Source organism: Desulfovibrio intestinivivus (assembly GCF_053570665.1).
On the sequence record NZ_JBRBQT010000001.1, the window covers coordinates 1 to 57671 of the forward strand.

Genomic DNA, 57671 nt, shown 5'->3' on the forward strand with positions numbered 1-57671 from the left:
TCACGCATCGCCGGAAGCTGACGGCATTAACGGGACAGGCGGAACGAACAGGGACACCCCCCGTACCGCGCGCGAGTTTGCATGGACATCCAATTTTTTATAGAGCTCTTTTTCGGCGGTTTAACCCGAGGCAGCATTTATGCGCTGATCGCCCTCGGTTATACGCTGGTTTACGGCATTATCGGGCTCATCAATTTTGCCCATGGCGAAGTGTATATGCTGGGCTCATTCACGGCCCTGCTGATAGCTGGCGCGCTTGGCGTCTACGGCTTCCCTGCTGGCGGCATTCTTATTGTGGCGGCTCTTGCGGCCATAGTCTGGTGTTCCGCCTACGGCTATACGCTGGAAAAGGTCGCCTACAAGCCCCTGCGGGGCGCGCCGCGCCTGTCGCCGCTTATTTCTGCCATTGGTATGTCCATCTTTTTGCAAAACTATGTGCTGCTTGCGCAGACATCCGACTTTGTGCCCTTTCCCAACCTGCTGCCGGAAATGAATTTTCTTGAGCACATTGACTATGTCATGGGCGCCAGCGACTTTCTCATTCTGATGGTCAGCACCTTTGCCATGGTCTCCCTTTCGCTTTTCATCCGCTACACCCGCATGGGCAAAGCCATGCGCGCCACGGCCCAAAACCGCAAGATGGCCCTTTTGCTTGGCATCAATGCCGACCGCATCATCTCCCTCACGTTCATCATCGGCTCCGCCCTGGCGGCCCTTGGCGGCGTGCTTATTGCCTCGCACATGGGGCAGGTCAACTTTGGCATCGGTTTTCTGGCTGGGCTTAAGGCCTTTACCGCCGCAGTGCTCGGCGGCATCGGCTCCATCCCCGGCGCAATGGTGGGCGGGCTTGTGCTTGGCCTGGCCGAAAGCTTCACCACGGGCTATTTTTCCGGCAACTACGAAGACATGCTGGCCTTCGGCATTCTTATCCTCATTCTCATTTTCAGGCCCGATGGAATCTTGGGCAAAGCCACAGTGCAGAAGGTGTAGCCATGCAGCGCATACTTAAAGCCGCCATCGCCGCCCTGTGGTTCATGCTCCTCACCCTGCCGGTGCTGGGCATCAAGCTGAACACAGCGGCAAAAACAGTTGTTTGGCGTTTTGACCGCATATTCGCCCTGGGTGCAGGTATATTTGTGCTTGCCCTTATCTGGGACTGGTGCTTCAGCCGCAAGGCATCGGGCATGAAGATCATCACCCTGCCCAAGTGCTTCAACCTGGCAGAGATTATTGAATCATTCAGAAACAGCGCTGGCCTCCGCCTTGGCGGGCTTGCCGTGCTCGCCGTTGTGCTCATCGGCATGCCTCTGGTCAGCTCCTTCTATCAGACCAACATCATGATCTCCGCCCTGCTGTACGTCATGCTGGCGCTGGGCCTGAACATCGTTGTGGGTCTGGCGGGCCAGCTTGTGCTTGGCTACGTGGCCTTTTACGCCATTGGCGCGTACACGTACGGCCTGCTGAACCAGTATTTCGGCCTCGGCTTCTGGACCTGCCTGCCCATCGGCGGTTTCCTCACCGTGCTTTTCGGTCTTGGTCTGGGCTTTCCCGTGCTGCGGCTGCGTGGCGACTACCTCGCCATCGTGACCCTGGGCTTTGGCGAAATCGTGCGCCTCACCCTGCAAAACTGGAACACCGTCACCGGCGGCCCGCGCGGCGTCAGCGACATTCCGCGCCCCGGATTTTTTGGCATGAGCATGGACATCACCCAGTCCACCACCTACATCTACTATCTGGTGCTGGCCGCTGTTGTAGTTACCATTGTGGTTATCACCCGGCTCAAGAATTCGCGCGTGGGGCTGGCCCTGCAAGCCCTGCGGGAAGACGAAATCGCCTGCGAGGCCATGGGCGTGGACATCACGCGGGTGAAACTCTCGGCCTTTGCGCTCGGCTCCTGCTGGGCTGGCTTTGCCGGGGTAATCTTTGCCGCCAAGACCACCTATATCAATCCCTCCAGCTTTACCTTCATGGAATCAGCCATGATTCTTTCCATGGTGGTGCTGGGCGGCATGGGCTCCATTGCGGGCGTGGTCATTGCAGCGCTGATTCTCATTCTTGCCCCGGAATATCTGCGGGCTTTCTCTGACTACCGCATGCTGCTTTTCGGAGCGATCATGGTGATTATGATGCTCTTCCGGCCACAGGGCCTCATCAGCGGCGAACGACGCCGCTACCGCATCAGCAACCTGCACGGTGCTGAAGGAGGCCGCTGATGAAACCGGTGCTGGAAGTAAAGGATCTTTCTCAGGATTTTGGCGGTCTCCGCGCACTTAACGAACTTTCGCTCACCGTGAACAGCGGCGAGATCGTTGCCCTTATCGGCCCCAATGGCGCAGGCAAGACCACGTTTTTCAACTGCGTGACCGGCATCTACACCCCCACTGAAGGGCAGATGTATCTGCACGACGCCACGGGCGAAAAGCAGATGCTCAACGGCAAAAAGCCCCACCTCATCACGGCTATGGGCATGGCCCGCACGTTCCAGAACATTCGTCTTTTCAGCGAAATGACCGTGCTTGAAAACGTGATGATTGGCCGCCACTGCCGCACCAAGGCGGGCATTTTTGGCGCGATCGTGCGCGATGGCCGCACCCGCCGTGAAGAGCAGGACTGCATCGACCGCAGTTATGAACTTTTGGAATTGGTGAAACTTCAGGATTTCTGGAACGAAACGGCCAACAACCTGCCCTACGGCGCGCAGCGGCGGCTTGAAATCGCCCGCGCCATGGCGACCGAGCCGCGCATGCTGCTGCTGGACGAACCCGCAGCGGGCATGAACCCCCAGGAAACCAACGAGCTCAAGGAGCTGGTCTGCTCCATCCGCGACAACCAGCAGCTCTCCATCCTGCTTATCGAGCACGATATGGGCATGGTCATGTCGCTCTCCGACCGCATCTACGTCATGGAATACGGCTCCTGCATCGCCACAGGCACCCCCGCTGAAATCCGCACCAACCCCCGCGTCATCAAGGCCTATCTGGGAGAAAGCGATGCTTGAGCTGCGTAACGTAGACACCTATTACGGCAACATTCAGGCCCTGCGCGATATTTCGCTGAATATTGAGGAAGGCGAAATTGTCACCCTGATCGGGGCCAACGGCGCGGGCAAGTCCACCACGCTTATGACAATCTGCGGCATCAACCGCCCCAGGAAAGGCGAGATACTCTGGTATGGCAAGCCCATACACCAGTTGCCCCCGCACGAAATCGTGGCCCTGGGCATTTCGCAGGTACCGGAAGGCCGCCTGATTTTCCCCGATCTGAGCGTCAGTGATAATCTCGACCTCGGCGCATTTTTGCGGCGTGATCCGGCAGGCGTGAAGGACGATCTGGACTACGTGTTCAGCCTCTTTCCCATTTTGTCCGAGCGCCGCAAGCAGGCGGGGGGGACGCTTTCCGGCGGTGAACAGCAGATGCTGGCCATTAGCCGCGCCCTCATGGGCCGCCCCAAGCTGCTGTTGCTGGACGAGCCTTCACTGGGCCTCGCCCCCATCATCATTCAGCAGATCTTTTCCATTATCCAGAAGGTCAATTCCAACGGCACCACGGTCTTTCTGGTGGAGCAGAACGCCAACCAGGCCCTGCGCATCGCCAACCACGGCTATGTGATGGAAAATGGTCGCATAGTTATGCACGACACTGCCGCCAATCTTCTCACCAGTGAAGAAGTGCGCACTGCCTATCTGGGCATGTAGACCGCAATCCCCATAGCGGTACAAACCTGTGCCCTTGCCGCAACCGATAGTAAAGCGGCGCGTTTTCCTGGCAAACGCGCCGCTTTTTATGTGCAATGCCAAACTGTAACGTGCATGATCCTTGCGCATTCTCGTGACGCAGTACCGGACACGCGCCCTGCTCCACCTGCCTACCCTTTCCTCAAAAGCAAAGCCGTTGCCGACTGGCAGTCGGCAACGGCTTTTGAGCTGTATTGAAGCTATTCGAGGAGGAGGATTATCCCTCAGCCCCCGCAACAATATGAAGATTTATCTGTAACTTTGCCCTAGACTTCGCTGATGATGGGCACGACCACAGGGTCACGCTCCAGCACACGGCGGAAGAAACGCCGCAGGGAAGAACGAATGCCTTCCTGCAAGCGTCCAAGCTGACCGGGGCGGGCCGCTTCAATCTCGTCCAGCACCAGGCACTTGGCGTCTTCCAGCAAGTGGCTGTAGTGCTGCTCGAATACAAAGCCTTTGGAGATCATTTCCGGCCCGTGCAGTATGCTGCCGGTTTCGGAATCCACCACCAGCACCACAATAACCATACCTTCATCGCCAAGGATACGGCGCTCCTTGAGCACGGCGTAGCCCACATCGCCCACGCCCTTGCCGTCCACGAGCGTACACTCGACCGGAACGCGCGGTTCCAGACGGAAGGAATCTTTGAGCAGGGTAAGGGGCAGGCCGTCTTCCAGCAGAATGACGTTGTCCTGCTTCACGCCGCATTCAACAGCAAGGCGACCATGCTTGACCAGATGCTGGTATTCGCCGTGCACGGGCACAAACAGCGTGGGCCGCACGGCCTCAAACATGTCGCGCAGTTCTTCGCGCTGGCCGTGGCCCGAGGCATGGATGGCGTGTACGCTTTCGTACAGCACTTCCGCGCCGATGCGGTACATTTCGTTGATCAACCGGGAGATGGCCTTGGCATTGCCGGGGATCATACGCGAACTCATGACCACGGTGTCGCCCTTGCGGATCTCCAGCTGTCTGTGGCCGCCAAGCACCATGCGCGACAAGGCGGAGAGCGGTTCACCCTGCGCGCCTGTCACAACAAGCACGATCTGGTCATCCGGCAGGTCGGGTACGCCGTTGTGCGCGTTGAAAAACGAAGGCGGCAGCTTGGCAATGCCAAGATCACGGGCCATTTCGATATTGTTCGCCAGCGACTTGCCGCTGATGACCACCGTGCGCCCATGCTCGCGCGCAAGGTCAAAAACTTCCTGAATACGCTGAATATGGCTGGAAAAGAGCGTGATGACGATGCGCCCTTCGGCCTTGGCGAATATCTTGTCCAGCGAATCCTTGACCTCGCGCTCCGTGAGGGAACGCCCCTCGCGCACGATGTTGGTGGAATCCGAAAGCAACAGCCGTGCGCCGTCCGGCCCGGCAAAGTTGCGGAAAAGATTCAGGTCGGTGCCTGTGGCATCGAGGGGGTGCGGGTCAATCTTGAAATCGCCGCTGTGCACCACTCGGCCTACGGGCGTTTCTACGCCCAGACCAAAGCCTTCGGGAATTGAGTGACAGACGGGGAAAAAATGAAAGGTCAGGTCGCCCAGAGGCAACACGGTGTTGATATCGACAGGGCACAGCTCCACCCAATCCAGAATTTCCCGCTCCCTGAGCTTGTGTTCCACAAGCGCCAGGGTAAAGCGTGAGCCATAGATACGGGTTCCCTTGATTTCAGGCACAATCCAGGGCAGTGCGCCAATGTGATCCTCATGCCCGTGCGTCAGCACAATACCGAGCAGCTTGTCCTTGATGCCGCTGACAGCGCCAAAGTGCGGGATAACAACGTCCACGCCAAGGTGGGCGTCGTCAGGAAACATGAGGCCGCAATCAACCATCACAACGCCGCCGGAGGTTTCCCACAGCTGGCAGTTGAGGCCGATCTCTCCCAGCCCCCCGAGGGGGGTAATGTTCAAATAAGGTTCATTCATTCGCAATCGCTTTTGGGCGGCGCGGCTAAGGTCGTGCCGTCGCTCAACGCCGCATAAGATCAGGGTGAAATTCGCCCATGGCCACATATAATTGCGCCAGAGCGGTCAAATAATCGGCTTTTGCTCCTGTTAACGTCGCCTGAGCGGTGGTGAGCTTGGACGAAGCGTCCAGCACGTCAAAGTTGGTGCCCACCTGCTCCTGATAACGGGCCAATGCCACATTGTATGCCTCAGTAGACTGCTCCACGCCCTTTTCCGCCACGGTTATCCGTTTGGTGGCTTCCTGCACGGCAAGCAGTTTCGACTTGATGTCGTAGCCAACGCTGAGTTTCAGGTCTTCTTCGGCATAGCGCATCTTTGTGACCAGCCAGCCTGCCTCTTTGTCGGCATAATACGTGGTTCCCCACTGAAAAACGTCCCAGGTGGCCCGGGCGCCCACTTCCCATACGGAGCTGCGTGAACCCCGGTCGCCATTTTCCTGCAGATCAAGCGAATTGCCGCTCTGCGAAACATTGTAATAGGCTTCCACCTGCGGATAATAGCCGCTCTGCACGGCCTGCTGCGATTTGCCCGCGATTTCCACCGAGCGCGCCGCCATGTAAAGATCGGGCCGCTGGCGGTAGGCCGCTTCAAGGCACTGCTCCAGCGAACGGGTAAAGGGCACATGGGCAAGCTTGCCGGTAAACTTGATCTTGGCCGTGGCGGGCAGCCCCAGCAAGGTATTCAGCTTGGCAAGGCTGGTGTCGCGGCTGTTTTCGACCTGAATCAAGGTATTCTCGGCCTGGCGCACGTCCACTTCTGCCTGGAGCACATCCAGCCGGGGGCGAAGGCCCACACTAAAAAAGGCAGTGGTAATGCGCAGCTGATCCTGCAAACGGGCCAGAGCATCACGCTGGCTGCGCACGCTTTCTTCGTACCGAAGATAATTCAGAAACTGGGTCTGAACACTTTCTGTCATGGACAGTTCGGCATTACGTACAGAGGCTTTATCGCTGTCAGCCTGAAGGGCTGCCTTCTGATAATTGGCCAGGAGCTGAAACCCTTGAAACACGGGCTGAGAAATTTCTACGGCCCAGGTATAGGTGCCTTTTTCCGCTGGTCTGCTACTGCTGGGTAAGGCGGGCGATGTTTTTCTTTCCTGCTTGGAGGCGGAATACGTTGTGCCAAGCTTGGGCCCAAAAGCCCCGCGCGCAGATTTGCGCGCCTCTTCAGAAGACTGCCCCTGCGCCTCTTGCGAACCCAGACTCGGATTATGCCGCAAAGCGCGATCCACAGCATCGGGCATGGAAACTGCCCCGGAAGGCAAAGCATTGTCCTTGCCCGAAGACAAGGTTCTTCCGCTAAAAACGGGCACGGCGGCGCTGCCCGAGGGGCGCGCAGCAACAGAAGAATCAGCAAACGCAGCGTTGCCGCCCACAGGCCCGGCAAGCGCACCAACAACAAGAAACACGAGGCCCAATTCAGGAATGCGCTTCATATATTTATTTACAGACGGAATGGCTCCGCTACCTTTTAAAAATTACTTCGACCCAGATTACATACACCGCAGAAGACGGCATTGGCAACACTTCATGGAAAAAGATAATTTTACGCAAAACGGCTAAATCGGCATTCTTTCAAAGATATTTTTATTCAGTACACACCGAATAATAACTATTCTCACATGTACTGTTTATCAAATAAAGAACTATAAAGCGTAACTCTTGCGCCTTAACATACATCAAACGAGGCCAATTTCAACAACAAACAGACTTACGTGTAAAATTGAATTTTACATAAATTGCCGCAACTTTTTCAAACGCCGCCAACCAAGCTTGCAGTGAAGCCTGAAATCCCCTGCCCTTAAGGAGCCGGAAGGGGATTCTAAAAAATTTCTTGAAAGTTTACCCTAGTCGTAGCATGCTGCGCAGCAGAGTCCTTGCGGGATTCCGCAGCTCCGCCGTGACGGTTGGCGCATCTTTGCGTCTGCCGTGCTGGCATTTTTTGCGGCGCACTGAAACAGACCACAGTTGTTGCGCAGATATGGAGAACCTCATGGAATTCAGTTTTTTTTCGATGATCGCCCAGGCAAGCCTGGTGGCCAAGGCGGTGCTGGCGTTTCTGGTCATGATGTCCATTGCGAGCTGGGGGCTGATGATCCAGAAATTCATCGGCTTGAGCGCAGCTAACAAAAAAGCTCTCAGCGGCACGGAAAAGTTCGAGAAGGCGGCCAATCTGCGCGAAGCCGTGCAGTCCTTGGGCTCCGACCCAACTTCCCCGCTGTACTACATCGCCCATCAAGGCGTTCTTGAATTTAACCGTTCCAAAGAACTTGGCAACAGCAGTGAAGTGGTGGTCGACAACGTTCGCCGCGCACTGCGTCAGGGTGTGGGCACGGAATTGGCCCGGCTGCAAAGCTCGCTGTCTGTTCTGGCCACCTGCGCCAACACGGCCCCCTTTATCGGCCTGTTTGGCACGGTCTGGGGCATCATGAGCTCCTTCCACTCCATCGGCATGCTCAAGTCGGCCTCTCTGGCCACCGTTGCCCCCGGTATTTCGGAAGCTCTGGTTGCTACGGCCATCGGCCTGGCTGTGGCCGTTCCGGCCACCATCGGCTTCAATATCTTCATGGGCAAGCTTTCGCAGGTTGACACGCTGCTGGTGAATTTTGCCGGCGTGTTCCTCAACCGCGTCCAGCGCGAAATCAACGCCCACCGCCCCGTGCAGCGCACGGGCGCAACGGAGATGTAGCATGGGCGCTAGTGTTGGCGGCGGCAACAAGTTTGTTTCGGACATCAACGTCACGCCCTTTGTGGACGTCATGTTGGTGCTGCTGATCATCTTCATGGTGGCGACCCCCATGATGAGTCAGGGGCTGGACGTGGATCTGCCCCAGACCAAGCAGGTGGAAGTGCTTTCTACCGAGGCCGACCACATGGTGTTGACCGTGCGCAATGACGGCAAGATGTACCTTGACGAGTACCCTGTGGACACCATGGAAGACCTTGAGGGGTATTTGCAGCGTCTGGTCAAGGAAAAGAACAAGACGCTCTTTCTGCAGGCCGACAAGGCAGTGCCTTACGGCACTGTTGTGGAAGTCATGGGTCACATCAAGGCCGTGGGCATCGAAAAGCTCGGCGTTATCGCCGAACAGCCCGATGATGCCTCGCCCAAGGGCGGCAAGCCCGCACGCGCCCGAAAATAGGATTGCTCTATGCGCCTGGCCTCATACGTTCTTTCATTCTGCCTGCACGCAACCATATTTTTGCTGATATGGTTCTGGCCCAGCAGCCCGCCCATCAAGCTGGACACGCCTCCGGTCATGATCAGCCTGGTTGAGGGCGCCACAGGCGGCAACCGTACCCCCTCGCCCATTCTCGGGCATATGGGGCAACCCGGCGATGGCCCCCTTGCGCCTACGCCGCCCGCCCCCAAGGCGGAAGTAGCCGCGCCCGAGCGCGTTGAAGTCAAAGAGCCCAAACCTGTTCCGCCGCAGCCCAAGCAGGATGCAGCGGCTGTAAAAAAGCCCGAGCCCAAGCCCGAGCCGAAACCGCAGCCTAAGCCGGAACCCAAGGAAGAAGCTAAACCCATCGCGCAGAAAAAAGAAGACAAGCCCAAGCCCAAGGAAGAACCGCAGAAGGAAGCTCCCAAGGATCAGAAGAAGCCGGAGCCTCCCAAGGCGGACGCCAAGAAGGACGCCAAGGAATCCAAGGACGCCAAATCCAACGTTGACCCTGTGGCAGCGGCCTTGCAACAGGCGCGCAAAGCATCCTCCAGGGCAGATTCCGGCGACAGGGGCAGTGCCGTTGAGCAGGCTCTCGCCCAAGCCCAGCGCCGCGCAGGCGGCAACAGGGGCGGCGGTGGCGGCGAAGGCGCCGGCCCCGGCGGCGGTGGCCTTGGCGATGTGTACATGGGGCAGGTCATGCTGGCAGTACGGCCCAACTGGGGCTTTACCTCGGCCAGCCGCCTGAACCTGCGCTGCATCATCAACGTCAAGGTAGACGCCCAGGGAAAGCTGTTGCAGAATCCCGTGGTAACACACAGTTCGGGCAATGCGCAGTTTGACGCATCCGCAGCGAGCGCCATTGTGCGCACTGCCAATAGCGGCCAGTTCCCGCCCCCGCCTTCAGCGGACTACGGTGACCTTGATCTGGTGTTTACGCTTGACGAACTCATGGGCCGCTAAGGCGGCCACCTAAACGCGCAATTGGTAACGCGCGCATTCAGGAGGATATATGCCTTCCCAACCGCGCACGAACCTCAGCAGTCTTTGCATATGCTCAAGCCTCATCGCCGTGACGTTTTTTTACGTCACGGCGGTCGGGGCTTTTGCCGCTTCTGCCGCCAGTGCGGATCAAAGCACCTATGCCGGAAACATGCTGGACAAAATTATTGAAATCTGGGCCCCGCCCCCTGCGCTTAAAAGCGATTTCAGGGTGCGCCTCAAGGTCACAGTTAACGGGCGTGGGCAGGTTGAAGACTGCAAGCCAGTCAAATCCTCGGGTCTGGAAGCTTTTGACAGTTCGGTATGCGGCGCAGTGCGGCAGGTTGGTTCTTTTGGAACACCGCCTTACGGCGCCCCCATGGACGTGCATCTGACATTCTGGAACGGCACCCCCAAGGGCAAACCCAAGCCGGAAACCCTGAGTACGGAAGAAGCGATGCGGGCCGAGGTCAAGGCCAGAAACAAGGCCGAAGCCGCGCTTGGCGACACAAGAGCCGAAGCCGCAGAAGACCGCGCCCGTGAAAGAGCCGAGGCCATTGCCAAGGCCAGCGGCAAGGACGCGCCGGAAGTAAGGCCCGCGCCGGTGGCCCCGGCGCCAGCCCCCAAGGCGAATGCTGAAAGCAAAAAGAAGGGCGCAAAGGCTCCTGCCACGGCTCAGGCTGACAACGCACCGGCCACGCAGCTTATTGGCAGGAGCAGCCCCACCGCAGGAGAACAGGCCGCCCCTGCGGCAAAAGAAAAGCCAGCCCGACAGGTGGACAATCTGCCCACCTACGGCGACCCGGACATGGAGGCCGCATCAGCTGCCGCGCCAGCACAGGCTCAGGCTCAGACTCAGGCTAAAGCACAGACCCCGGCAAAAACCGATTCAGCCGCCACGCCCTCGGGTCGCGCCACGGTGCCCGCGCTCGGGGCAACTGCAGCTGGCACAACGGCATCTGGCGCATCCGACGTTGATCGTGTAAAATATCGGCGTGACGCTACCCGGCAGGTTCGCGACGCTATCCTGATCCCTGCCGAAACAGAACCGGGCGAATACCAGACACGCCTGAGGCTTACGATTTCCCCTCAGGGAGAAATCACAGATTTCAAGGTAATATCGCCCACGGGCGACAAGCTTCTTGACAAATATGTACAGCGAGGCATACGCCGAGCAGGCAGCTTGCCCCCTCCGCCCGCCGAACTTGGGGGAACGCTGGACATCACCCTTACACTGGTGCGCCGCTGAGGCGTGCTGCTTGAACAAGGAATACTAACGCCATGAAAAAACAGCTTCTTCTCCTGACTCTGGGGTTCTGGCTGGCTCTCGGAAGCGGGGCGCAGGCCGCCATGCGCGTGGACATTTACGGTCCGGGGCAAAACATTGTTAACCTTGCCCTGGCGGCCCCAATCAAGGGCCCCTCTGCTGAAGCGAACAGCATGGGCACCGACCTGCAAAAAATCGTGCAGGAAAACCTGAGCTTTTTGCCCTTTATGCGTCTTACCGATCCCAGAGCAGTGCTTGGCGGCGTTGTTCTGACCGGGTATGAGCCCCCGTCCCTCGATTTCAAGCGCTTCCAGCTTGCCGGGTCGGACATTGTGGTAACGACCTACTGGCCCGAGGGCGACAGCGGCACCCGCCCCGTGCAGATCCGCGCTTTTGAAACTAACACTGGCGGGCGGCTTTTCGGCAAGGAGTACCCCAAGGTTACTTCCAAAGACCTGCCCGAAGTGGCCGACCGCTTCTGCGCCGACCTGCTTGAAGCCCTTACGGGCAATGGCGCCTTCTTCCGCTCCACGCTCGCCTTTGTAAAAAAGACGGGCAAGATGAGCGCCAATGTGTGGTTGGTCAAGCCCACCGGGCGCGACCTGCGGCAGATCACAAACATGCCCGGCGAATCCATGTCGCCCGCATGGTCGCCTGATGGCCGCTTTGTGGTCTTTACCCACATTGACGAAAAATCCCATGCCCTCGGCGTGTGGGATCGCTCCAGCGGCAAAGTGCAGCGTATCCGCTTTCCTGGCAACGTGGTTATCGGCCCTGCCTTTATGCCCGACAACAAGGTTGCCGTGGCGCTTTCCAACGGCAAGTTCCCTGTTATCTTCCAGCTGAACCACGTTTTCCAGAAAGAACGCGTGCTTGAGCAAAACGACTCCATCAACGTTTCGCCCACATTTGACAGCACGGGCACCAAGATGGCATTTACCTCTTCGCGCCTTGGCGGCCCGCAGATTTTCCTCAAGGATCTGAGCAGCGGATCGGTCACGCGCGTAAGCAAAAACGGCACGTACAACACTGAGGCCAATCTGTCGCCTGACGGAACCCTGGTGGTATACAGCCGCATGACCGACTATGGTCACCGTATTTTTGTGCAAGATATGCTTACCGGCACGGAACGTCAGGTTACTTTCGGCCCAGGCAGCGATGAACAGCCCGCTTTCTGCGCCGACAGTTACTTTATTGCGTTCTCGTCCACGCGCAACGGACACGGCATCTACCTGACCACCCGCCACGGCGGTGATGCAAAGCAGGTACCCACCGGCGGTGGTTCCGTGTACTTCCCGCGCTGGGGCATGCCCGGTCAGCAAAAATAGCTAGAAATTAACAGATAGGCCTCTTACCCGCATTTTTACTCGATTTTCCGGCCCTCGCGGGGCGAGATGGGTAAAAAATATTTTACGAAAGTGCGTCGAAACCCCCTTCCACGCCTTGACAAAAATTGCGGGCCAGATACCATCTGTTATGCGAGGACGAAACGGCCTCGCGTGTGCAGAAAGGAAAGGTATCAATTTTTTTGGAGAATGAGCTGTTCAGGAGGACACACAATGAAACGCTATGCTCTTATTCTCGCTCTGGTTATGGCCCTTGCCGCCGGTTTCGGTTGCGCAAAGAAAACCACCAGCGAACCCGGCTATGACGATGGCCTGACCCCCGAAATGCGTGCGGCCATCCAGCAGATCACTGACGCCCGCGTCTACTTCGCTTTCGACAAATTCGACATCAAGCCCGAATACAAAGAAATGCTGAAGACCAAGGCCGATCTGCTGAAGAAGTACTCCTCTATCCGCGTGCGCATCGAAGGCAACTGCGACGAACGCGGCACCCAGGAATACAACCTCGCCCTCGGCGAACGCCGCGCCCGCGCTTCCTACGAATACATGGTTACGCTTGGCGTGAATCCCAGCCAGCTGGAAATGATCAGCTACGGCAAGGAAAACCCCGCCGTGCAGGGTAACAACGAAGCTTCGTGGTCCAAGAACCGCCGCGACGACTTCCGCGTGATCGCCCACTAGTCTTTTTAAGACCAGTACTGAAAGAGCCGCCCCTTTGGGGCGGCTCTTTTTTTTTGCCCTGTGTACGGCCCGCACAAGGGGTTTTGCCAGACATAACGTTGCGCGCATATCTGCACCAGCATTTGACGGGGTAGCGGCCTGCGCAGCCTTCACCCCCTTGTTTCACACTGCACAGGAGTATTGCGTACAAGCAGTGCCGCCCTTTCATTCACTACCAATGCAATTTACCGCCGCAACGAACTCTCAGCGCAGCAAGTATGCACCCAACTGTTACGGATATATGACTTTGAGCCAGGAACTTGCGGGCATCGGCATCACAGGATACAGTGCAGGCAACAGAGGTTACCTGCATGAAAATAGCCATTCTTGACGGTGCGGTGCTCAATCCTGGTGATGTGGATTGGGGCCCGATCGCATCCCTTGGCGATGTGTCCATTTATGAAACCACTCCCACCGAAGCGGTTGCAGAGCGCACCCAGGGGGCAGACGTGGTGCTTGTCAACAAAACCCCGTTGACTGGCGCAAATCTTGAGCAACTGGACAGCAATGTCCGCATGGTTGGCGTTCTTGCCACCGGCTATAATATTGTAGACGTTGATGCGCTTGCAGCTCGCAATATCCCTGTGTGCAACGTGGTTGCTTACGGAGTGAGCGATGTGGCCCAGCATGCAATGGCGCTCTTGCTTGAGCTGTGCCGCCATACGAGCCTGCATTCCGAAAGCGTCAAAAACGGCGACTGGCTCAAATCCAAAAGCTGGTGCTACTGGAAAATCCCGCCCCTGTGCCTGGAAGGCCTGACCATGGGCCTCATTGGCTTTGGCTCCATAGGCCGCCGCATGGGTGAACTGGCCCACGCCTTTGGCATGAGCGTGCTCGCCTACTGCCGCACCCCCAAGGATCCGCCGTCCTACGGCCCCTTTGCCTTTGCCACGCTTGAGCACCTGCTTTGCGCATCAGACGTGGTTTCCCTGCACTGCCCGCTGACCAAGGAAACACGCAATATCATCAATGCCAAAACGCTTTCGTCCATGCGCAAGGGTGCTATTCTGCTGAACACCTCGCGTGGGCCGCTGGTGGATGAAGCCGCCGCTGCCGAAGCCCTGAAATCCGGGCATCTGCGGGGCCTTGGCACTGACGTGCTTGCGCAGGAACCCCCTCAGGACGACAATGCACTATTTTCAGCACCCAATACGCTGATTACGCCGCACATTGCCTGGGCTACCACACGTGCGCGGCAAAACATCATTGACCTCATGGCGGAGAACATCCGGCGCTGGCAGGCAGGAACCCCCGTCAATGTGGTGAATGGGGTAAAATAAGCGCCAATCATGTACATCGACATACACACCCACGCCTTTCATCCCAAGATAGCGCACAAGGCAGTGGATCACCTGAATGATTTTTATAGCGTCAACTGCGCGGGCGATGGCACCATCGCCCACCTGCTGGAACGTGAACGTAAGGCCGAGATGGAAAAGTGCGTGGTTTTGTGCGCAGCCACAGCGCCTGCCCAGGTTATTCCGGCAAACAACTACGCCATCACCTTGCAAAAGGAACATGCGGACAGGGTCATCGCCTTTGGTACGGTGCATCCGGGCTATGAAAACTGGGAGGTGGAGCTTAAGCGCATCAAGGCCGCTGGCATCCGCGGCATCAAGCTGCACCCTGATTTTCAGAGCTTCTGGCTGGACGACCCTCGCCTTTTGCCCATTTTTGAAGCAGCGCAAAAAGACTTTGTGTTTGAAATCCACATAGGCGACAGAACAACGCCTGCCCAAAACCCCTCCTGCCCTTACAAACTGGCGGCCATTCTGCGTCAGTTCCCCGGCATGAGGGTGATTGCGGCCCATTTTGGCGGCTACCGCATGTGGGCGCATGCGCTTGATGCACTTGCTGGCAACAGGTTTGAAAACCTTTGGTTCGACACCTCAAGCACAACGCCCTTTGCGACTCCGCTGCTTGCCAAAAAGCTTCTTGGGGCTTTCCCGCGAGAACGTATTCTCTTTGGCACAGATTGGCCGCTGTACGACCCTGTGGAAGAACGACAACGCCTGCAACGCCTTGCCAGCCTCAAGGATGCGGAGATGGAAACCATCATGAGCAACGCCACGTCCTTGCTGTGCGATAGTGCTCCGCAGGCGAAAAGCCAGCTCAGCCATTGACAGCCGACCCTCTTTGCGGGTAAGTGTCTTGCCAAGCCGGACGGCGGCAGCACTGCCAACCCCGTCAGGTCCGAAAGGAAGCAGCGGCAACAGACGTTGCCGGGTGTCCGGCCCACAAAAAACCGCAACGGTAAACCCGTTGCGGTTTTTTGCGTCTTTGCGAACTTGCGCCAGCCACCGGCCCCGGAAAAAGGAATTGCCGCCGCCCCCAGAGGACACAGCGGCAATTCCTGTTCTGCTACAATTATGCGGGCAAAAGCCGCGCTAATTCTGATCTTTCGATGGCTCGTCCTCATCAACCATCACATCCACCTGATAAATGCCGCGCATTTCGTCCAGGTGAGTCCGCATGGCCTTTTCCGCCATATCCGGATCACGTTTTTTGAGCGCTTCGTACACGCCAACGTGGGCGCGGTATGAACGTTCGCTCTGCTTGCGTACCTGCAAGGAGGCGTACAGCGGCGTGATCAGCCAACCGGCAAAGCCCTCGGCCAAAAGCCCGAGAAAATTGTTGCCCATGCATTCCACAAGATAACGGTGAAAATCAATATCCGCTTCGGCAAAAGCACGTATTTCCGATGCGTCCAGCAATCTGCGCTGATTTTGCAGCTGCTCGTCCAGGCGGGTCAGCTGCTCATCGGTTATTTCAAGGGCCATGCGCCGCACCACAGCAGTTTCAAAAAAGAGCCGCAGATCGTGCAGTTGACGCCAGCCGTCAGGCGAGCTGGAGTAAATCTCCAGTGTAGCCCTCATCTCGCGCAGCAGGGGCTTGAGCGTCAGGCGGCACACGCGGGCGCGCATGCCGGGTGAAACCTCAATAAGGCCCATGCGCGCCAGACCGGAAAGAGCTTCGCGCACAGCAGGCCGACCCACGCCGAACTCGTCCATCAACTCACGCTCGGAGGGCAGCTTTTGCCCTACCTGATAAACGCCGCTCTGAATGTCATCCAGCAGACAGCTCAGCACTTCGGTGTGCACTCTGGGCCGCTGGATGTTGCGCTTTCTTCCGGCCTGTGCCTCGGCATCCATATTTTTCGAATTTTCGGTATTCATGGCGAAATTCGTTTCTCCTTGAGGTCTGCGGTACGTCGCATCTTTATGAAAAAACAAGAATTTTTATGCGTTAAAAAAGCAGTAATCCCATAAACCTTATAAAATTTTCATAAGATATTTCCTTACCCCATGAATTTCTGTATACTTATACAAGAAGGCCGACACAAAATGCCGCGGCTGACCGGTTACTTCCGGCGATTGCCCGCAAAGCCACATTGTTGCTGGCCCAAAACTTTTTTGCGAGCATGTTCAACTGAGGCTGCCCCGCGCCGACGGCGCATTTTTTACACTGTCACGGCAGACAAACAGATGAAGGAGCAAGTGATGTCACGTATCAAGAACCTGCGGGAAGAAGCCCTGGCCATGCACAAGGAATATCAGGGGAAAATTGAGGTTCGGGTCAAAGCCCCTGTGCGCGATAACGACGACCTCACCCTGGCCTACTCGCCCGGCGTTGCCGAGCCTTGCATGGAAATTCATAAAGATCCCGCAATGCTTGATGTTTATACAAACCACTCCAACTTTGTCTGCGTTGTTTCCAACGGCACTGCCGTGCTCGGCCTTGGAAGCATCGGCGCTGCCGCAGCCATGCCCGTTATGGAAGGCAAATCCCTGCTGTTCAAAACCTTTGGCGATGTGGATGCCTTCCCCATCTGTGTGGACACCAAGGACACCGGCAAGATCGTGGAGCTGGTTGAACTGATGGCCCCGACCTTTGGCGGCGTGAACCTTGAAGACATCAAGGCCCCTGAATGCTTTGTCATTGAAGACACCCTGAAAAAGAACGGCATCTTCAAAGGCCCCATCTTCCATGACGACCAGCACGGCACAGCTGTTGTTACGCTGGCTGGTCTTATCAACGCTCTGAAAATTGTTGGCAAAAAACTTGATGAAGTGACCGTTGTTACCAGCGGCGCTGGCGCTGCGGGCATTGCCATCATCAAGCTGCTCATGGCTGTGGGGCTCAAAAACGTCATCATGTGCGATTCCAAGGGCGCTATCTGGCAGGGCCGCCCCGAAGGCATGAATCCCTACAAGGATGAAATCGCCAAGCACACCAATCCCAACAAAATCAAGGGCGGCCTGGCCGAGGCCATCAAGGGCGCAGATGTCTTTATTGGCGTTTCCGCGCCCAATTCCCTGAACGAAGACATGATCCGCAGCATGGCCAAGGATCCCATTGTTTTTGCCCAGGCAAACCCCATCCCCGAAATCTGGCCCCTGCAGCGCGCTTTTGACGGCGGCGCAAAAGTGGTGGCAACGGGCCGCTCCGACTGCCCCAACCAGATCAACAATGTGCTGGCCTTCCCCGGCATCTTCCGGGGCGCTATTGACGTGCGCGCCACTGACATCAACGATGCCATGAAGATCGCCGCCGCCAAGGCCCTTGCCGAACTCGTCAAACCTGAAGAGCTCAGCCCCAGCATGATCATTCCTTCGACCCTGAACCCGGACGTGGCTCCTCTGGTGGCGGCTGCCACAGCCAAGGCCGCCATGGAAAGCGGCATTGCCCGTGTCCACATAAATCCTGACGTTGTGGCGGAAAACCTCAGAAAGCGTCTCGCCAAGCGCCGGGGGTAAACTTCTGGTCGCTGGCTGGTCATCACCATTCAAGGGGTCGCGCATGCAGCGCGGCCCTTTTTTTGCCAGCTGTCTACGGGGTCAAAATCCAGCGCCGCGCAAATACTGGCCTGCGTCAGATTTCAACCTTGACTGAAAAGACATTCAGGAAAAATAAGTCCCTGTTTGGTCACTCGTTCTGTCGATAATACAGCATTTTAAGAAGTGATACCACGCAATATGCCTGTGGGCAATTACCTGCTGTGGGCCCTTGCATTTCAAAACCCTTCAGCCCACTGACTGGTTGCTCAACCTATAAAAAATTATCATTTCTGTAAAGACCTCCGACGCAAATTTGCAACTGGTCTGGCATATTCTACCAAATTCGTCCAACATACCATTGCGTTATTTAACTAGTTTTTTACTCAGCAAGAAATGAAAAATAATAAAGGCGCCCTCAGCCGAAGCTAGGACGCCTAATTTTATATATCTATGGAGGGGGCTGAAGCACTGGCAGCTTGTCTGCGCACTATTTTGGCAGAGCTCCTGCAAGACAGGCGCAGAAAAGCTTTGCTGCTCCGCCCTGCTTCAAGCCTGATTAATGGCCGGTAATGCCATATTTTTTGAGCTTGTATTGCAACAGACTTTTTGAAATTCCAAGATATTCTGCTGCCTTGACCTGTACAAGCTCCGCCCGCACCAAGGCACGGCGGATAAGCGCGGCTTCAATCTTTTCAAGCGTATCAGCCAGATCAAGCTGTACAGGCAGCAAGTCCACCGCGCTTTTGAACTGCGATTCTTCATCGCGGATCTCGGCGGGTAGGTTATCCACGTCAATAACATTGCCCGGCACCAGCACGAGGCAACTTTCCACCACGTTTTCAAGCTGGCGGATGTTGCCCGGCCACTCGTAACCCGTGAGGTAGTTCAGCGCTTGAGTGCTGAAGGTTTTGGGCGGCATGGAATTGTCTGTGCAGACCTTTTCCACAAAGTGCGCCACAAGCAGGGGGATGTCTTCCCTGCGTTCGCGCAGAGGCGGTAGGGGAACCTGGACAACGTTGAGGCGATAATAGAGATCATCGCGGAATGTCCCTTTTTCCACCAGCGTGGCAAGATCCTTGTTGGTGGCTGCCACCACGCGGATATCCACTTCAATTTCCTCACCGCCGCCCACACGTTCAAAACGCCGTTCCTGCAACACCCGCAGCAGCTTGACCTGAAGGTCAGGCGTGAGTTCCGCAATTTCATCCAGAAACAGGGTGCCGCTGTCTGCCTGCTCAAAGCGCCCGCGGCGCATGGCGACAGCACCGGTGAACGATCCCTTTTCATGCCCGAAAAGCTCGCTCTCAAGCACACCGGGGTTCAGGGCCATGCAGTTCACCGACACAAAAGGCTTGTCTTTACGGGGGCTGGTATAGTGGATTGCCCGGGCCACCAGCTCCTTGCCCGTACCGGATTCACCGGTAATGAGCACCGTGGAACGGCTGGGCGCAGCGCGCTCAACCATGAGCAAAACGTCCCGTATGGCCCTGCTGCGGCCCACAATCTTGTGGACGCCGTAGCGGTCTTCCATAACTTCCTGCAACAACCGGTACTGGCGGTGCGCCCGCGAAAGTTCCACGGCGTTGTGGATGGAAAGCAGCAGTTCGTCATTGGAAAAAGGTTTGGTGATGTAGTCAAATGCGCCGTAGCGCATGACCTCGACGGCGCTTTCAATGGAGCCGAAGGCCGTCATGATAAGCACCGGAATGTACGGCCAGTTTTTTTTAACCCGCTCAAGCACTTCGCGCCCTGTGACCTTGGGCATTTTCATGTCGGTCACAACAACGTCCACTTCGCTCTCGTCCAGAAATGCCAGTGCGGTTTCAGGGTCGCTGATGGCCGTGACGGCATAGCCCTCGTCTTCAAGCAGGGTTTGCAACACCAGCAGATAGTTTTTTTCGTCGTCGATGATGAGAAGATGCGCTTTTTCGCTCATTATGTATCCTATGCGCCAGTTTGGGCTCTGGGCAGCAGAACCCTTACCAGCGCCCCGCCCTCGGGGCCGTTTTCAAGCTTGATGACACCGCCGTGGCTTGAGATGATCGACTGCACAATGGGCAAACCAAGCCCAGTGCCGCCGTCTTTGGTAGTAAAAAAGGGATCCAGCAGGTTGGGTAGCGTAGCGGGGTCAAAACCGGGGCCAGAATCAAGAAATTCAATGCAAACGTGGCCGTTGTCATCAATGCGCCCTTTTATGCGCACAACGCCCGGCCCATCCATCGCCTGCTGGCCGTTCACAAGGATATTGTAAAAAGCCCGGTACAGCAAATCCTTGTCGCCGGGTGTAAAAAGCCCACTCTCGCACTGCCGTTCAAGCGCCACGCCGCAGCGCCCCATCTCGCCTTCAAGAAAGGCCAGAACCTGATCCAGCACCACATTCACGTCCACAACGTCCTGCTTGGGCTGGCGGGGGCGGGCGTAGTCCAGAAAGTCGTTGACTGTCTGCGAAAGCCGAACAGCCTCGTCAAAAATCGCCCCAAGAATACGGCGTGTGCTGGCGTCGGCCTTGTCGGTACGGCGTTGCAGCAGTTCGGCGCTGGAACGGATGATGCCCAGCGGATTGCGGATTTCGTGCGCGATACTGGCCACCACCCTGCCCATGCTTACCAGCCGTTCATTGCTGTGCAACTGGTTTTCAAGAACCCGGTTCTTGTACATACGCGCCGCAAGCACCCGCTCCGACCGGTGGATCAGCATGAGCAGCAGGCCAAACATGATCACAGACGAAAGCAGACACATGACAACAATGATGCCCTGAAACGTCAGCACCTGCTCATAGTCGCCTGTAATATCCTGCGTGAGCTCCAGCGCGCCCATGATGGGCGCTTCCTCACCGGGGTGCAGGGGTTCGCCGCGCAGGGGGTAAAGAATGCGCAGCACAAACGAGCCTTCCTGCAACGGCACACGAAATGGAGCCTGCCAGCCCGGCATGGTCGAGATGATTTCCGACCTCGGCGCTCCGCCTTCCAGAATGTCGTCCAGATATGGCGGGGATAAACCAGCGCGGCCCAGATCTTCCTTCTTGGTGGAATACGCCACCAGACGCGAAAAATCATAAATGCGCAACCGCTCGACCGGCAATCCGTGAATGACGGACTTCACCACCTGATCCAGCCTGTCATATTGTTCTGGCTGGCGCAGGGCAATACGTCCGTAGCCCAGCAAGGTGGGCAAGGCGAATCGGCGAAATATCTGGCTGTTGAGATTTTCCACAAGCTGCTGGGCAAAGTTCTCCTGCCGTGTGAGCAGGGTCTCGCGCGCAGAGTTGGAAATAAAGAAAGAAAGCCCCAGGCTGGTCAGCAAAATGACCACCAGCGAGAGCCAGGATAATGTGCGGGCGTAACTTGGCAACGCGCTATCCGTGTCAACGGTCTGGGCGCAGGCATCCTCGCACTGGCGGATGCAGGCTTCGTTACGCTGCTTTTTTCTGAACATAGCAATGCCTTTGCGCGCACGGCGGCTCCGGACGGCGCGGCACTTCTGCCACCACCGCTGGGGCGCAGGGAAAACGACCGCTACGCCCCGCCGCAAAGCCGCCGCTACGCGACAGGTTATAAAAACCCCAGGCATATCCGAAAGCCGCCGTCTGACGGCCACCGCCACTCCTGAAGCACATTTCGGCACACAGGCAAAGGGTTGCAACCAGCGCGGGACACCGTTTTTTTGCCCTTGGCAACGGTCCCGCACCGTTCACTTGCTTAAAACTTCTGTTCCATTTTGGGTACGGCAAGGTATTCTGCCAGATCGGCTTCTTCCTGCGCATAGCCGCCAGCCCCAAGCCGCGCGTTGGCAAGGCGTTTGCCCAGCTCCACTGCGGGTTGATCCAGCGGATTGATGCCCATGAGCCAACCCGTAAACAGGGTGGCCGCCTCAAGCAGCAGCATGAGCGAGCCGGCGGCGCGGGGGCCGTTGTTGTGCATTTCCACATGCAGCAGGGGCACGCCGCTCTGGCACAGGGCCATACGGGTTCCCAGGGCCTCGGCTTCAAGCAGGCTGCCAAAGGGTTTGGCCCGCAGCCAGGCCCACTGATCCGGCACATCCATGCCGAAATTGGGTCCCTGCGCCTGATCGCGGCTGGTCAGGAAAATGCACCCCTTGTTGCGCGGGCCGCTCAAAAACATCTGGTTGATGGAATGCTGATCCGTCACCCCGGTGGCGGGCACAGGCTGGCTGCCCTGCCCGTCCTTGCCCAGGCTTTCGGCCCAAAGCTGGGCAAACCAGTCGCCGTAGGCGGCCCACTGCGGAATGTAGCTGAAAAATATCAGCTGGCTGTAGCCCTTGTCTTCCAGAGCCTTGGCCCAGCAGGCCAGAGCAAACGAAGGATGATCAGCAACCTGCTCCGGATTTTGCAGCAGGGGGCGTGCAACATCGGCTGCGCCGTCCAGCAGGGCCTGCCAGTCTATGCCCAGAAAGGCCGCGGGCAAAAGCCCCACAGCAGAGAGAGCTGAATAGCGGCCGCCAAGATAATCCGGCACTTCAAGGGCGGTCAGCCCATAGCGGTTGGCTTCTTCGCGCAGGTAGCCCTTGCGTTCATCGGTGACAACGATCATCTGATCCTGCCAGCCCTCGCCCACGCTGGCCTTAAGCCAGTCACGCACAAGAAAATACTGCGAGATGGTCTCAATGGTGCCGCCAGACTTGCTGATGCACACCACCACGGTTTCCGCGGGATTGAGCTTGCCGAGCAGGGCTTCAAAGCGCTCCGCACAGACATTGTCCGCAATCCACAGCCACGGGCCGCGATGAGCGGGGCCGTCCTGCCCCGGCGCAAAGGCCTGCTGCATGGCCCGCGCCCCAAGGGCAGAGCCGCCGATGCCCAGCACCAGCATATGCTTGTAGGCCTTGATGCGGGGAATCAGCGGGGCCATTTCCACTTCCAGCTTGGCGCGGAAGGGCATGGAAATAAAGGGCAACTCGCCGGATGCCAGCTCGCGCTGAAGCCTCTGGGCCACTTCCGGCGCGCGCGCCTTCAGGGCCGCAGCAGAATCAGCGTCAAGGCGATGAGCATACGCTCTCGACCATTCGAGCAAATGAGGCATGGATACCTCCTGTGGTGTTGCGCCGCGTTCTTGGTGGCGCATTACAAAAGTCGCAAGGGTTTGGGAGCAAAAAAACGCCGCCGCACGGCCTTGTAAGTCTGCGGACGCACGCCAAACCGGCAATGCCACAGGGCACAGGCATCACGCGCCGCACAGGCGCGCACCTCTACCCTGTCGCCAGCACAGCCCATGCACTGCCTGCGAATGGCCCGCAGAGCCTGACGTGCGGCTTGCTCCGCCGGGGCGGGGCATTCCTCGCCCGCCAGTGTGGCAAGCCGCCAGGCCCAAAGGGGGCAATCTTCATCCGCGCAGGCGCGAACCGCCTTGGCAGACGCACCCTGGCACTCCAGACAAAACTGCCGGATGGCTGTCAGAGAACCATTCTTGCCCCTGCCGGAATTTTTTGCGCGTTCTGCGTCCGTGGTCATCAGGATTTGGAAGCCCCGCAGCATTTCTTGTATTTTTTGCCGCTGCCGCAGGGGCAGGGATCATTACGCCCCACCTTGGGTTCCTGCCTGCGGTAGGCGTCAGGCCGCAGGGCCACGCCGTCCACATAATAAATCTTGTCGTCCTTGCGCAGAAAAAAGCTACGCTCGCCCAACTGGCGGGGGATCCCCTCCAGTTCATAATAGGCATAGAATTCAACAACATCAAAAAGTTCGCCGTGTTCTCCGGCGGGAACATCGTTTTCGGTCGCGGCAATATCAAGACGCAGCCAGGTTATATCCCTGGTCTGCTCGGCCAGCTTGTCGGCGTCCACATTTTCCCGGTAGTCAGGATGCGTGGTTTCCACAAGCCACTGATGGCGGCCAAGCACATAGGCCGAATACCGCGAACGCATGAGGCTTTCTGCGTTCTGGGGCCAGGACGCGCCTTCAATATGGGGGCCGCAGCATTGGTCCAGAGACTGGCCGCTGCCGCAGGGGCAAAGTTGAGACATGAAAATTCCGCCTTGGTTTAAGCCCTCAGGGGGCATATGCAACACAATAAGCATAGCTTATGGCAAAGCAGGCGGCAAGAGCGGCAAGGCGGGATGAATGCGGCGGGCAAAAAAAAAGCGGCATGCACAGGTGACGCGCCAAGTGCATGCCGCAGGAGACCGAACGACCTTATCTGTCTTTGACCGGAGGAGAGAGCGGCCTTGGGGGTCGCAATTGGACAAGACAGCCAGGACGAACGGCGGTATTGGTCGCACCGGCTTCTGCCGCCGGGCTTGAGATTGAGTCAAAATTCAGTTCAAGCGTGCCGTTCTTTGCTTCTTCGGCGCGGGCAGTGCCAAGGGGCATGCCTTGCGCATCATAAACGGCGCAGGGCGTTCCCTTTGCAGGCGCGCGCAGACCATACAGCAGGCACCAGATGTGGCCGGATTGCGCTTGCGCGGCAGTGTCAGCATTCTGTTCCACGCGCACGATTTCTCCGCAGCCAAGGGTTGTCAGCTGGCGTATGTACTTGCTGCCAAGCCTGAACACCACAACCCCGCCCAGCAGGGCCAGACCGCAGCATCCCGCAGCCAGCACAAAGGGGTTATAGCCGGTAACGCGCCGCAAGTACGAAGTAGACGCCGCCCGCATGGCGGTTTCATCGGCATGCACAATAACAGTATAGTGCTGCGTGGTGCTGGCAGCCGCACCCCTGAAAGAAACTTTCAGGGCGTAACTGCCGGGTTCCGCCACGGCATCGGCGCGCACACTGCCTCGCCACATGCCGTTGCCAAACCAGTAGCCCGCAAAGAATCCTTCCAGATCATAAAAAAGGGCCGGATTTTCCGGGGCAAATTGCGCCTTGAGGTCGCTGTTGACGGGATTTTTGATGGTCAGCGGCCCGGATATGGACACGCTGCCGCCGGGCAGCAATTCGATCACATCCGCGCCTGACCTTGCAAGGCCTTGCAGGCCGTCAAGTATTCCCAGCAGGGCAAAACCCAGCAACAGGGCGCACAGAGCGCCCCAATAACGCTGCCGGGCACGGGTCTGGAGGCAGTTCTGCCAACCCTGACTCTTGATGAATTCCCCCATAGGTTCCTTCCTGCCCGCCTGTGGTATGGTCATGACACACGACATGCTGCTGCTCCCGTTTATCGGCGATCAATGACGGGGCACATGGACGTTTCGGCCACGTGCCAGCTTACAAGCCTCTGCCCAAGGCGCGGCAGTTCCACAAGGCTCTGAAACTCGGCGGGATATATCTGGCGCACCTTTTTGGTGAGCCAGAAGGCCCCTGCCCACGTAGGCACCGTGATGCCAAAAAACCATGCGCAGAACACCAGTTCCGAGGCCCCAGAACTGTGGGCCGACTGATACATGCCCACAAAGATCGCGCCAACCATGACTGCGTTGGCCGCAACCCGGATTATGCTGGAATAAAGGGTCTGACGGTAACTGTTCATTGATGCTCTCCTGAGTGTGTTTGTCCACCCGAGGGGCGCCGGAGCGGGGCGAACCGCTCCGGCGCGCAGGGTGGGGGTAGGCACCCTGGGGGTTTACTTCTTGAAGATGTTGGTCTTGGTCACGTTCATGATGCGCATGGCCTGGGCCTTGTCGGCATTGCGGTAGGCAATGCGCATTTCATCACCAGCGGTCCATACATAGGCCGGGTAATCCTGGGCTTCAGCAGGAATCTTGAAGGTGATCAAAGACTTTTGACGTCCAGAGTACACGGTGACGGTCTGCTGGTCCTTGTCGATAATGGGGAAGGTCTTGCCCTTGACCTTGGGATGGTCGGAGCCGACGTTCTTTTCCACATCGGTGAACTGCACGGCCAGTTCGCGTACACTGTTGGTCTTCTGGTCATAGATAAGCACGGTGTTCTTGACCAGGTCGATCATCAGGCGGCCGCCCACGCTGGGGCTCGGGCCCATGTCTTTGGATTCCACAGGCAGCTTGAAGGTATGCGTGCCGCCGCTGTAGTGCGGGTTAAACTGATCGTGCGTCACGTCCACCACGATGGTGAGGGTTTTGGCTGTGGCATCAAAGGCCACGCAGCGTCCCTGTTCCACGCCTCCGTCGAAGTTGCAGCCGGTGAGCAGTGCAACAGAGAAGGCCATCGCCAGCATAAGCATCAGGTTACGAATCTTCATGGCGGGTCTCCTTCTAGTTGGCCGCGGGCTGGTTCTTCTTGGCGGCAATTTCCGCCTTGGCGCCCTGTACCATCTTGACGGTTATGTAAAGGGAGATAGCCGACACGAAGCCGAGCACGTCGATCGTAGCGGTCGGGCCAAGCAGCCAGCTCCACGCCGGGAATTCAGCTTCAACCAGCTTGCACACAACCGAGATGAGGCAGCCGATAACAGCCAGGCCAAACACGAGGCGGATGCCGTAGCCCTTTACATACTTGGTGGCAACAACGCCGATCTGCGCGCCGATGGCCGCGCCGCACAGCATGATGAGAGCGGCAAGCAATTCCACGCGGCCCTTGTATGCGTACGAAGCCGTGCCGTAGAGACCGGAGATGGCGACTTCAAAGAGGTCCGTACCCACCGCCAGATGGGTGGGGCAGCCGACAAGATACACCAGGGCGGGCATGCGGATAAGACCGCCGCCGATGCCGAGGATACCAGCCAGCCAGCCGGTGAAGAAGCTGACGAAGATGGGCAGCCATGCGGAGCAGGTGATGTTGGCCTGCTTGAAGTGGAAGACAGGCGGAATCTTGATGGCGTGCAGGCGGGAGGCCCAGTCAACGCCAGTGGCCGTCTGGTCAAGTTCCCTGTTCTGGGCTCTTGCTTCACGTTCCTTCCTGCGGCGGGCGGCGATATCATGAAATACAAGCCATGCCAGCAGCACAAGCAGGACAACGTACAACCAGCGCACAACCTTGTCGACGGAACCCAGGCGTTCCAGCCACATGACCATCTGCGCGCCAACTTCCACGCCCACGATGGTACCAACCAGCATGGTCAGGCCCAAGCCGTAGTCAACGTTGCCGAACTTGCCGTGCCGCATGGTGGAGATAAGCGATTTACCCGCCATCTGCGCCACGTCGGTACCAATGGCAAAGGCCATGGGGAAACCAAGAATGTTAAGACCGGGGGTAACCATCCAGGCGCCGCCCATGCCGAAGAAGCCGCCGATAATGCCAACGCCCAAACCAAGAATGACAAGGCCCGGCCAGAAAATGAACACGCCGGAAATGGGCATCAAAATATACAACCATTCCATAACTTGCCTCCTTCCGACTACTTTTCGGACAATTCGCGGTGCTTGAGGTCAATGCCGATATGCGTCATGACGATATCTGCCAGCCACCCGAGAATGCAGCCAGTAACCGGGATGATGGCCATAGTCAGAATGGCAAAAAAGAAATGGCTTTCATTATACATTTCAGCCCACCAGTACAGTATGCCGTCAAGCTTGCGCGTATCGGCGACCACCACAACGTTGGCAACCTTGCCGCCGCCAGCAGCCAGGGCCGCGCCGGGCAATGCCGCAACCAGCAGCGCGCAACCTGTAAGCCATGTCCAGAGCCTCTGCATCCTTTTCATAACTTCCTCCACATCAAAATGTGACATCTCCACTTCAACCACTTACCCATTTTGCGGTGTCTCCCGTCGGGGGCAGGCACCGCCTCGTTGCCTCGAATGTGAAAGTATTAGCAAAGGCTGTGCCATTGCATAATTATTGCCTGTAATTGCGCCTTTTTTTCTATTTTTGCGCGAAAAATCTTGTCACGAAGAGCAATGTTTTTTATACTCAGCTCAAAGATTGCGCTTTTTTGCACAAAACAGGGGAGCACCATGCGCTTACACAGAACACTTCCCCAGGGCAGTTCGCTGGAGTTCACGGCGTTCTTTATGAATCGCAGCCTTGCAAGCCGCATGCTGATGCTGGGCTTGCCCCTGCTGGCGCTTGTACTGCTGATTATTTTTACTGCTACGGGCAGTAGCATCGAGGCCATTCTTGATCGCGCAATTGCGCGCAATGCACAGCTTCAGTCACAGGCAATGAGCCTTGCTCTGGAACAGGCGCTTGAAGAAACGCGCAATCAGCTTCTTATTCTCGCTGCTGGCTCCATGGATCAAAAAGACATGGCCAACCGGCTCAAATTCCGCGCCAAGGCTGGCGGCTTGCGCTACAGGGAGCTGGCCTTTGAGGGTCTGGCCCCAGACAACCGCTATCTGCTTGTCAACACAGGCGGGGATATCATCAATGTTCCCATGCGGCAGGCCCTTGCCAGCCCCACCGGCCCCTTCCACTCCATTGCTTCTGAACACCGCACCGGGCACGTCAGCGTTGCCCAACCCGTGGAAGTGACCTACTCCATGGTGCCGGTTAAGGGCAGCAACCAGAACATCACCCTGCACGTGCTGCGTTTTTCCACCCCGGTTCATGATGCGGAAGGCACATTTGCCGGCTACCTGATGCTTTCTCTGGATCTGCGGGAGCTGCGGGATATCCTGTCCACCTACTCCGGCCCCAATGCACCCATTGCCGCATCAGGCGATGAGGGGCGCGTGCGCACACTTTTTTTTGATCGCGATGGCTGGATGCTCTTTCAGTCTGAAGCGCCGGATGCTGGCCTGGCCCAGCGCAGCCTAGGCACAGATGCCGTGCGCGCTGGCTTTACCGGCGATTTTGGCAGGCCGGGATTTAACACCGCATTCCGGCCCAGCCCTGAACACATCAATTACTGGAACATGGTATCCGATGTGCAGGAGGGCAAGTCAGGCCAGCTCCCCCTTTCTGAAAACAGCTCCCTGTGGAGCAGCAGCCAGATGCGGGTGGAGAGGGTAAGTTACGTGCCGGTGACCTTCAGCCCGGTTTCGCAGGCAACAATTGTACTGGGCGGTCTGGCGGTATTGGACACCAGTTTTACCACCACGCGCACGGGCGTGCAGCTCATGGGCATCTATGTGGGGGCCTTTCTTGGCGGCATGCTGCTTTTGGGGTTGAGCCTTTGGTGGCTTGCGCGGCAGACGGGCAGATCACTCAATGCCGTGACTGCGGAACTTGAACGCTGCAACGCCGAAGGAAACGACAAGAATATAGATATGCCCCAAATGCCGCGAGAGCTGGAACGGCTCAAGACTGGCATAAACACCCTGCTTGAACGCTTGCGCTTTGCTGCGGAGGCCCGCCGCCTGCGCGCCGCGGAGGATGATGCCCAGCAACAGCGCGAGCCAGTGGAAGATCTGCCGCATCCCGAAGACCTGCCCGTCAACAGCCTTATTGGCACATCCCCCACCATGCTTGCCCTGTGCGACAATGTCCGCAAGGCTTCGCAGGTGATGGCCGATGTGCTGGTTGTGGGCGAAACCGGCACAGGCAAGGAGCTGGTTTCCGAGGCCATCCACAGGCTCAGCGCACGGGCTTCGGGGCCGTTCATTACCATCAATTGCGGCGCGCTGGATGAAAATCTGCTCATGGACACCCTTTTCGGGCATGTGAAAGGCGCATTCACCGAGGCGCGCGCGCCACGTAAAGGGGCTTTTCTGACGGCGCAGGGCGGCACGCTCATGCTGGACGAAGTGGGCAATGCGGCCCCCAAGGTGCAGCAGGCCCTGCTGCGGGCGCTCTCCACCAGGCGAATCAGGCCGCTGGGCAGCGATGAAGACGTACCTTTTGACACGCGCATCATTGCGGCCACCAATGCATCACTTATAGATGATTCGCAAAAAGGCACTTTCCGCGAGGACTTGTACTACCGGTTGGCCGTCATCACCATCAACACGCCGCCGCTGCGGGAGCGCAAGACGGACATTCCCTCGCTGGCTGTCTATTTTCTTTCGGAAGCTCTCAAGGCCAAGGCAAGGCTGAAAGCCGAGGGCGGAGCACAGCCCGCTGGCGGGCTGGCTGCAATGACCGCCGCCATGCCGCAGGTCAGCAAAGGAGCCATGGCCAAACTGATGGACTACGACTGGCCCGGCAATGTGCGCGAATTAAAAAACACCCTCACGCGGGCTCTGACATTCTGCGAAGGTGGCATCCTACTTGCAGAAGATATTCAGCTTGGCGCGGCTACCCAGCCGCAAAACGACGCCATCCCGGCAGGACAGAACGAAACTGCGGCAGCTCCGGCGCAGGAATCGCGCAAGCCGCAGGATGATCCTTGCGATCAGGGATTCTGCACAACGCCCCCTGCCGAAGATCCTGCATCGGCAGAAGGTTTGCCCGGCAGGCTGGTTAGCTCGGCGGCCGCAGATATTCCCATGCAGGCCTCAGCGGGCGACCCTGCCCCTCAGCCGCAAAACGAGGCCTCCGCGCAACTGGATACCCTGCTGCGCGGCAAGGACTCTGCGGACAAGCTCAACCGGCGCGTCATGGAGGTCTGGCCGACCATCGCGGCTTCGGGCAGCATCAGCAGGCAGGAATATCAAGCGCTTGCCGGGAAAAATATTTCCATGCGCACGGCTCAGTACGACCTGCAATTGCTTGTGCAGCTGGGGCTTGTGCGCAAAGACGGACGCGGCCCTGCGCAGAGGTATATTGTAATCGGGCAGGGACGCTGACAAGCAACGTTTACGCATCAGGCATTCAGCATCATCAGTTTCAGGGCATGACGAAAATCTGCGATCAAGGATATCCGTATGGCCTCTCTGCTGAGAAAACTGTTTGGCATTGCCCCTCGTGTTGGCCGCGAGGCGGCCATGGACGCCTTCAACAAACGCTATGTCTCGTTCAAGGAACTGCTCCAGGCCAATGCAGATCTGGCCGGGGTAATGGCCGGGCTGGACGCCACCCTGCGCGGCGACAAGCACATGGAAACCAGCGAAGTGCGCAAGCAGGCCCGCCGGGCCATATTCCACTGCGAGCGCATGGCCTCTACCCTGAGCGAAATGTCAGGGCAGTGCGATATTTCTCTGGGCAGCGCCGTACATTCCATTGCCGCGCGCATTGAGCACGAGCTAGATCAGCACACGCGCGGCGATGTGCCGCAGTTTACCCTGCCCCTCTCAGAGGTTGATGCCAGCATGGCCTACAGTGTCGGCGGCAAAAACGCCAACCTCGGCGAGCTGCGCAATATGCTGGATATGCCTGTGCCGCGCGGATTTTCCATCACTATCCGGGCATGCAGCTTTTTTTTGCTGCGCACGCCGGGCCTGTTTAAAAACCTGTTCAGGCTGCTGAAATCTGTTGACCCCGAAAAACCCGCGTTAATTGCAGAAATTTCCAAAAATATTGAGCTGCTTGTGCTGGAAGCCCCCATCCCGGCAGAGGTTGAACAAGCCCTGTTTGCGGAATGGGACGCCGCCTTCGGCAAAAACGCGGATGTGGTTGTGGCTCTGCGCTCCAGCGCCATTGCCGAGGACGGCGTGCAATCTTTTGCCGGTCAGTACCGCAGTATCCTCGGCGTTACCCGCCAGGATCTGCTGTCCGCCTTCAAGAAGGTGGTTGCCAGCCTGTTTTCGCCCCGCGCCCTGACCTACCGCGCCGAACACGGCTACGATCTGGACGCCACCGGCATGGGTCTTTGCTGTGTTGAAATGGTACGGGCCAAGGCCGCTGGCGTGGCTTTTTCCCGTCATCCGGTAGACCTGCGCTCCAACGCCACTGTCATCAACGGCCTGTGGGGTCTGGGCGAAATGGTCGTGGACGGCTCGGGAACACCCGACCAGTGGCTTGTTTCCCGCGCCACAAAAAAGATCACCATGGGCACCATTGCCCACAAAACAGTGCGGCTGCGCCTTGTGCGCACCAAGACCGGCCTTGTGGAAAGCACGCTCGAATCCGTGCCCGATTCCCTGCGCGATGTTCCCTGCCTCAGCGATGATCAGGTGCGCAGACTGGCAGAAATGGTCATGGAACTCGAACGGCACTACCAGTATCCGCAGGATATGGAATGGGCCGTGGACGAAGACGACCAGATTATTTTGCTGCAAACCCGCCCCATGGGGCTGGACAGCGCCTCTGAGGAACATTCTGCCCCGGCCCTGCGCCACCTGCGCCCCCTGCTCTCAGGTGGCGACATTGCCGCGCGGGGCGTTGGTTGCGGCCCTGTTGTCCATGTGGGCGAAGGGGAAGACATGACGCACTTTCCCGAAGGGGCCGTCATGCTGCTTGCCCATTCATCGCCCAACGCCATGGCGGCCATGCGCCGCGCCTCGGCCATCATTGCAGAAACAGGCAGTCTTACCGGTCACATGGCTTCCATTTGCCGAGAATTTGGCGTGCCGACCATCATGAACCTGCCGGGCGCCAACAGTATTCTGGCCGAGGAGCAGATCGTCACCGTGGATGCGCTTACCGGCAGAATTTTTGACGGCGAAGTGCAGGAGCTGCTGACCCTGCGGCTGGTGAAGCCTCAGGCCCGACCCAGCAGCCCGGCTCTGGTGCTTTTACGGCGCATCGCCCCCTATATTTTACCGCTGCATCTGGTGGATCCGCGCGCGGATACCTTCACGCCCCGCCACTGCACATCGCTGCACGACATCATGCGCTATGTGCACGAATTGAGCTATTCCCAGATGTTCCAGATATCCGACAGAGTTACGGATCACTGCGCGGGCGTTGCCAGCAAGCTGGTCTGCACGGTGCCGCTTGATCTGCACGTGATTGATCTGGGCGGTGGGCTGCGCAATCCGGAATCCCGCCAGGTAACGCCAAATGATGTGCTGAGCGTGCCTTTCAAGTGCGTGCTTGACGGCATGCTCAATCCGGCGGTGCAGGCTCGTGGCCCACGGCCTGTAAACATGCGCGGATTTCTTTCTGTCATGGGGCAGACCGCCATTGGCTGCAATGAGGAGGGCTGTTCACGCTTTGGCCAGCGCAGCTATGCCATAGTTTCCGACCGCTATCTCAATTTTTCGTCCCGAGTAGGCTACCACTACGCCATTCTTGACTGCTGGTGCGGCGAAACCCTGAGCAAGAACTACATCCGCTTTGAATTTGCCGGGGGTGCGGCTGCCAATGCCCAGCGCGTAAGGCGTGTGCAGTGCATAGGCCTGATCCTCAAAGAGCTGGGCTTTACCGTTGAGATAACGGGTGATAGACTGCGGGCACGTTACCAGAAATACCCCAGGCATGAGCTGTGCGCGCGCCTGGATCAACTGGGACGACTCCTGATAATGACCCGCCAGATGGACATGCTCATGGTGGACGATGCAGCAGTGCAATCCTACGCCACCAAGTTCCTCAATGGCGAATATCATTAGCCGCACACCCTTTGCGGGGGTGGGCCCGGCCCCGCACGGCGGCCTGGGCCATCGCGGCACAACACGATTGAGGCCCCATGCCGCCCCTAGCCGCATCGCCTGCGCAAACCCCGGAAGGCACTGCCTTCCCTGATCCGCCGCAGACGTTATTAAGCCGTGATTTTGTTCTGCTGTTCTGCATGACCATGTGCTGCAACAGTTTTGTGGCCGTCTTTTACTGCTTTGAGCAATGGCTCGAAGGCCTCTCTGTCAGCCCGAACTGGCGGGGAGTGCTGCTCTCTTCCATGTTTGTCATGGTTCTGATTTTCAGGCAGGTGGCAAGCGTGGTTCTGTTGCGCCGTGGCAAACTCTTGCCCATGGGCATTGCCATCATCATTTCAAGCGGTGTCATGCTGGCCTACCCTTATGTGGGTGGCTCCCATATTATTGAGCTGATTCTGCTGTTGCGCGTGGTACAGGGTATTGCCCTTGCCTTTTTCTCCTGCTGCACGGTGTCCGTGCTGGTGAGTTGCATACCCAAAGGCCAAAGCGCGCGTGGTTTTGCCATCTTTTCGCTCACCCTGCTGCTGCCCTATTCCATCATTCCGGCAGTAGGGGAACAGATACTTGCCCTGCTCGGGGGCGAACCCCACCTCTTTGCCTTCACGGCTCTGCTGGGCATTCCCTCCCTGCTCATGCTGGTGCCGCTGGCACCGCGCCTGCGCAAGCCAGAAATGGCCCAGGAGGCAGAAGGCGGCATGTCTGGTCGGGAATTATGGCATGCAGTGAGTCATTCCGGCCTGTTTTTTGTGTATATGGCCTGCATGACATTCAGCATCATGACAGTGCTGGCCATCTTTTTCATGAAGGGTTTGTGCTCCATCACCGGCGCGCACCCGGCGTGGTTTTTCAGCACCTATACGCTCACCATCATTCTGGTGCGTCTGGTGGGCAGCCACAGGCTCGATACGCTGCCGCGCCACAGGATTACCATTCTGTGCAGCATCCTTCTGGTCTGTTGCATGCTTGGGCTGGCCTGGGGGCCGCTGTGGGCCTTCATTCCCCTCACCTTCCTGTACGGGCTGGGGCTGGGCCTGCTTTACCCTCTGCTGGCGGCCATGGTCTATGACCGCTCCACACCCACCACACGCTCCATCAACTCTAATGTGATGATGGCCACCTTCGATTCCAGCGGCATTTTTGCCCCCATAATCGGAGGATTGGTTATGTATGAAGGCTTCGGCTACCGGGGTGTTTTTGTGGCCACGGCAGTTTCCATCGGCCTGTGCGGCCTTTCCATGGTGGCCGACAAACTGCGCGTTGCCCACTGGCAACGGCAGGGTCGCCACATAGCTTAAGCACCAGACTCTACAAGCGCGGGGCAAGAACCCGGTCAACAGCAGCCATGCGACGGCGAGAGGAAGTGTTGCCTTTGACAAAAATGCAATAATATATCATTTCATTTTCTGGCGCAAAAAACGCTTACATCCTGATCCAGAAACATGGGAGAAATGATGAAAAACCTGATTCTTGTGACGGCCTGCACAGTTCTGTTCGCAGCCGCCCCCGCGCTTGCGCATGGCCCGCACGAACATGGCGCAGCCCGCCTGGACGTGGCTGTGGAAGGCAATATTGTAGAAATCAGCCTCGAAAGTCCCCTTGCCAACGCCCTACCCTTTGAGCACGCACCCCGCGATGCAGCCCAACGCCAAGCCGTGCAGAACATGGCGGCAGCCTTGCATAAGGCAGAAAATATTTTTGTTTTTCCCGCCGCTGCCCAGTGCCGCACCAAAAAGGTAACGCTGGAATCCGATGCCCTGCCCGAGGCCCTGCTGGGAGCAAAGCCAGCCACGCAGCCGGAACAGGCGCAAGCATCAACGCAGAACGCGTCTGCCGCCCCCGCGGTTGAACCCAAGGCACATGCAGACCATGACGAACATGCCGGGCACGATGAACACAGCGGCCACGCAGATCTGGACGCGTCCTTCACCTTTGAATGCGCGCAGCCCGAAGCACTGCACGGCATGGACGTGCGTCTTTTTTCCGCATGGCCAGCTCTGCATGAGCTGCGCGTGCAGATAGTCAGCCCCACAGGGCAGCATGCCGCCGAACTGAACGAACAGGCCCACACCCTCAAGTGGTAACTCCCATGAATTCCGATACGCCAACACCACCGCAAGCGCCTTGCAGCACGAATGCAGGCGAGAAGGCAGTCCTGCTTGAAAACTGCACATTTTGCTGGCCCGGCCAAGAGGAAGAAACCCTGCATATTCCCCTGTTCAGTATGGGCAAAGGGGAGACGGTCTTTCTTTCCGGCCCCAGCGGCGGGGGCAAAAGCACCCTGCTCAGCCTCATTGCAGGAATACTCCAACCAGCTTCTGGCAGTGTGCGCGTCAACGGAATTCGTGTGGACACCTTGCCCAGATTCGCCAGAGATTCCTTTCGCGGCGACACCGTCGGCCTGATCTTTCAGCAGTTCAATCTTGTTCCGCATCTCTCCATGCTGGACAATGTGCTGCTGCCCTGCCGTTTTTCGCCCATACGCACCACACGGGCAGCGGAAAAGGATGGAAGCCCGGAGCACTCCGCGCAACGTCTGCTTGAGCGTCTTGGCCTTGGGCCGGAACTGTGGCGCAAAAGCGTAACCCGCCTTTCTGTGGGGCAACAGCAGCGGGTTGCCGCCGCCCGCGCCCTTGTAGGCTCGCCCCCGCTGGTCATGGCTGACGAACCCACCTCTGCGCTGGATGCGGAACGGCGGGCGGATTTTCTGCGCCTGCTGCTACGCGAAAGCGCCGATGCCGGATCAAGCCTGCTGTTTGTCAGCCATGACCTGTCTCTGGCGGATTTTTTTGAACGCCGGGTCCGGCTGGCAGAGATTAACCGGGCCGATGCCAGCAGGGCCGACAAGGGAACAATCCCGCAGGGGGAAACCGAATGAGCCGTTGGCGTTTTTTGTTGGGGCTTGCCTGGTCGAGCGCATGGAATCGCCGGGGAACCCTGAGCCTTGTGGTATTTTCCATAGCGCTTTCCACCACCTTGCTGCTCGGTATGGAGCGAGTGCGCACTCAGGTGCGCGATAATTTTATTCAGGCCGTTTCTGGTACGGATATGGTGGTCGGGGCGCGCGGCAGCGAGTTGCAACTACTGCTCTATGCCGTGTTCCACATGGGCAAAGCCACCAACAACATGGGGTGGGACAGCGCCCAGCGCATTGCCCAACGCAAGGACGTGGCCTGGACTATCCCCCTGTCGCTCGGCGATTCACACAAGGGATTTGCCGTAGTGGGCACTTCGGGCGATTTTTTTACCCAGTACCAATACAGCAGGCGCATGCATCTGCAACTGGCGCAGGGCGTGCCTTTTGACGGCATCTTTGATGTTGTGCTGGGGGCGGAGGTTGCCAGCAAAGAGCACTACAGGCTGGGCGACAAGTTGGTACTCAGCCACGGCTCGGGCGGCGCCCACCTTGCCCAACATACGGACAAGCCCTTTACTGTTTGCGGCATTCTTGCGCCCACAGGTACGCCTGTGGATCGAGCTTTGTACATCAGCCTTGCCGCCATGGAGGCCATCCACATCGACTGGCAGGGCGGCGCGCCTGTGCCGGGTTTTCATGTGCGGCCAGATCAGGTAACCAAGTTCAGCCTCGCACCCAAGAGTATTACGGCGGTGCTGGTTGGCCTGAAAAACCGCGCCCGCGTTTTTGCGGCGCAAAGGGAAATCAACGCCGACCAGCAGGAGGCCCTCATGGCTGTTATGCCCGGGGTGGCGTTGGATCAGCTATGGAGCCTGCTGCGCGCGGGCGAAAATGCCTTGCGCGTCCTCTCCTGGCTGGTAACTGTGGCTGGGCTGGCTGGCCTTGTGGCCGCCATTCTGGCAGGGCTGGGTGAACGGCGGCGCGAGCTGGCCGTGCTGCGTGCGGCAGGGGCAAGCCCTCTGGATATTGTGGCCCTTCTGGCGTTTGAAAGCACGCTGCTGGTCGTTGCAGGCGCTCTGGCTGGAACTGCCGCCCTGGCCGCCCTGCTGGCCGTGTTTGGCCCAGTGCTGGCTTCGGACTATGGACTGAACCTTACGCTCACTCTGCCCACAGCCGCCGAATGGCGCTTGCTTGGCGGGATTGTGGCCGCTGGTTTTGCCGCCGGGCTTATCCCGGCATGGCGGGCCTACCGCATGAGTCTGGCTGACGGCCTCAACACCTCTGTATAATAAAGGAACCTGCCATGAAAACAGCCTCGTCCACAGGGCGCATCCTCTGTATGCTGGCAGCATTGCTGTGCGGCTTGCACAGCGCAACCGCCCTCGCCCTGACTGACGATTACGAGCGGCAAAAAATCGAACACTGGCAGCCCTCGCGCGAAGATGCGGACACCGCCGCTGCCGCGAAAAAAAGTGGAAAATACACCGAAATCACATGGGACAAGCTGATTCCGCCATCATGGAATCCCGCAAAAGTTTTTGACAAGTTCAATTTTGACAAGTTCAGCGATGACGACCCCAGAGCCGACAAGGCCCTGAAAGAATTTCAGGCCCTGTGGAGCAACGCGCCAGCCAACAAGGCATTGGGCGGCAAGCTGGTTCGCATAGCCGGATTTGTGGCTCCCCTTGATTTTCTGGGCGGCGATGAACTGGCCGAATTTCTGCTGGTTCCCTATTTCGGCGCGTGCATTCACGTGCCGCCGCCCCCGGCCAACCAGATCATCTACGTCACACTGGACAAGCCACGCGGCATACAGATGATGGACACCGTGTGGGTATACGGAAAGCTTGAAATCGAAAAAACAGAAAGCGACATCGGCGATGCGGGATACCGCATCAAGGCTGAGGCGGTGGAACCCTATGTGGAAGACGAAAACAACTGATCAGGCAGAACCTGCCTGTTGTCAGGCGGAAACATCGTGCTGTCAGGCAGACCAGCCGCGCGTGGGCCACACTCTGCGGCTCACGCCCTTGCGGCGCATGGTGCTTGCCTATCTGCAACAGGCTCAGGAACCCGTTAAGGCCTATGACATCCTTGATGCCCTGCGCGGCAAATCCTCCAAGGCCCTCACGCCTGCAAGCGTCTACAGGACGCTTGAATTTCTGCTCAACCAGGGTCTTGTGCACAAAATCGGCTCACTCAATGCCTTTGTGGCCTGCGCGCAAGCCTGCCAGGAGCCTCATGCGCCCGTGTTCATGCTGGTATGCCCCGGTTGCCGCAAGAGCCGGGAGGTAGACAATCCCGCGCTGTATCAGACCATCTTTTCCACCATGCAGCAGCAGGGCTTTCAGCTTCAGGGCGACACGGTGGAACTGACCGGCATCTGCCCCCAGTGCGCGCAAATCGGTGCGGAATTCGGCGCGTGACGGATTAATGCAGAGTATTGCGGTTCTGAGCCAGCGATAGCCCCGCAAACGCAAAAGGCGGCGCGGTTCTCCATAACAGAAAAAACGCGCCGCCGTGCCCTGTCCGGAAAATAGACGGGGTGAGAATGTTGGCAAAGTCAACTCAAGGGTAAATCAGAAAGCAAAGTTTGGTAAAAGCGAAGGGCCTTTGCAGGCCCTTCGCTTTTTCAGTTATTTTTCCGTGTCTTCCCCGCCCTTGGCCTCGGCCTTGGCTTTCTTGACGCGCGGGGTTCCGGTGCGGTGCACTACAAACTTGCTGATGGAAGGTTTGCGGTGCACTGGCTCCTGATGCAGACATTTTGTGGGGCATTTTTCCACACACGCGGAGCAGTACACGCACAGGAAGGGATCATAATTCCACTTTCCGGCTTTTGCATCCACGGTAATGGCATCGGTTGGGCATACTCTTGCGCAGGAATTACAGAATATGCACTTTTCAACCTCGTTGGTGATCACGCCGCGATAGGCGGGGAAGGGTTCGCGCTCTTCCAGAGGATACAGCCGCGTGGCTGGCTTGCCCGAAAGATTGCGCAGCACGTTTGGGAGCATATACATGGGCTACCTCTCTGTGCAGGAGATGCACGGGTCGATACTCAGCACGATAACCGGCACGTCGGGCAGTTTGCAGCCCGGCAGCATGTGCAGCAGGGGCGGCACGTTGGCAAAGGTGGGCGTACGCACGCGCATGCGCTCCAGATTCTTGGTGCCGTTGGCCCGTATGTAATAGAACAGCTCGCCGCGGGGCTGCTCCACACGAAAGACCGATTCGCCCTCGGGGTTGCCGGTAACCTTTACGGTCAGCTCGCTTTCGGGCAGGCGGTTCAAGGCCTCGCGGATAAGCTCTATGGAGTGCAGCACTTCATAAAAGCGTACCTTGGAGCGGGCGTAGCAGTCACCGTCATTCTCAACCACGGGAATAAAGTTGAGATCCTTGTAAGCGGCGTAGCCGTGCATGCGTTCATCGATTTCCCAGCCGCTGCCGCGCAGGGTGGGGCCGGCAGCGCCAAGCAGGCGGGCATCGTCCTTGCTCAGGTAGCCGATGCCGCGCGTGCGTTCCTGCACGGTGTAGTCGTCAAGCATGGTGCGGGTAAGTTCGCGCATGCCCTTTTCCAGTTCGTCCAGACGTCCATGCATCCAGCGTATCTGATCGGGGCTGAGGTCGCGGCGCACGCCGCCAACCACGTTGACCGAAAGGATAACGCGGTTGCCCGCCGTGGCTTCGCAGATGTCCATGACATGCTCGCGGATGCGCCAGAACTGCTGGAACACGCTTTCAAAGCCAAACGAGTCGGCAAACAGGCCGAGCCACAGCATGTGGGAGTGTATCCGGTGCAGTTCTGACCAGATAACCCGCAAAAACTGCGCGCGCGGCGGCGCTGTAATGCCCATCATGTCTTCAATGGCGTTGCAGTAGCAGTTGGCATGAATGCACGAGCAGATGCCGCAGATGCGCTCGACCACAAAGACCATCTGATTGTAGTCCTTGAGCCGCACAAGGCTTTCAAGCCCGCGATGGACAAAACCAAGCTGGGGCACGGCCCCGACCACGGTTTCATCTTCCACCACAAACTTGATGTGCAGCGGTTCGGGCAGTACGGGATGCTGCGGCCCGAAAGGAATCACGGTTGTGCGGTTGCTCATGCCTTCTCTCCTTTGGCCGTGTCATCCTTGGCGGCCTCGGCCTTGGCGGCAGGCCGCCGGACCGTGGTCATAGTAAAGTACGGCGCGTGGGTGACTTCGCCTTCCAGATACATGGCCCCCTGGTAATCCAGGGGCAGATCAGCAAAATGCACCCCGAACTGATCCTGCGTTTCGTTCTCAACGAGGACAGCGCAGAAATATACGGGCGTGATGCTGGGGATGGCGTCGTTCTTGTTCACATCCATGCGCAGATGCACCATGCCCTTGGCGTCAGTGGGTTCCCACACGCACAGCTCGGCGTTGTGGCGCAGGTCGGACATGGTGAGGTTTACGTCAAAGTGATAGAAAAGCCGCAGCGTGTTTTCGTCCATGACGGTCTGCGACATGGTCACAAAACGGTATTTGGCGTTGGCAAGCTGCTGCACTTCTGAAAGCAGCGTTTGCGGCGTCACTTCCTTGGCTTCAAAAAACATGGCTCTATCCTTTCCGGGTTAACCCGCGTTTTGCTGTGGCTTGTCGGGGGCTTCTTCCGGCGCGGACTCCGCCTGCGGCGTCATGTCGGGAGTGCCGTCCTCATCGCCCGGCATAAAGGTGGGCACAGGCTCGGGGCCAAGGCCCATTTTGGCCTTGAGCACGCCAAGGGCCTGCACCACGCCGTCAATGATGGCCTCGGGTTTGGGCGGGCAGCCGGGCACGAACACATCAACAGGAATGATGTTGTACGCGCCGTTCAGCACATTATAGGTATCCTTGAACACGCCCCCGGAAAGGTTGCAGGCTCCGATGGAAACCACGGCCTTGGGCGAAGGCATCTGTTCGTATATCTGCTTGAGCACATGCTGGTTGCGGTGGTTCACCGTGCCTGTAACCAGCAGCACGTCGGCATGCTTGGGGTTGCCCGCGTTGACCACCCCGAAACGTTCTACGTCATACATGGGCGTCAGACAGGCCAGCACCTCGATGTCGCAGCCGTTGCAGGAACCGCAGTCAAAATGAACTATCCACGGAGACTTCAGGCGGCTCCACTTGATCATATTGTCGACGAAACCCATATTCCGGCCTCCTTACGCCACGTACAGCCATAAAAGATTAACCAGGGCCAGGCCCATGCCGAGCAGCAGAGACTTCTTTTGCACCATCCACTGCCACGTCAGACGGGCGGTGATGTTGTCGATAAGAATTTCCGTGAACAGTGAGGCGCCCACAAGAACCGCCATTCCCACACAGCTGGTGTGCCAGAACATGGCGCACAGCCCAAGAATAAGCACAAGGTCAAACCAGTGGGCAATTTCAATCAGCGCAAGGTAGGGGCCGGAATATTCGGTCTGCACGCCGCGCACCAGTTCCTGGTGGCCGTGGTGGCTGGCCGCGATATCAAAGGGCGACTTGCGCAGTTTGATTGTCAGGGCGTAACCCAACGCCAGAAACAGCAGGGGCATCTTGAGCAGCAACGGCTGCTCGAGATGGAACACTGCGGCAATGGAGAACGAGCCCGTGCACATGGCAAAGCCAACGAACACCAGGATCAGAATAGGCTCATAGGCAAGCATGAGCAACAGCTCGCGCTGCGCGCCTACGTTGCTGTAGGGCGAAGGCACGCATATAGCGCCAACCACCTGAAACACCGCGCCCACTGTGAGCACGAAGAACAGCAGTAGCAAATCCCCGCCCATGAAGAAAATCAGCAAAGCAAGCGCCGATGAAATCAGCGTGATATACGCGCTGAACACCAGCCATGCGTTGGTAACCTGGGGCTGTTTGCCCAGCAGTTTGAGGATGTCGTAAAAGGGCTGGAGCAGTGGCGGACCAATGCGCGACTGAAGACGCGCCGTGATCCGGCGATCCAGACCGGTAAGCAGGCCGCCCACCAGGGGCGACAGGATCAACCCGCCGATAGCGCTGAAGATGGTGAGCATTACAGCAGACCTCCTACCAGAACGACCAGGAATGCGATGGAAATCATGTCGATAGCCCGCGTGATCTTGCTCTCGCCGAAATACTGGCAGAGATAGAAGTTGGACACGCGCACTGGCTCAAACACATTCATGGGACCCTTGAAGCCCACCACGCCGTCCTTTTCTGCCGCCAGGCCCGAAAAATACGGCTGCGCATGGGCAGACTCAGGTGTTCTGCGGGATTCTCGCCATGCAAACCACACGCCCAAGCCAAGAAGAATGAACAGCAGATAAATCCACACATACCCTTCTGCGCTGGTCAGGGTTGCGCCGGGAATAAAGCCTTCAGTCTGCAAGTTAAAGCGCGCGTAAACACCCGAAACAGAAGGCTCCACAAAGGTCTTCAGCACGAGGGGCGAAATGAACGAAAACACCACGGCAAGCCCGCACAGCGAACGCAGCGCAAACATGACCGAGGGCTTGGGATTACCGTGAGCCGCATGCTCGTGCATCTTGGAAGACGACACCAGCACACCGGCCCAGCGCGCCCAGAAGAGCACGGTAAAGGCCGAGCCAAGCGCCACAAAGAAGACGATGGGCGTCATGGCCTGAGTGGCGCGGGCAATGGCTTCTATGGCCATCCACTTGCCTATGAGCATGCCAAATGGCGGCAGCATCATGGTGAAGATGCCGATCACAGTGATAATGGCTGTGCGGGGCATTATACCGTAGAGGCCGCGCATGTCTTCGATATCGCGCGAACCAATGCGCTGTTCAATGGCGCCGACGCACATGAACAACAGGCCCTTGGATACGGAGTGGTAAATGATGATGGTCGTCGCCGCCATCATGGATGCAGCGGTGTTGATGCCCACACAGGCGATGATCAGCCCGAGGTTGGCGATTGTGGAATACGCCAGAACCTTTTTTGCATTACTTTGGCTGACCGCAAGAATACATGTGGCCACAAAGGTAAATGCGCCGAACAGGGCCACGATGGTGGACATGGTGGTTCCCGCAAAGGCCGGAGCCATGCGCAACAGCAGGTAAGTGCCCGCCTTGACCATGGTAGCCGAGTGCAACAGGGCCGAAACTGGCGTTGGCGCAACCATTGCGCCGCACAGCCAGCTCTCGAAGGGAACCTGCGCCGACTTTGTAAAGGCCGCCAGACAGAAGAACGCAAAGGGTAAGAGAATGGCCGTGTTCTTTACGTCCATCGAGGTCATCTTTTGCAGCACGAGCTCTGTCGAAAGCGTGCCAAGGCTTTTCTGAATAAACAGCATGGCCGAAACAAAGGCCAGACCGCCCAGAACGTTCATCCACAATGCGCGCTGGGCATTGGCCTTGGCCTCGTCTGTCTGGTCATGCCCTATGAGCATGAAGGAACACAACGTTGTGATTTCCCAGAACAGGAACATCCATGAAAGGTTGTTGCAGAGCACCAGGCCGTTCATGGCGCCAAGGAAGCAGAAAATAATGGCAAAAAATCTGGGCTGGCGCGAAACACGCAGATGCAGATGCTCTTCGTGCAGATCCATGTAGCCCATGCCGTAAATGGTAATAAGCCCGCCAACCACGCTGATGATGATCACCATGATAAGCGACAGGCCGTCTGCCACAAAGGCAGTGATGGGCACTTCATGCCCGGGAAGAACAAATTTAAGGTATAACAGACCAATCAGTTGCAGCAGGGTCATGCCCATAATCAGGCGGCTGCCCAGCTTCCAACCTATGCCAAGAATGTAAACCAGCAACAGCAAGTCCAGCACGCTGAACACAGAGTCGGCAGACAGACCAAAGATGGTGTCTATCTCAAGCCGAAAAGCGCCGTTCGCTCCCAGGATCACGGCTGCCACCGCCATGACCGTGACCGCTGCAGGCACTATCAACTTGCGAGCGCTGCTGCTTTGCGTGAAATACAGCACAAGCGCCATAATAAACGGCAGTGCTACACAACAAAAAACAAGTGTACTCATCTTCTTTGCCCCACTACATTGCGAGTTGTGAAAAACTTCACTCTTGATAACTTCCTCACAACATAAAAAAACGTCCCCCCTCCTTACATTCTTTGCACATATTATTTTTATTAGAGTTAATCTATGTACATTTTTGCGTCAACATATTTGATTAATTTGCCCACATTGATTACTCAAAGAATGATTCTTAGCAAATCGCTATTATTTTAACATTCTGATTTATGGCCCAATCGCCAATCGGCAAAACAGCCGTGTTTTTCTGCTCAAAACGATGGTTTCTAGAAAACGCAGGCAAAACCTGACCAGATTACTTTTTAGACCAACTAGCGGGGATAATAGAAAGCGGCGGTGGCTGTGGGCTGCACCCCCAAAAAAACACAAGCGCCCTGGCGGCACAGCCATGCGAAAAACATGACCTTGTGCTGCGAGGGCGCTTGCTGCCAGCCGTAACGGCTGGCTCAAACAGCTGCACTCTCCCCCGGTCGGAGCCGGAGGGGATATGGGATCAGGCGTTGAACACCAGAGGGCCTTCAGCCATGGTGGCGACCATGACGGCCTTGATGGTGTGCAGGCGGTTTTCCGCCTCTTCAAAAGCCATGTTGCGCGGCGATTCAAAGACTTCATCGCTCACTTCCATGCATTCAATGCCAAAGCGCTGATAAATGTCTTCACCAACTGCGGTATCACGGTTATGGAAGCTCGGCAGACAATGCAAAAACTTGCATTGGGGATTGCCCGTCAGTTCCATTGCTGCTGTGTCCACGCGATACGGCGTCAACAGATCAATGCGCTCTTTCCATACGGAATCAGGCTCGCCCATGGACACCCAGACATCAGTGGAGAGAAAATCGCAGTCTTTAACGCCTTCGGCCACGCTTTCCGTGCGCATAATGTGCGCGCCAGTGCTCTTGGCTATGTGGAGGGCCAGTTCAAAAACTTCGTCCGATGTCCACAAAGCCCTGGGAGCAACAGAACGAAAATCCAGCCCAAGCAGGGCCGAACCAACCATCAGGGAATTGCCCATATTATAACGTGCATCCCCAAGATATGCCAGCGTTTGTTGATTCAAAGGTTTTTCGCAGCACTCGCGCATGGTCAGCATGTCGGCCAGAAACTGCGTGGGGTGCCATTCGTTGGTGAGGCCGTTCCATACCGGCACGCCAGCGTGTTCTGCCAAAGCCTCTACCCTCGCCTGCTCATAACCGCGATACTCAATGCCATCATAAAAGCGGGAAAGCACGCGGGCGGTATCGGCCATGGATTCCTTTTTGCCCACCTGCGAGCCGGAGGGGCCAAGATAGGTCACGCGCGCGCCCTGATCATAGGCTGCCACTTCAAAAGAACAGCGGGTACGCGTGGAATCCTTTTCAAAAAGGATGACAATATTTCTGTCTTGCAGAAACTTCGGCTCGCGCCGGACCTTTTTGGCCTGCTTGAGCTGGGCCGCCAAATCCAGCAGATACGTGAGGTCTTCCGGCGTGAAGTCTATTTCTTTCAGAAAATCCCGGTGATACAGCCTGTTGCTCATGACGCATTCCCACCCTTTGCAGACAGTGTGAATCCCTGCGATTATATCGCAGGTTGAAAACTATAATTCGAGTATCATTCCAATTTCGTCACAGCAGTAAAACTTGGGGCATTTACTGCATTCAACCCACACAATGGCGGGCATATCATCGCGTTTAAACTCGCTGAAGCCGCACTTGGAAAAAAACGGTGCAGCCAGCGTAAAGGCAAAAACTCTCGGCAAGCCGAGATCGCGGCATCGGCCAACCAGCGCGGCCACCAGCCTTTTGCCGAAGCCCTGCGCCTGACACAGGGGGTGAACCGCCACCGACCGAATTTCCGCCAGGTCTTCCCACAGCACATGCACAGCGCCGCAGGCCACCACAACCTCATGCCCGTCGTCAGCCGAGGGAGCCGTGGCAACCATGTAGTCCTGAATATGCTGATAGAGATACTGCGGCCCGCGCGCCAGCATGACGTTGGACGACGCATAGTGGTTGATAAGCGCAGACATGCCGTGCACGTCGCGTACCGTGGCCGAACGGATGACCAGCGCTGAAAGGTTTTCTACGCGAACATCCTGAACAAGAGGTTTGTCTTCTACGCCAACGCGTGGAACGGCAATGGGCATTATGCGCCTCGATATCTGGATACGCTCCGCCCCTGACGGGGAAGAAGCCGAAAAAGGTTACGTACAAAGCAGCCAGAGCCAAACTCTGCCGCAAAGAATAACCATAATAACAAGCTCCGCGCTGTGCAAGCAATTACGGCCCGCGAGGTGGGCAAAATTTGCACTGGCGCAGGGCCTGCAGCCTTTACGCATGCAAATCGGCGTTGCCCGCGCAGGCCTTTATGGCTATGGTACCCCCCATCAAGGAGAACGCATGCGCACTGCACCACGCTTAATCACTGTCTGCCTTGCCTGCGCACTGCTCTGCCATTTGCCCCTATCTGGCATTGCGGCGCAGCAGGGGGATGAACAACCCCGCCTTATGAAAGTTGTAGCGCTTTCCCGCCACGGGGTGCGCTCGCCTACGCAGGCTCCCGATACGCTTTCGCAGTGGAGCACCCGCAACTGGCCCCAGTGGCCTGTGCCGAGGGGTTTCCTCACGCCGCGCGGTGCGCGGCTGGTAACCGCCATGTGGGAAGACATGCGCGGACAAATGCTGAATCTTGGCCTGCTGCCTGACAGCGCCTGTCCGCCGCCCGGCAAGGTTTTTGTGCGCGCCGATGTGGATCAGCGCACCAGAGCAACAGCCAAAGCCCTGCTTGATGGCCTGTGCCGGGGGGGCGGGCAGACCTATGCCGTTTCAAGTCAGACGCCTGATCCGCTTTTTCATCCCGTGCAGGCGGGTTTTCAACTTTTTGATCCCGCCTCGGTAGCCGCAAGCATCATGGCCACGGCCGGGGGCGATCTTGATCGGCTGCACGAGGACAATGCAGGAGCCTTGACCCACATCCAGCACCTGAGCGCTCCCGTGGCCCCCACATTGTGCTCGCGCTACAATCTGCCGCCCACCTGCGGGCTCGCAGACCTGCCAAATTCTGTGAGCGTTGATGCTGACGGCAAGGGCGCAGGGCTTTCCGGCGCACTGGCAACCGCATCAAGCATGGCGGAAATTTTTTTGCTGGAATACGCCCAGTGGCCTGAATCTTCTGCCGGATGGGGCCAGGTGGACGCGCACGTTCTGCGTGAAGTGCTGCCCGTACACACAAGCGTGTTCAACACTGTGAACCGCTCTCCAGTTGTGGCTCTGTTCAAGGGGGCATCGCTGCTTTCAGAAATGGCTGCGGCCCTTGACGGCACTCATAGGGATCAACGCTGCAACGCGGCTTCCCTGGTTGTTTTTGTGGGGCACGACACCAACCTTGCCAATGTGGGCGAATTGCTGGGCGTGCACTGGCAGTTGCCCGGCTATCCCGATGACGCCACCCCGCCAGGATCAGCCCTTATCCTTGAGCTGTGGGATATGAACGGTAAAAAAGAAGTTCGCGTGCGCTTTTTTGCCCAGTCGCTGGAAGCCCTGCACGAACCCTTTGTTGATCAGCCGCAGCCTGTGGGCGGCCTGACCATCCCCCAATTTACCGACCCAGCCAGAACCCACAAGACAACTGCGGCGCTGGTAACAGCGCCCCCTGTTGTGGGGGAGGCCCGCTTCAGCCTTGAAAATTTTTCTCAGCGGGTCGGCAAGGCACTGCGTAATGCATCCCTGGTCCCGCAAGAGGTTCCTCCCCTGCGCCTGCGTGTGGACAGCGATGTGGACAGCGGAGCTGCCACGGCCACATCCGCTGAGGCTTCTTCACCCGCAAAAGCCCGCTGACCCCATAAGCCCCCCTGCATTCCATACCGCCGCACCAGTTGATGCGGCGGTTTTTTATTTTTTCCAACACCGCATGCTGGCTTCTGACGGGGCAAACACAGAATTGCGGCAAATTTTTCCCTCAAACAAAAAGGAATGTTTTTTGCACAATCAGATTGGGAAAAAAATTCCCCGGCTGATACGCGACACAGGGAGGTGCGCTTACAGTATTCGGCTTCGCCCGCAGGGGATTGCAGGTGTTGCCGACAATGTCCGCAAGGACTGGGAGACAGTATGAGCGTCAGTGCGTTATCATCATCCTCTTCCTCCTATTGGGAGAAGATGCTTGCGCAGATGAAAGGCTCCGGCGAGGCGCAATCGCAGGACAATCTGGCAAGCAAGCTTTTCGGGGATTTGGACTCTGACGGAAACGGCGCGCTGAGCCTTGATGAAACAGGGCTGAGCGGTGATCTTTACAACAAACTTGATACCGATGGCGATGGAGCCGTTTCACAGACGGAACTGCAAAAAGCCATCGAAACCCAACGCAACGCCATGCTCACCAGCATGCAGATGGGGCAGAGCCAGGCCGCGCAAACAGCCGCGTCAACCCAGCCAACTGCCAAGGATCTGCTTTCCGCCATCATGAGCGGGCAGGTTCCCGGCGGCATGCAGGGTGCGGGGCGCGGCGGCAAGGGTGACGACCTTGCGTCCAAACTCTTTTCTTCGCTGGACAGTGACGGCAACGGCGGCCTGAGCGCCGAGGAAACGGGCCTCAGTCAGTCCGTGTTTGACTCCATGGACACCGATCAGGACGGCTCCGTCTCTTCCGATGAACTGGCGGCCGCGCTGAAAAAACAGCGCGAAGCCATGAACAACAACTCCCAGAATTCACAGAACCAGTCCAGCGAGCAGAACTCCTCGGGCGAAATGGACGCAAAAACCCTGCTGTCTTCCATCATGAACGGCCAGACGCCCCCGCCGCCTCCCTCGCAAGGGCAGTCTGCTTCGTCTGGTCAGACCGGATCATCCCACATGGCTTCCAAGCTTTTTTCGAGCCTGGACAGCGATGGCAGTGACGGCCTGAGCGTTGACGAAACAGGCCTCAGCCAGTCAGTGTTCGACTCCATGGACGTGAATCAGGACGGCTCCGTTTCTGCTGACGAGCTTGCAACCTCACTTGAAAAGCAACGCGCTGCGATGGGCATGGACCAAAACTCCACAAGCCGGGCCGACATGGCTCGTAGCTTCCTGTCAGCCATTGCCAACAGCGCTTACCAGAGCGTGAGCCAGACCACCGCCGCTGCCCAGAGCGTGGAAGCAGTGGCCTGATCCCCACCAGAAACAATGACTCCTCCACGCGGAGGCGCTCATACATTATGTCTACAAGCACAAGCCCGACTGCGCAAAGCAGCCGGGCTTATGTTATATGACGTGACCGACGGCGCGTTAATTCCAGCCCTGCCCATTATGATAAAACCGCTCGCCATTTTTTGCACAGCAAGGCAAATAGTGCCGCCGCTGAGCTGCCGCAAAAGCACAAAAAATCCGCGCTGATCAAGAAAAAATCGCCGATGCATAACCATATGAAAATAATAACTTTCACAATCTAATTGCGAAACAAAATCAGTAATTCAAAAAAATATCAAGTGTAACACACTGTTTTATAATGATTAAATCTAAGAATAAAACAAATTATGGGGCAGTTATACCACTTGTGAAATTAGTGTGATTATATTGACATAAACGGCATAAAGAAATATGAACAAGGCCGCACCAATGGACTCTTGTATAATAGCATCTTGACCAGAGGATTATATGAACACATTTGAAAAGCTTAGTGAAACGTTGATGCGTGAGCTGCGCCTCATTCATGCACCCGTTGCAATCAAATACTTCTACGACCAGCAGGAGCTTGATTCTTTCAAGCAAAATCAGCCCCACTACTCCCCCATGAAGCCGCTGACCTTCTGCCAGAGCGAAGTCGGCGCGCGCATGGAAGGTATTACAGTCATCGTAGAGCGTGAAAAGATGGGCTGTACCAATGCTAGTTTTGTGTTCGGCTGGAAAGAGCTGGACGAACCCGAAATCAAAAGCCACCTCAAGTACTGCGCCGATGCCGACCATGCCCGCAAGGTGCTCGAAGCCAAGCCGCATGTTCCGGCCAACCTGCTGGCCATAGCCGTGAGCCCGCTTGCGGCAGCCACCACCCAGCCCGATGTGGTGCACTTTGTGTGCGATACCATGCAGGCCTACCACATCATTGGCGACTGGATGGCTACCCAGCGCATCGACAATTTCCACCCGTCCATGAGCGTCAACTCAGCCGTCTGCTCCGGCAATGTCTACACGCTGAACACCAAGCAGGCGAACCTGTACCTCGCTTGCAGCGGCAGCTACAATTCCGGCAAGACAGAACGGGGCGAAATCAACGTGTCCATCCCGGGCGAGCACATGGAAGCTCTGGTGCAGCGCCTTGAAGACCGCGTCACCAACAAGGGCGGCGCGTCCATCACCCGCCTTGGCGAACCCTTCCCCGGCGCAGCCGTGTGCAAGAACTGCCCCCTCATTGTTTTCAAGAAAGAACGCGACGCCTAAAAAGGCTCTCGCATACAGGTATACAACAACAGCCGGGCTGCCTTGCGCAGCCCGGCTGTTGTGCTGTGAGCTCTCGGCAAGCTCGCTCACTGAGTATATAAATCCTATGCAATCTAAGTAGTATCCCCGCCAAAGGGCAAAGACGTAGAGGGCTTGTCATCCTTGAGGTTCACTCCGGTTAATTGCCGCGCAACGGCCCTCTGCACCAGATAGCACAGTTTGCGCACGCCTTCTTCATGCTGAGGCCCGCAGGCCGCATGGCTTGAACACAGTGCGCCTGTGCAGACGCGACCTTGAGGAAGGCATGCCCTTGGGCGAGGTATAAGCTTGCGCGGGGATATTTTATTTTGGCAGACAACAAACAAGCCCCTCGACCTTAAAGCAGAGGGGCTTGTTTTATACGGATGCAAATCCCGCCTCGCGGGTTTTGCATCGGCTAGATAAAGAACAGCCAGGTCAACAGTGCGAACAGAGGCACCAGAATGCCTACCGACCATGCCATGTAGCCAAAGAAGCTGGGCATAGGCACGCCGTCGCTTTCTGCAATGGAGCGAACCATGAAGTTGGGCGCGTTGCCAATGTAGCTGTTGGCGCCCATGAACACGGCACCCGCAGATATGGCGGCAAGGGTGGCGGGCATGTCGTGCATAAGGTGCTGCGCATCACCACCAGCCGTGTTGAAAAACACAAGATAGGTCGGCGCATTATCCAGAAAACTGGAGAGAATGCCCGTGAGCCAGAAATACATGGAATTTACCGGCTGCCCATCGTGCGAAACAAGGTGAATCAGGGAAGCAAGCGCACCGTCAGCACCCGCACGCAAAATGGCAATGGCGGGAACCATGCTGATAAAAATGCCAAAGAACAGCTTGGCAACTTCTTCAATGGGGGCCCAGGAAAAGCCATTGAGTTCACGGCAGCGCCTGCTCGTAAATTTGAGCGAAAGCCCGGCCAGGCACAGCAGCGTCACATCGCGCAGCAGGTTCTGTCCTTCGACCGACACGCCGAAGACCGAAACCAGTTCGCCCATGGGATACAGGCCAGAAAGCAGCACAGCCACGACAACGCCTAGCAGAAAGAGCAGGTTGACCTTGCCGTCAAGCCCGAGCTTCTCTTCTGCCGAACCTGCCTGCGCCACAGGCTTGGGGCTGCCTTCTTTCTTGAACAGCACGGTATCAAGAACAAAAAAGATACCCAGCAAAATTGTGGCAATGAGGCTTGTTTTCATCATCAGATTGGTTGTGGTCCAGAAGAAATCCACACCCTTCAGAAAACCCAGAAACAGCGGCGGATCGCCCAGAGGAGTGAGCGAGCCGCCAATATTGGCCACAAGAAAAATAAAAAAGACAACTGAATGAACACGGTATTTACGGTGCGCGTTGGCCCGAAGCAAGGGGCGGATAAGCAGCATGGCCGCGCCGGTTGTACCCATCCAGCTGGCCAGCACAGTGCCGACTGCCAGCAGACCAGTATTGACTGCGGGGGTTCCGACCAGCGAACCGGTAAGCCGCACACCGCCTGCGATGGTAAAGAGCGTGAACAGCAGCACCAGAAAAGGAACGTAGTCCAGCAGGATAATGTGTAAAAACTCGTAGAGGGCCACATTAAACCCATAAGCCAGAATGCAGGGCGTCAAAAAGGCCAAGCCCCAGAAGGCCGAGATTTTACCAAAGTGTTTTTCCCAAAAATGGGGCAATGCCAGGGGCATTATGGCAATCGAAAGCAGCATGCACACAAAGGGGATTGCCCAAAGGACTGAAAGTTGCGCACCAGGGATATTGGGATGTCTCTCCCCTGCGAGAACGACACCGGGCACAAGAAGCGCGGCGCACAAGGCGCCGAGCGCAGTTAGAAATCTTGCCATATGCACTCCTCAAATAGGTAACCATCTTATACCATAGGGTATTGCGAAACTTTATATCAAGCATAAATTAAAAAGACAATCGCTCCATATGCATTTGGAAAAATACAGATAGAAATAACAGCAACGTCAATTTTCTTGCCGCATTATTGAATCTCAAAAAACAACTTGCGCTGCTCTTGCGTACTCCGATTCACAGCATAAAGGCGGCTTGTCGCATAATAGCAACAGGCCGCCTTTAGTTTATGTTTTTGAGTGAAGTAGTAATTCTGCCTATCCCTGCCGCATTTCATTAACCAGCAGCCCAAGATCCTGCGACTGACGCGCCAGCTCTGCCACCGCACTTGCGGCCTCGGCCATGGCGGTTGCGGTTTGTTTGGCCATCTCGTTCACGTGCTCGATCGACAGGTTGATTTCGTCACTGGCGGCAGACTGCTCCTCGCTGGCAGTGGCAATGGCATTGACCTGATCTGCCATACCCAGAACAGTTTCCAGTATTTCATTAAGAGCCTGCCCGGACTGACTGGCGTATCCCGTTGCCTGATTAACCTGCTCAAGCGCATTATCCGTTGAGGCCATGCTCTTTGAAGTGCTCTCCTGTATGGCATTTATGGCATTGCCCACATCATGGGTTGAGGCCATGGTTTTTTCTGCCAGCTTGCGCACCTCGTCGGCGACCACGGCAAATCCGCGCCCGGCATCACCAGCACGGGCGGCTTCGATGGCGGCATTGAGCGCCAGAAGATTGGTCTGATCCGCAATATCTGAAATGACGCCCATAATCTGACTGATGGCCTGGGCGTGCGTGTTCAGTTGCAGCATATCCTGCTTGAGTTCTTGCGACACGGTCTGCACCTGACCGATGCTGACAAGCGATTTTTGCACAATGTCGGCCCCGGCTTCAGCTTTGTCTTTTGTATCGCTGGATGCCACAGATGCCTGCCCGGCATTGCGGGCCACCTCCTGCACTGTGGCGTTCATCTGGTTCATGGCCGTGGCCGCTTCCGCAAGTCTTTGCGCAGCATGCCCGGCCCCCTTGCCAGCCTGTTCAATCTGGGCAGAAAGCTGCGCGGAAGCAGTGCTGACAATCTGCACGACCTTTTCAAGCTTGCCTGAGGCACGCACCATTGCTTCCGTTTTCTGCTGCGCCTCATCCTTGGCCGCATTGGCGCTTTCCATGGCTTCGTGCGCCTGACGCGATTGCTCCCGGGCGTTTTCTGATTCGCTCCGGGCTTTTTCGATATGGCCTTTCAAGGCCTCCACCATGGTAATGATCGACCCGTACACGCCAATTCTGGCATGACCATCGTCAATATTAAAATCACCATCCACCACACGCTGCGCGACCACCAGCAGTTCCCCAGGGTCTCTGCCAAGCTGTCGGTTTGTTTCGCGCGCAATCAGAATGGCCGATGCAGCTGCAAGCACAATGGCAAAAAGGGTCAGGCCGATCCCCATGGCATTGCTTGTGGCATACAGGCTATCCCCTTTAAGGCCGCGATCATGGGCATTATCGTGCGAAACCTTTACAAGGAGCTCAATGGAGTCTGTCATGGCTTCGTAATCCGCATGCGACTTGCCTGTGAGCAGGGCCAGGGCTTCATCGACCTTGCCGCTCTGACGCAGGAGCAACACTTCTTTGGAAGTATCCAGGTATTTTTTCAGGCCGCGCTCAATATCCAGCACACACTGCTTGGCATTGCCCGAAATGCAGAGGTCACCAATTTCTTTAATTTCCCGATCAAACGTTTTTCGCACTTCATCAAGTTTTGCCTTGATCGCAGAAGCCTTTTGAGCGTCATTTTCAATGATGTAACGGAATTCCATTATTCTGTATTCTGCAGTGTCAGTATTGATTTCGCCAGCAAGCTCCGACACAGGCACATTGCGATGCGCCAGGACAGAGGTGATGTTGTTGAGTTCTGACATTTGCCAAAGCATATATCCGGCTAATAAAGCCATCAAAACACCCAGCATCCCCATCCCGCAAGAAATTTTTGTTACAAGCTTCATTGTATTCTACTCGGCGCTGAAGTGAAAAACCCACACAATGGAGAGCAAGGGCGTCACACTGCCATCAATATAGCCTATCGGCTATATTTTTACCCGCATTATGCCCCCTTGTGATTTTTTTCAATACTTCTTAAAAAATAAAAAAATGAAAAATATCTTTATGATATAATATTTAAAAATTTACTACAGCAAGACATCGCAGCTTGTTCCACCTCTGGCCAATAGAATCGATTACCAATTTTAATAGCCCCACAGCATACAAATATACTAATAAAAATAAATTCTTCTGTTATTATTTTAGATTAATACACTATCATATAATATGTACTCTTATAGTATCGCGATACTAAAAAATATGTTTCTACAGCTGCCTCAAACCTTATTTAAAATTTTCCAACACACTGAATCTACACTCAAATTTCTATTTTTATCACCCACATGCAATTAGCATACTATCAATTAGCAGCGCATACATTATCCATGGCGACTAAAGGCAACACCATGAAGGGCATTTTCACATCTACTGCCTTGATATTGCGTATGCAAAGGGCACAAAAAAAGCCGGAGCGTTTCCACTCCGGCCCGTTCTTAAAAGTGAAGGCGTCTACGATTTTTTCAGTTTATCTACGATACTGCTAAGATCGCCAGCCATTTCAGCGAGCTGCTGAATAGCTGTTGCTGATTCCGCCTGCCCACGTGTGGTGTCTGTGGTCAGACGGGAAACTTCATCAAGGCTGCGGCTGATTTCTTCCGAAGCGGAAGACTGCTCTTCTGCCGCTGTTGCTATGGATTGCGCCTGATCGGCATTTTCTTTGGCAAGCACCAGAATTGCATCCAAAACTTCGCCGGATTTGTGCGACAGGGAGGTTGTTTCCTCCACCACAAGGCTGGCCTTGTCCATGGAAGAGATGCTCTGCCTGGCGGCGGTTTGCATACCGGAGATATTCTCGCCCACCTGCTTGGTGGCGCCTATGGTCTTTTCAGCCAGCTTGCGCACTTCATCCGCCACCACGGCAAAACCACGACCAGCCTCGCCAGCCCGCGCCGCCTCAATGGCGGCATTGAGCGCCAGCAGGTTGGTCTGGTCAGCGATATCGTTGATGACGTCCATGATCGCGCCAATGCTGTCGGCCTGTTTGCCTAGGGCCGTCAGATCAACCTTCATGGTCTGCGTCTGCTCATGCACATGGTTAACCGAATCAATGACCTGCCGGACAAGCGCGGCGCCCTGCCCTGCCTCCTGCTGCGTTTTGACAGCATTGGAAGCAGCCTGCCCGGAATTGCGCGCCACCTCAACAATGGAGGCGGACATCTGCTCCATACCGGCAGAGGTGTCTGTCATGCGTTGCCGCTGGATTTCCGCAGCATTGGATATCTGCTCGGACTGTGCCGCCAGCTCTTCCGTGCTGGAGGCAATACGCGCAACAACGCCTTCAATCTGGCTGGCAGCCTGCAAAATACCGCGCTGGGTTGCCAGTTCCGCTTCTTTGCGAGCTTCCTCCGCCTCGGCAACCGCATTTTGCGCGCGCTCGGCTTCGGAGAGGGCGTGCCGCTCCTTTTCTTCTGTCGTACGGATCATGTCTTTCAGCCGCGCAACCATGTTGCGCAAGGCATCGGCAAGCGTCCCCACTTCGTCTTTGCTCTTGATATCGAGGGTTTCATCAAGATTCCCCTCGGCAACCGCTGCGGCAAAAACAACGCCCTTGCCCAGCGGCTTGAAGATCAGCATGGACACCAGAAAATGCACCATCAGGGCAGACAGCACCAGGGCGACAACTGCGGTTATGGCGCTGGAGTGCAGATTGGCGGTGGAGTCACGCTGAATTTCCTCCAGCGGTTTGTACGTCCACACTTTCCAGCCAAGACCCGGAATAATATACAGGCTCCCCTCAAACACCCTGTCTTTGCTGGTAAACTGGATGCGGCCGTTCTGCTGCAACCCGCTGTATTTTTTCATATCCGGGATAACTTCCCACAGGCTTTTGCCAATGCGCTTGTCATCCCGATTGGCCATGATGTAGCCATCGGCCCGTGTCAGAAAAATGTTGTCAAACTCAAGAACATGATTGGTAAAATTGGTTATGTCCGTCAGGCCGAGGTTGATGCAGAGCGTACCCGCCATCTTGCCGTTATCTATCAAAGGTACGCCCACAGCCATAACCGTTGCGCCGATAGACGAGGTATAAGGGGTTGTTACAACCCGCTTTTCGCCATTAAACATGCGCACAAACCACTCGCGGCCAAGGCTCTTGGCGTTGAAATTATTGATCGCGCCCTTATCATTATGCGTTTCGCCGCTGTCAAAAGCATAGTAGGCTTCAACAAGGTTTACCTGCTTAAGCAATTGTTTCAAAACATTGCGTTTATATTCATAAAGTTCATCCGGGGAAGCACCCACAGGATTCGTCAGCATGCGCGAACTCAGTTCAAGCACATTGAAATACACGTCCATCTTTTCTGAAACAGCCTTGCCCACTGCCTGGGACATGGTGTCCAGCTGCTCCATTTCAGAGTCGTATGACGAGGCACAGAAACTCCGGTACGAGCTGTAGGCCATCGCAATGATGACCAGCGAAAAGAATGCGACTACGCTTAGGAGGATTTTATTTTTTGCACTCATTGCCACGTCACGTTCTCCTTATTGAGCATCAACTTATTTTTAACAAATCACTGCAATAGTATCGAATGCTCGCTAAAATTCTTTAGAGTCAACCCATAAACACTATATAATTTTTTTGTTCAGTCAATGCTGTTGCAAAAACACAGCAAAAATTTCCCCAGATGTTGTAATTTTGCAACATGGTGTTGCAAAAATGCAACACATAACAGCGGCATATCATCACATAAAAGCCGCATAAAATTGCCATTTTCCACATGCACAATTAAAATATTTAATACAATCCCTCAGCATCCGCGTATAAGAAAGCGGTATGGGATCAGACTCGCTATCAGCGGCAGAAGAAATAATGATGGATGAGAAAAGACATCAGCTATTCATGGCAAGGTTTCATGCTACTTGTGCGCTGCGCGGCACTTTTATATGGTGCGGTGCTGGTATGCCGTAGCGCAATCAATACAGCCTTGCAGACAGGATGCGGAAATGAATGTGAGTGTACTTTGGGGATTATTTATTTCTGCATTTGTGGCAGCGTCCATCTTTCCTGCGCAGTCTGAGCTTTTTCTGGCAGGAGCACTGGCAAAAGACTACGCGCCACTGTGGGCAATGATCGCCGCCGCCAGCCTTGGCAACACACTGGGGTCTGCCACCAACTGGCTGCTCGGGCGGTTCTTCATCCATTATCAGGATCGCTCGTGGTTTCCCATAAAACGCAGCAGCCTTGCCAGGGCCGAAGCGTGGTATGGCAAATACGGGCGCTGGTCGCTGCTTTTGAGCTGGATGCCCATTGTGGGCGACCCCATCACGCTTGTGGCGGGAATCCTGCG

At 56.7% G+C, this 57671-nt stretch carries 49 protein-coding genes and 1 other RNA gene (1 of these 50 running past the window's edge); 26 read left to right on the forward strand and 24 right to left on the reverse strand.

Annotated elements, in window-relative coordinates:
* Positions 1–81: 81 nt before the first annotated feature.
* The 4 genes from ACUZ9P_RS00005 to ACUZ9P_RS00020 are packed head-to-tail and all read left to right on the forward strand — an operon-like array spanning position 82 to position 3695.
* Complete coding sequence (locus ACUZ9P_RS00005) at positions 82–990, forward strand: ABC transporter permease subunit (protein ID WP_240825111.1); 909 nt, start codon at positions 82–84, stop codon at positions 988–990.
* A 2-nt stretch (positions 991–992) separates the two neighbouring features.
* The gene (locus tag ACUZ9P_RS00010; protein ID WP_298994066.1) at positions 993–2213 is read left to right on the forward strand and encodes an ABC transporter permease subunit; all 1221 of its coding nucleotides are present in this window, start codon (positions 993–995) and stop codon (positions 2211–2213) included.
* Positions 2213–2998 (forward strand): ABC transporter ATP-binding protein, encoded by a 786-nt coding sequence (locus ACUZ9P_RS00015; protein WP_298994064.1) that lies wholly within the window; start codon positions 2213–2215, stop codon positions 2996–2998. Before ACUZ9P_RS00010 ends, ACUZ9P_RS00015 begins: the two co-directional genes overlap by 1 nt.
* Positions 2991–3695, forward strand: a complete 705-nt coding sequence (locus tag ACUZ9P_RS00020) for an ABC transporter ATP-binding protein (protein ID WP_449248153.1) — start codon at positions 2991–2993, stop codon at positions 3693–3695. The genes ACUZ9P_RS00015 and ACUZ9P_RS00020 overlap by 8 nt, the downstream gene beginning before the upstream one ends.
* A 305-nt stretch (positions 3696–4000) precedes the next feature.
* On the opposite strand, the gene ACUZ9P_RS00025 is transcribed toward ACUZ9P_RS00020, so the two are convergent.
* Both ACUZ9P_RS00025 and ACUZ9P_RS00030 read right to left on the reverse strand, forming a co-directional pair.
* Positions 4001–5659 (reverse strand): ribonuclease J, encoded by a 1659-nt coding sequence (locus ACUZ9P_RS00025; protein ID WP_449248154.1) that lies wholly within the window; start codon positions 5657–5659, stop codon positions 4001–4003.
* 43 nt (positions 5660–5702) lie between these two features.
* Positions 5703–7136 carry a TolC family protein gene (locus ACUZ9P_RS00030; RefSeq protein ID WP_449248155.1) on the reverse strand — a complete coding sequence of 478 codons (1434 nt, stop codon included), beginning with the start codon at positions 7134–7136 and terminating at the stop codon, positions 5703–5705.
* 557 nt (positions 7137–7693) lie between these two features.
* Between ACUZ9P_RS00030 and tolQ the strand changes: the two genes are divergently transcribed.
* The 9 genes from tolQ to ffs all read left to right on the forward strand — a co-directional run bounded on the left by tolQ (position 7694) and on the right by ffs (position 15416).
* Complete coding sequence (gene tolQ / locus ACUZ9P_RS00035) at positions 7694–8389, forward strand: protein TolQ (RefSeq protein ID WP_449248156.1); 696 nt, start codon at positions 7694–7696, stop codon at positions 8387–8389.
* 1 nt (position 8390) lies between these two features.
* Positions 8391–8843 carry an ExbD/TolR family protein gene (locus tag ACUZ9P_RS00040; protein WP_022658281.1) on the forward strand — a complete coding sequence of 151 codons (453 nt, stop codon included), beginning with the start codon at positions 8391–8393 and terminating at the stop codon, positions 8841–8843.
* 9 nt (positions 8844–8852) lie between these two features.
* Positions 8853–9824 carry a cell envelope integrity protein TolA gene (tolA, locus tag ACUZ9P_RS00045; protein WP_449248157.1) on the forward strand — a complete coding sequence of 324 codons (972 nt, stop codon included), beginning with the start codon at positions 8853–8855 and terminating at the stop codon, positions 9822–9824.
* A gap of 49 nt (positions 9825–9873) precedes the next feature.
* Positions 9874–11091, forward strand: coding sequence for a TonB family protein (locus ACUZ9P_RS00050; protein WP_449248158.1), 1218 nt, complete (start codon positions 9874–9876; stop codon positions 11089–11091).
* A 32-nt stretch (positions 11092–11123) separates the two neighbouring features.
* Positions 11124–12437 (forward strand): translocation protein TolB, encoded by a 1314-nt coding sequence (locus ACUZ9P_RS00055; RefSeq protein ID WP_449248159.1) that lies wholly within the window; start codon positions 11124–11126, stop codon positions 12435–12437.
* Positions 12438–12668: 231 nt separating this feature from the next.
* Positions 12669–13136, forward strand: coding sequence for a peptidoglycan-associated lipoprotein Pal (gene pal, locus ACUZ9P_RS00060; protein WP_022658277.1), 468 nt, complete (start codon positions 12669–12671; stop codon positions 13134–13136).
* Between the two features lie 350 nt (positions 13137–13486).
* Positions 13487–14455 (forward strand): D-2-hydroxyacid dehydrogenase, encoded by a 969-nt coding sequence (locus ACUZ9P_RS00065; RefSeq protein WP_449248160.1) that lies wholly within the window; start codon positions 13487–13489, stop codon positions 14453–14455.
* Between the two features lie 9 nt (positions 14456–14464).
* Positions 14465–15298 (forward strand): amidohydrolase family protein, encoded by an 834-nt coding sequence (locus ACUZ9P_RS00070; RefSeq protein WP_449248161.1) that lies wholly within the window; start codon positions 14465–14467, stop codon positions 15296–15298.
* 32 nt (positions 15299–15330) lie between these two features.
* Positions 15331–15416: signal recognition particle sRNA small type (gene ffs / locus ACUZ9P_RS00075), an RNA gene on the forward strand.
* Between the two features lie 146 nt (positions 15417–15562).
* Here ffs and ACUZ9P_RS00080 read toward each other — a convergent pair.
* The gene (locus ACUZ9P_RS00080) at positions 15563–16351 is read right to left on the reverse strand and encodes an FCD domain-containing protein (RefSeq protein WP_298994046.1); all 789 of its coding nucleotides are present in this window, start codon (positions 16349–16351) and stop codon (positions 15563–15565) included.
* Positions 16352–16675: 324 nt separating this feature from the next.
* Here ACUZ9P_RS00080 and ACUZ9P_RS00085 point away from each other — a divergent pair, with 324 nt between their 5' ends.
* Complete coding sequence (locus ACUZ9P_RS00085) at positions 16676–17932, forward strand: NAD(P)-dependent malic enzyme (protein ID WP_449248162.1); 1257 nt, start codon at positions 16676–16678, stop codon at positions 17930–17932.
* A gap of 577 nt (positions 17933–18509) precedes the next feature.
* Here ACUZ9P_RS00085 and ACUZ9P_RS00090 read toward each other — a convergent pair.
* From ACUZ9P_RS00090 to ACUZ9P_RS00135, 10 genes are all read right to left on the reverse strand, one after another.
* Complete coding sequence (locus ACUZ9P_RS00090; protein WP_449248163.1) at positions 18510–19889, reverse strand: sigma-54-dependent transcriptional regulator; 1380 nt, start codon at positions 19887–19889, stop codon at positions 18510–18512.
* An 8-nt stretch (positions 19890–19897) separates the two neighbouring features.
* Positions 19898–21388: a sensor histidine kinase gene (locus ACUZ9P_RS00095; RefSeq protein ID WP_298994040.1), complete on the reverse strand. Its 1491-nt coding sequence runs from the start codon at positions 21386–21388 to the stop codon at positions 19898–19900.
* Positions 21389–21651: 263 nt separating this feature from the next.
* On the reverse strand, positions 21652–22992 hold the full coding sequence (locus ACUZ9P_RS00100; RefSeq protein ID WP_449248164.1) for a glucose-6-phosphate isomerase: 1341 nt from the start codon (positions 22990–22992) through the stop codon (positions 21652–21654).
* A 41-nt stretch (positions 22993–23033) separates the two neighbouring features.
* A complete protein-coding gene (locus tag ACUZ9P_RS00105; RefSeq protein WP_449248165.1) occupies positions 23034–23420 on the reverse strand; it encodes a hypothetical protein in 387 nt (128 codons plus the stop codon).
* Positions 23420–23932 (reverse strand): YchJ family protein, encoded by a 513-nt coding sequence (locus ACUZ9P_RS00110; RefSeq protein ID WP_298994035.1) that lies wholly within the window; start codon positions 23930–23932, stop codon positions 23420–23422. The genes ACUZ9P_RS00105 and ACUZ9P_RS00110 overlap by 1 nt, the downstream gene beginning before the upstream one ends.
* Before the next feature lie 169 nt (positions 23933–24101).
* Positions 24102–25007 (reverse strand): hypothetical protein, encoded by a 906-nt coding sequence (locus ACUZ9P_RS00115; RefSeq protein WP_449248166.1) that lies wholly within the window; start codon positions 25005–25007, stop codon positions 24102–24104.
* A 59-nt stretch (positions 25008–25066) separates the two neighbouring features.
* Positions 25067–25378 carry a hypothetical protein gene (locus ACUZ9P_RS00120; RefSeq protein ID WP_022658266.1) on the reverse strand — a complete coding sequence of 104 codons (312 nt, stop codon included), beginning with the start codon at positions 25376–25378 and terminating at the stop codon, positions 25067–25069.
* Positions 25379–25471: 93 nt separating this feature from the next.
* Positions 25472–26068: a DUF4881 domain-containing protein gene (locus tag ACUZ9P_RS00125; protein ID WP_449248167.1), complete on the reverse strand. Its 597-nt coding sequence runs from the start codon at positions 26066–26068 to the stop codon at positions 25472–25474.
* Between the two features lie 13 nt (positions 26069–26081).
* Positions 26082–27146, reverse strand: a complete 1065-nt coding sequence (locus ACUZ9P_RS00130; RefSeq protein ID WP_022658264.1) for a sulfite exporter TauE/SafE family protein — start codon at positions 27144–27146, stop codon at positions 26082–26084.
* 17 nt (positions 27147–27163) lie between these two features.
* Positions 27164–27469, reverse strand: a complete 306-nt coding sequence (locus tag ACUZ9P_RS00135) for a DVU0150 family protein (protein ID WP_022658263.1) — start codon at positions 27467–27469, stop codon at positions 27164–27166.
* 252 nt (positions 27470–27721) lie between these two features.
* Between ACUZ9P_RS00135 and ACUZ9P_RS00140 the strand changes: the two genes are divergently transcribed.
* The 8 genes from ACUZ9P_RS00140 to ACUZ9P_RS00175 all read left to right on the forward strand — a co-directional run bounded on the left by ACUZ9P_RS00140 (position 27722) and on the right by ACUZ9P_RS00175 (position 38398).
* Positions 27722–30433 (forward strand): sigma 54-interacting transcriptional regulator, encoded by a 2712-nt coding sequence (locus ACUZ9P_RS00140; RefSeq protein WP_449248168.1) that lies wholly within the window; start codon positions 27722–27724, stop codon positions 30431–30433.
* A gap of 78 nt (positions 30434–30511) precedes the next feature.
* Positions 30512–33076, forward strand: coding sequence for a PEP/pyruvate-binding domain-containing protein (locus tag ACUZ9P_RS00145; protein ID WP_449248169.1), 2565 nt, complete (start codon positions 30512–30514; stop codon positions 33074–33076).
* Between the two features lie 77 nt (positions 33077–33153).
* Positions 33154–34413: an MFS transporter gene (locus tag ACUZ9P_RS00150; RefSeq protein ID WP_298994020.1), complete on the forward strand. Its 1260-nt coding sequence runs from the start codon at positions 33154–33156 to the stop codon at positions 34411–34413.
* Between the two features lie 156 nt (positions 34414–34569).
* Positions 34570–35199: a DUF2796 domain-containing protein gene (locus ACUZ9P_RS00155; protein ID WP_449248171.1), complete on the forward strand. Its 630-nt coding sequence runs from the start codon at positions 34570–34572 to the stop codon at positions 35197–35199.
* A 5-nt stretch (positions 35200–35204) separates the two neighbouring features.
* Positions 35205–35993 carry an ABC transporter ATP-binding protein gene (locus tag ACUZ9P_RS00160; RefSeq protein ID WP_449248172.1) on the forward strand — a complete coding sequence of 263 codons (789 nt, stop codon included), beginning with the start codon at positions 35205–35207 and terminating at the stop codon, positions 35991–35993.
* Positions 35990–37261, forward strand: coding sequence for an ABC transporter permease (locus ACUZ9P_RS00165; RefSeq protein WP_449248173.1), 1272 nt, complete (start codon positions 35990–35992; stop codon positions 37259–37261). Before ACUZ9P_RS00160 ends, ACUZ9P_RS00165 begins: the two co-directional genes overlap by 4 nt.
* Positions 37262–37275: 14 nt before the next feature.
* Positions 37276–37914, forward strand: a complete 639-nt coding sequence (locus ACUZ9P_RS00170) for a DUF3299 domain-containing protein (protein ID WP_298994013.1) — start codon at positions 37276–37278, stop codon at positions 37912–37914.
* Positions 37892–38398: a Fur family transcriptional regulator gene (locus ACUZ9P_RS00175; RefSeq protein ID WP_449248174.1), complete on the forward strand. Its 507-nt coding sequence runs from the start codon at positions 37892–37894 to the stop codon at positions 38396–38398. The genes ACUZ9P_RS00170 and ACUZ9P_RS00175 overlap by 23 nt, the downstream gene beginning before the upstream one ends.
* Positions 38399–38608: 210 nt before the next feature.
* On the opposite strand, the gene ACUZ9P_RS00180 is transcribed toward ACUZ9P_RS00175, so the two are convergent.
* The 8 genes from ACUZ9P_RS00180 to ACUZ9P_RS00215 all read right to left on the reverse strand — a co-directional run bounded on the left by ACUZ9P_RS00180 (position 38609) and on the right by ACUZ9P_RS00215 (position 46086).
* Complete coding sequence (locus tag ACUZ9P_RS00180) at positions 38609–38992, reverse strand: 4Fe-4S binding protein (RefSeq protein WP_240825140.1); 384 nt, start codon at positions 38990–38992, stop codon at positions 38609–38611.
* Positions 38993–38995: 3 nt separating this feature from the next.
* Positions 38996–40078: a hydrogenase large subunit gene (locus tag ACUZ9P_RS00185; protein ID WP_215647835.1), complete on the reverse strand. Its 1083-nt coding sequence runs from the start codon at positions 40076–40078 to the stop codon at positions 38996–38998.
* The gene (locus tag ACUZ9P_RS00190) at positions 40075–40551 is read right to left on the reverse strand and encodes an NADH-quinone oxidoreductase subunit C (RefSeq protein WP_022658253.1); all 477 of its coding nucleotides are present in this window, start codon (positions 40549–40551) and stop codon (positions 40075–40077) included. The genes ACUZ9P_RS00185 and ACUZ9P_RS00190 overlap by 4 nt, the downstream gene beginning before the upstream one ends.
* An 18-nt stretch (positions 40552–40569) precedes the next feature.
* The gene (locus tag ACUZ9P_RS00195) at positions 40570–41130 is read right to left on the reverse strand and encodes an NADH-quinone oxidoreductase subunit B family protein (RefSeq protein WP_449248175.1); all 561 of its coding nucleotides are present in this window, start codon (positions 41128–41130) and stop codon (positions 40570–40572) included.
* A gap of 12 nt (positions 41131–41142) precedes the next feature.
* Positions 41143–41994: a respiratory chain complex I subunit 1 family protein gene (locus ACUZ9P_RS00200; protein WP_449248176.1), complete on the reverse strand. Its 852-nt coding sequence runs from the start codon at positions 41992–41994 to the stop codon at positions 41143–41145.
* On the reverse strand, positions 41994–43949 hold the full coding sequence (locus tag ACUZ9P_RS00205) for an NADH-quinone oxidoreductase subunit 5 family protein (RefSeq protein ID WP_449248177.1): 1956 nt from the start codon (positions 43947–43949) through the stop codon (positions 41994–41996). The genes ACUZ9P_RS00200 and ACUZ9P_RS00205 overlap by 1 nt, the downstream gene beginning before the upstream one ends.
* Before the next feature lie 505 nt (positions 43950–44454).
* The gene (gene argF / locus ACUZ9P_RS00210) at positions 44455–45477 is read right to left on the reverse strand and encodes an ornithine carbamoyltransferase (protein ID WP_449248178.1); all 1023 of its coding nucleotides are present in this window, start codon (positions 45475–45477) and stop codon (positions 44455–44457) included.
* Between the two features lie 60 nt (positions 45478–45537).
* Positions 45538–46086 (reverse strand): N-acetyltransferase, encoded by a 549-nt coding sequence (locus tag ACUZ9P_RS00215; protein WP_449248179.1) that lies wholly within the window; start codon positions 46084–46086, stop codon positions 45538–45540.
* 253 nt (positions 46087–46339) lie between these two features.
* On the opposite strand from ACUZ9P_RS00215, the gene ACUZ9P_RS00220 reads away from it, so the two are divergent.
* The 3 genes from ACUZ9P_RS00220 to ACUZ9P_RS00230 all read left to right on the forward strand — a co-directional run bounded on the left by ACUZ9P_RS00220 (position 46340) and on the right by ACUZ9P_RS00230 (position 50353).
* A complete protein-coding gene (locus tag ACUZ9P_RS00220; RefSeq protein WP_449248180.1) occupies positions 46340–47776 on the forward strand; it encodes a histidine-type phosphatase in 1437 nt (478 codons plus the stop codon).
* Positions 47777–48049: 273 nt separating this feature from the next.
* The gene (locus ACUZ9P_RS00225; RefSeq protein ID WP_449248181.1) at positions 48050–49087 is read left to right on the forward strand and encodes a hypothetical protein; all 1038 of its coding nucleotides are present in this window, start codon (positions 48050–48052) and stop codon (positions 49085–49087) included.
* Positions 49088–49573: 486 nt separating this feature from the next.
* Positions 49574–50353: a DUF169 domain-containing protein gene (locus ACUZ9P_RS00230; RefSeq protein ID WP_298993993.1), complete on the forward strand. Its 780-nt coding sequence runs from the start codon at positions 49574–49576 to the stop codon at positions 50351–50353.
* Between the two features lie 436 nt (positions 50354–50789).
* Here ACUZ9P_RS00230 and ACUZ9P_RS00235 read toward each other — a convergent pair whose 3' ends face one another.
* The 3 genes from ACUZ9P_RS00235 to ACUZ9P_RS00245 all read right to left on the reverse strand — a co-directional run bounded on the left by ACUZ9P_RS00235 (position 50790) and on the right by ACUZ9P_RS00245 (position 56733).
* Positions 50790–52217, reverse strand: a complete 1428-nt coding sequence (locus tag ACUZ9P_RS00235) for a sodium:proton antiporter (RefSeq protein ID WP_449248182.1) — start codon at positions 52215–52217, stop codon at positions 50790–50792.
* 270 nt (positions 52218–52487) lie between these two features.
* A complete protein-coding gene (locus ACUZ9P_RS00240; RefSeq protein ID WP_449248183.1) occupies positions 52488–54227 on the reverse strand; it encodes a HAMP domain-containing methyl-accepting chemotaxis protein in 1740 nt (579 codons plus the stop codon).
* Positions 54228–54831: 604 nt separating this feature from the next.
* Entirely contained in the window at positions 54832–56733 is a 1902-nt protein-coding gene (locus tag ACUZ9P_RS00245; protein WP_449248184.1) for a methyl-accepting chemotaxis protein, read from the reverse strand.
* A 594-nt stretch (positions 56734–57327) separates the two neighbouring features.
* On the opposite strand from ACUZ9P_RS00245, the gene ACUZ9P_RS00250 reads away from it, so the two are divergent.
* Positions 57328–57671, forward strand: partial view of a YqaA family protein gene (locus ACUZ9P_RS00250; RefSeq protein ID WP_449248185.1) — the 5' portion only. Its footprint extends 91 nt past the window's final position; 344 of the gene's 435 nt are visible here — the first part of the coding sequence; it begins with the start codon at positions 57328–57330; the stop codon falls past the right edge of the window.

Bases quoted from the DNA above. Each gene is read 5' to 3' on its own strand.
- ACUZ9P_RS00005 (WP_240825111.1), top strand. From the start codon at position 82: ATGGACATCCAATTTTTTATAGAGCTCTTTTTCGGCGGTTTAACCCGA.
- ACUZ9P_RS00010 (WP_298994066.1), top strand. From the start codon at position 993: ATGCAGCGCATACTTAAAGCCGCCATCGCCGCCCTGTGGTTCATGCTC.
- ACUZ9P_RS00015 (WP_298994064.1), top strand. From the start codon at position 2,213: ATGAAACCGGTGCTGGAAGTAAAGGATCTTTCTCAGGATTTTGGCGGT.
- ACUZ9P_RS00020 (WP_449248153.1), top strand. From the start codon at position 2,991: ATGCTTGAGCTGCGTAACGTAGACACCTATTACGGCAACATTCAGGCC.
- ACUZ9P_RS00025 (WP_449248154.1), bottom strand. From the start codon at position 5,659: ATGAATGAACCTTATTTGAACATTACCCCCCTCGGGGGGCTGGGAGAG.
- ACUZ9P_RS00030 (WP_449248155.1), bottom strand. From the start codon at position 7,136: ATGAAGCGCATTCCTGAATTGGGCCTCGTGTTTCTTGTTGTTGGTGCG.
- tolQ (WP_449248156.1), top strand. From the start codon at position 7,694: ATGGAATTCAGTTTTTTTTCGATGATCGCCCAGGCAAGCCTGGTGGCC.
- ACUZ9P_RS00040 (WP_022658281.1), top strand. From the start codon at position 8,391: ATGGGCGCTAGTGTTGGCGGCGGCAACAAGTTTGTTTCGGACATCAAC.
- tolA (WP_449248157.1), top strand. From the start codon at position 8,853: ATGCGCCTGGCCTCATACGTTCTTTCATTCTGCCTGCACGCAACCATA.
- ACUZ9P_RS00050 (WP_449248158.1), top strand. From the start codon at position 9,874: ATGCCTTCCCAACCGCGCACGAACCTCAGCAGTCTTTGCATATGCTCA.
- ACUZ9P_RS00055 (WP_449248159.1), top strand. From the start codon at position 11,124: ATGAAAAAACAGCTTCTTCTCCTGACTCTGGGGTTCTGGCTGGCTCTC.
- pal (WP_022658277.1), top strand. From the start codon at position 12,669: ATGAAACGCTATGCTCTTATTCTCGCTCTGGTTATGGCCCTTGCCGCC.
- ACUZ9P_RS00065 (WP_449248160.1), top strand. From the start codon at position 13,487: ATGAAAATAGCCATTCTTGACGGTGCGGTGCTCAATCCTGGTGATGTG.
- ACUZ9P_RS00070 (WP_449248161.1), top strand. From the start codon at position 14,465: ATGTACATCGACATACACACCCACGCCTTTCATCCCAAGATAGCGCAC.
- ACUZ9P_RS00080 (WP_298994046.1), bottom strand. From the start codon at position 16,351: ATGAATACCGAAAATTCGAAAAATATGGATGCCGAGGCACAGGCCGGA.
- ACUZ9P_RS00085 (WP_449248162.1), top strand. From the start codon at position 16,676: ATGTCACGTATCAAGAACCTGCGGGAAGAAGCCCTGGCCATGCACAAG.
- ACUZ9P_RS00090 (WP_449248163.1), bottom strand. From the start codon at position 19,889: ATGAGCGAAAAAGCGCATCTTCTCATCATCGACGACGAAAAAAACTAT.
- ACUZ9P_RS00095 (WP_298994040.1), bottom strand. From the start codon at position 21,388: ATGTTCAGAAAAAAGCAGCGTAACGAAGCCTGCATCCGCCAGTGCGAG.
- ACUZ9P_RS00100 (WP_449248164.1), bottom strand. From the start codon at position 22,992: ATGCCTCATTTGCTCGAATGGTCGAGAGCGTATGCTCATCGCCTTGAC.
- ACUZ9P_RS00105 (WP_449248165.1), bottom strand. From the start codon at position 23,420: ATGACCACGGACGCAGAACGCGCAAAAAATTCCGGCAGGGGCAAGAAT.
- ACUZ9P_RS00110 (WP_298994035.1), bottom strand. From the start codon at position 23,932: ATGTCTCAACTTTGCCCCTGCGGCAGCGGCCAGTCTCTGGACCAATGC.
- ACUZ9P_RS00115 (WP_449248166.1), bottom strand. From the start codon at position 25,007: ATGGGGGAATTCATCAAGAGTCAGGGTTGGCAGAACTGCCTCCAGACC.
- ACUZ9P_RS00120 (WP_022658266.1), bottom strand. From the start codon at position 25,378: ATGAACAGTTACCGTCAGACCCTTTATTCCAGCATAATCCGGGTTGCG.
- ACUZ9P_RS00125 (WP_449248167.1), bottom strand. From the start codon at position 26,068: ATGAAGATTCGTAACCTGATGCTTATGCTGGCGATGGCCTTCTCTGTT.
- ACUZ9P_RS00130 (WP_022658264.1), bottom strand. From the start codon at position 27,146: ATGGAATGGTTGTATATTTTGATGCCCATTTCCGGCGTGTTCATTTTC.
- ACUZ9P_RS00135 (WP_022658263.1), bottom strand. From the start codon at position 27,469: ATGAAAAGGATGCAGAGGCTCTGGACATGGCTTACAGGTTGCGCGCTG.
- ACUZ9P_RS00140 (WP_449248168.1), top strand. From the start codon at position 27,722: ATGCGCTTACACAGAACACTTCCCCAGGGCAGTTCGCTGGAGTTCACG.
- ACUZ9P_RS00145 (WP_449248169.1), top strand. From the start codon at position 30,512: ATGGCCTCTCTGCTGAGAAAACTGTTTGGCATTGCCCCTCGTGTTGGC.
- ACUZ9P_RS00150 (WP_298994020.1), top strand. From the start codon at position 33,154: ATGCCGCCCCTAGCCGCATCGCCTGCGCAAACCCCGGAAGGCACTGCC.
- ACUZ9P_RS00155 (WP_449248171.1), top strand. From the start codon at position 34,570: ATGAAAAACCTGATTCTTGTGACGGCCTGCACAGTTCTGTTCGCAGCC.
- ACUZ9P_RS00160 (WP_449248172.1), top strand. From the start codon at position 35,205: ATGAATTCCGATACGCCAACACCACCGCAAGCGCCTTGCAGCACGAAT.
- ACUZ9P_RS00165 (WP_449248173.1), top strand. From the start codon at position 35,990: ATGAGCCGTTGGCGTTTTTTGTTGGGGCTTGCCTGGTCGAGCGCATGG.
- ACUZ9P_RS00170 (WP_298994013.1), top strand. From the start codon at position 37,276: ATGAAAACAGCCTCGTCCACAGGGCGCATCCTCTGTATGCTGGCAGCA.
- ACUZ9P_RS00175 (WP_449248174.1), top strand. From the start codon at position 37,892: ATGTGGAAGACGAAAACAACTGATCAGGCAGAACCTGCCTGTTGTCAG.
- ACUZ9P_RS00180 (WP_240825140.1), bottom strand. From the start codon at position 38,992: ATGTATATGCTCCCAAACGTGCTGCGCAATCTTTCGGGCAAGCCAGCC.
- ACUZ9P_RS00185 (WP_215647835.1), bottom strand. From the start codon at position 40,078: ATGAGCAACCGCACAACCGTGATTCCTTTCGGGCCGCAGCATCCCGTA.
- ACUZ9P_RS00190 (WP_022658253.1), bottom strand. From the start codon at position 40,551: ATGTTTTTTGAAGCCAAGGAAGTGACGCCGCAAACGCTGCTTTCAGAA.
- ACUZ9P_RS00195 (WP_449248175.1), bottom strand. From the start codon at position 41,130: ATGGGTTTCGTCGACAATATGATCAAGTGGAGCCGCCTGAAGTCTCCG.
- ACUZ9P_RS00200 (WP_449248176.1), bottom strand. From the start codon at position 41,994: ATGCTCACCATCTTCAGCGCTATCGGCGGGTTGATCCTGTCGCCCCTG.
- ACUZ9P_RS00205 (WP_449248177.1), bottom strand. From the start codon at position 43,949: ATGAGTACACTTGTTTTTTGTTGTGTAGCACTGCCGTTTATTATGGCG.
- argF (WP_449248178.1), bottom strand. From the start codon at position 45,477: ATGAGCAACAGGCTGTATCACCGGGATTTTCTGAAAGAAATAGACTTC.
- ACUZ9P_RS00215 (WP_449248179.1), bottom strand. From the start codon at position 46,086: ATGCCCATTGCCGTTCCACGCGTTGGCGTAGAAGACAAACCTCTTGTT.
- ACUZ9P_RS00220 (WP_449248180.1), top strand. From the start codon at position 46,340: ATGCGCACTGCACCACGCTTAATCACTGTCTGCCTTGCCTGCGCACTG.
- ACUZ9P_RS00225 (WP_449248181.1), top strand. From the start codon at position 48,050: ATGAGCGTCAGTGCGTTATCATCATCCTCTTCCTCCTATTGGGAGAAG.
- ACUZ9P_RS00230 (WP_298993993.1), top strand. From the start codon at position 49,574: ATGAACACATTTGAAAAGCTTAGTGAAACGTTGATGCGTGAGCTGCGC.
- ACUZ9P_RS00235 (WP_449248182.1), bottom strand. From the start codon at position 52,217: ATGGCAAGATTTCTAACTGCGCTCGGCGCCTTGTGCGCCGCGCTTCTT.
- ACUZ9P_RS00240 (WP_449248183.1), bottom strand. From the start codon at position 54,227: ATGAAGCTTGTAACAAAAATTTCTTGCGGGATGGGGATGCTGGGTGTT.
- ACUZ9P_RS00245 (WP_449248184.1), bottom strand. From the start codon at position 56,733: ATGGAGCAGCTGGACACCATGTCCCAGGCAGTGGGCAAGGCTGTTTCA.